Annotated in this window: 35 protein-coding genes and 1 tRNA gene; 16 read left to right on the forward strand and 20 right to left on the reverse strand. The window is 40.5% G+C overall.

What is annotated here, in order from left to right; translation table 11 throughout:
* Nucleotides 1-50 precede the first annotated feature (50 nt).
* From F8M47_RS04480 to mutY, 4 genes are all read right to left on the reverse strand, one after another.
* Nucleotides 51-126 (reverse strand) — tRNA-Phe (locus F8M47_RS04480).
* 124 nt (nt 127-250) lie between these two features.
* Complete coding sequence (mltC, locus tag F8M47_RS04485) at nt 251-1,342, reverse strand: membrane-bound lytic murein transglycosylase MltC (RefSeq protein ID WP_150538987.1); 1,092 nt, start codon at nt 1,340-1,342, stop codon at nt 251-253.
* Nucleotides 1,343-1,358: 16 nt separating this feature from the next.
* The gene (locus F8M47_RS04490; RefSeq protein WP_150538988.1) at nt 1,359-1,634 is read right to left on the reverse strand and encodes an oxidative damage protection protein; all 276 of its coding nucleotides are present in this window, start codon (nt 1,632-1,634) and stop codon (nt 1,359-1,361) included.
* A 2-nt stretch (nt 1,635-1,636) separates the two neighbouring features.
* Complete coding sequence (gene mutY / locus F8M47_RS04495) at nt 1,637-2,782, reverse strand: A/G-specific adenine glycosylase (protein ID WP_150538989.1); 1,146 nt, start codon at nt 2,780-2,782, stop codon at nt 1,637-1,639.
* 96 nt (nt 2,783-2,878) lie between these two features.
* Between mutY and gloA2 the strand changes: the two genes are divergently transcribed.
* The 4 genes from gloA2 (at nt 2,879) to hslU (ending at nt 6,236) form a co-directional block, all read left to right on the forward strand.
* Nucleotides 2,879-3,271, forward strand: a complete 393-nt coding sequence (gloA2, locus tag F8M47_RS04500) for an SMU1112c/YaeR family gloxylase I-like metalloprotein (RefSeq protein ID WP_150538990.1) — start codon at nt 2,879-2,881, stop codon at nt 3,269-3,271.
* 185 nt (nt 3,272-3,456) lie between these two features.
* On the forward strand, nt 3,457-4,170 hold the full coding sequence (gene sfsA, locus F8M47_RS04505) for a DNA/RNA nuclease SfsA (RefSeq protein WP_150538991.1): 714 nt from the start codon (nt 3,457-3,459) through the stop codon (nt 4,168-4,170).
* A gap of 76 nt (nt 4,171-4,246) precedes the next feature.
* On the forward strand, nt 4,247-4,768 hold the full coding sequence (gene hslV / locus F8M47_RS04510) for an ATP-dependent protease subunit HslV (RefSeq protein ID WP_005613306.1): 522 nt from the start codon (nt 4,247-4,249) through the stop codon (nt 4,766-4,768).
* 142 nt (nt 4,769-4,910) lie between these two features.
* Nucleotides 4,911-6,236, forward strand: a complete 1,326-nt coding sequence (gene hslU, locus F8M47_RS04515) for an ATP-dependent protease ATPase subunit HslU (protein ID WP_208790027.1) — start codon at nt 4,911-4,913, stop codon at nt 6,234-6,236.
* 131 nt (nt 6,237-6,367) lie between these two features.
* Here hslU and mscL read toward each other — a convergent pair whose 3' ends face one another.
* The 4 genes from mscL to F8M47_RS04535 form a co-directional block, all read right to left on the reverse strand.
* Entirely contained in the window at nt 6,368-6,763 is a 396-nt protein-coding gene (gene mscL, locus F8M47_RS04520; RefSeq protein WP_150538993.1) for a large-conductance mechanosensitive channel protein MscL, read from the reverse strand.
* A 108-nt stretch (nt 6,764-6,871) separates the two neighbouring features.
* Nucleotides 6,872-7,399 (reverse strand): menaquinone-dependent protoporphyrinogen IX dehydrogenase, encoded by a 528-nt coding sequence (gene hemG, locus F8M47_RS04525; RefSeq protein WP_150538994.1) that lies wholly within the window; start codon nt 7,397-7,399, stop codon nt 6,872-6,874.
* 22 nt (nt 7,400-7,421) lie between these two features.
* A complete protein-coding gene (locus F8M47_RS04530; RefSeq protein ID WP_150538995.1) occupies nt 7,422-8,900 on the reverse strand; it encodes a TrkH family potassium uptake protein in 1,479 nt (492 codons plus the stop codon).
* Between the two features lie 105 nt (nt 8,901-9,005).
* A complete protein-coding gene (locus tag F8M47_RS04535) occupies nt 9,006-9,614 on the reverse strand; it encodes a YigZ family protein (protein ID WP_150538996.1) in 609 nt (202 codons plus the stop codon).
* A gap of 163 nt (nt 9,615-9,777) precedes the next feature.
* On the opposite strand from F8M47_RS04535, the gene F8M47_RS04540 reads away from it, so the two are divergent.
* Nucleotides 9,778-10,728: a TAXI family TRAP transporter solute-binding subunit gene (locus tag F8M47_RS04540; protein ID WP_150538997.1), complete on the forward strand. Its 951-nt coding sequence runs from the start codon at nt 9,778-9,780 to the stop codon at nt 10,726-10,728.
* A gap of 57 nt (nt 10,729-10,785) precedes the next feature.
* On the opposite strand, the gene F8M47_RS04545 is transcribed toward F8M47_RS04540, so the two are convergent.
* The 6 genes from F8M47_RS04545 to F8M47_RS04570 form a co-directional block, all read right to left on the reverse strand.
* Nucleotides 10,786-11,427 carry a YagU family protein gene (locus tag F8M47_RS04545; RefSeq protein ID WP_150538998.1) on the reverse strand — a complete coding sequence of 214 codons (642 nt, stop codon included), beginning with the start codon at nt 11,425-11,427 and terminating at the stop codon, nt 10,786-10,788.
* Nucleotides 11,428-11,618: 191 nt separating this feature from the next.
* Nucleotides 11,619-12,425: a heme ABC transporter ATP-binding protein gene (locus tag F8M47_RS04550; RefSeq protein ID WP_150538999.1), complete on the reverse strand. Its 807-nt coding sequence runs from the start codon at nt 12,423-12,425 to the stop codon at nt 11,619-11,621.
* The gene (locus F8M47_RS04555) at nt 12,422-13,408 is read right to left on the reverse strand and encodes a FecCD family ABC transporter permease (RefSeq protein WP_150539000.1); all 987 of its coding nucleotides are present in this window, start codon (nt 13,406-13,408) and stop codon (nt 12,422-12,424) included. Before F8M47_RS04555 ends, F8M47_RS04550 begins: the two co-directional genes overlap by 4 nt.
* Nucleotides 13,401-14,234, reverse strand: coding sequence for a heme/hemin ABC transporter substrate-binding protein (locus F8M47_RS04560; protein ID WP_150539001.1), 834 nt, complete (start codon nt 14,232-14,234; stop codon nt 13,401-13,403). The genes F8M47_RS04555 and F8M47_RS04560 overlap by 8 nt, the downstream gene beginning before the upstream one ends.
* A 21-nt stretch (nt 14,235-14,255) precedes the next feature.
* Nucleotides 14,256-16,496 (reverse strand): TonB-dependent receptor domain-containing protein, encoded by a 2,241-nt coding sequence (locus F8M47_RS04565; RefSeq protein ID WP_150539002.1) that lies wholly within the window; start codon nt 16,494-16,496, stop codon nt 14,256-14,258.
* 39 nt (nt 16,497-16,535) lie between these two features.
* Nucleotides 16,536-17,372, reverse strand: a complete 837-nt coding sequence (locus tag F8M47_RS04570; RefSeq protein ID WP_150539003.1) for a ChaN family lipoprotein — start codon at nt 17,370-17,372, stop codon at nt 16,536-16,538.
* Between the two features lie 184 nt (nt 17,373-17,556).
* Here F8M47_RS04570 and purL point away from each other — a divergent pair, with 184 nt between their 5' ends.
* Nucleotides 17,557-21,453, forward strand: coding sequence for a phosphoribosylformylglycinamidine synthase (purL, locus tag F8M47_RS04575; protein WP_150539004.1), 3,897 nt, complete (start codon nt 17,557-17,559; stop codon nt 21,451-21,453).
* Between the two features lie 144 nt (nt 21,454-21,597).
* Here the strand turns inward: purL and licT are convergent, their stop codons facing one another.
* The 3 genes from licT to F8M47_RS04590 all read right to left on the reverse strand — a co-directional run bounded on the left by licT (nt 21,598) and on the right by F8M47_RS04590 (nt 25,593).
* Complete coding sequence (gene licT / locus F8M47_RS04580; protein WP_150539005.1) at nt 21,598-22,440, reverse strand: BglG family transcription antiterminator LicT; 843 nt, start codon at nt 22,438-22,440, stop codon at nt 21,598-21,600.
* 120 nt (nt 22,441-22,560) lie between these two features.
* Nucleotides 22,561-24,030: a glycoside hydrolase family 1 protein gene (locus F8M47_RS04585; RefSeq protein ID WP_150539006.1), complete on the reverse strand. Its 1,470-nt coding sequence runs from the start codon at nt 24,028-24,030 to the stop codon at nt 22,561-22,563.
* A gap of 360 nt (nt 24,031-24,390) precedes the next feature.
* On the reverse strand, nt 24,391-25,593 hold the full coding sequence (locus tag F8M47_RS04590) for an aromatic amino acid transporter (RefSeq protein ID WP_150539007.1): 1,203 nt from the start codon (nt 25,591-25,593) through the stop codon (nt 24,391-24,393).
* A 198-nt stretch (nt 25,594-25,791) separates the two neighbouring features.
* Between F8M47_RS04590 and F8M47_RS04595 the strand changes: the two genes are divergently transcribed.
* Both F8M47_RS04595 and F8M47_RS04600 read left to right on the forward strand, forming a co-directional pair.
* Nucleotides 25,792-26,430: a MerR family transcriptional regulator gene (locus F8M47_RS04595; protein ID WP_150539008.1), complete on the forward strand. Its 639-nt coding sequence runs from the start codon at nt 25,792-25,794 to the stop codon at nt 26,428-26,430.
* Between the two features lie 118 nt (nt 26,431-26,548).
* Complete coding sequence (locus F8M47_RS04600) at nt 26,549-30,001, forward strand: acyl-[ACP]--phospholipid O-acyltransferase (RefSeq protein WP_150539009.1); 3,453 nt, start codon at nt 26,549-26,551, stop codon at nt 29,999-30,001.
* Nucleotides 30,002-30,161: 160 nt separating this feature from the next.
* On the opposite strand, the gene gshAB is transcribed toward F8M47_RS04600, so the two are convergent.
* The 3 genes from gshAB to F8M47_RS04615 all read right to left on the reverse strand — a co-directional run bounded on the left by gshAB (nt 30,162) and on the right by F8M47_RS04615 (nt 34,022).
* Entirely contained in the window at nt 30,162-32,438 is a 2,277-nt protein-coding gene (gene gshAB, locus F8M47_RS04605) for a bifunctional glutamate--cysteine ligase GshA/glutathione synthetase GshB (RefSeq protein ID WP_150539010.1), read from the reverse strand.
* 153 nt (nt 32,439-32,591) lie between these two features.
* Nucleotides 32,592-33,482: an archaetidylserine decarboxylase gene (gene asd, locus F8M47_RS04610; RefSeq protein WP_150539011.1), complete on the reverse strand. Its 891-nt coding sequence runs from the start codon at nt 33,480-33,482 to the stop codon at nt 32,592-32,594.
* A gap of 180 nt (nt 33,483-33,662) precedes the next feature.
* The gene (locus F8M47_RS04615) at nt 33,663-34,022 is read right to left on the reverse strand and encodes a ComEA family DNA-binding protein (protein WP_150539012.1); all 360 of its coding nucleotides are present in this window, start codon (nt 34,020-34,022) and stop codon (nt 33,663-33,665) included.
* A gap of 337 nt (nt 34,023-34,359) precedes the next feature.
* On the opposite strand from F8M47_RS04615, the gene F8M47_RS04620 reads away from it, so the two are divergent.
* From F8M47_RS04620 to F8M47_RS04655, 8 genes are all read left to right on the forward strand, one after another.
* On the forward strand, nt 34,360-35,703 hold the full coding sequence (locus F8M47_RS04620) for a LysM-like peptidoglycan-binding domain-containing protein (RefSeq protein WP_150539013.1): 1,344 nt from the start codon (nt 34,360-34,362) through the stop codon (nt 35,701-35,703).
* 75 nt (nt 35,704-35,778) lie between these two features.
* Complete coding sequence (locus F8M47_RS04625; RefSeq protein ID WP_150539014.1) at nt 35,779-36,234, forward strand: MliC family protein; 456 nt, start codon at nt 35,779-35,781, stop codon at nt 36,232-36,234.
* Between the two features lie 82 nt (nt 36,235-36,316).
* Entirely contained in the window at nt 36,317-37,354 is a 1,038-nt protein-coding gene (waaF, locus tag F8M47_RS04630) for a lipopolysaccharide heptosyltransferase II (RefSeq protein ID WP_150539015.1), read from the forward strand.
* Nucleotides 37,355-37,445: 91 nt separating this feature from the next.
* Entirely contained in the window at nt 37,446-38,405 is a 960-nt protein-coding gene (gene rfaC / locus F8M47_RS04635) for a lipopolysaccharide heptosyltransferase RfaC (protein WP_150539016.1), read from the forward strand.
* Between the two features lie 121 nt (nt 38,406-38,526).
* Nucleotides 38,527-38,901, forward strand: coding sequence for a 30S ribosomal protein S12 (rpsL, locus tag F8M47_RS04640; RefSeq protein ID WP_005543325.1), 375 nt, complete (start codon nt 38,527-38,529; stop codon nt 38,899-38,901).
* Between the two features lie 135 nt (nt 38,902-39,036).
* A complete protein-coding gene (gene rpsG, locus F8M47_RS04645) occupies nt 39,037-39,507 on the forward strand; it encodes a 30S ribosomal protein S7 (RefSeq protein WP_150539017.1) in 471 nt (156 codons plus the stop codon).
* Nucleotides 39,508-39,608: 101 nt separating this feature from the next.
* A complete protein-coding gene (fusA, locus tag F8M47_RS04650; RefSeq protein ID WP_150539018.1) occupies nt 39,609-41,714 on the forward strand; it encodes an elongation factor G in 2,106 nt (701 codons plus the stop codon).
* Between the two features lie 61 nt (nt 41,715-41,775).
* Nucleotides 41,776-42,331: GTP-binding protein (locus F8M47_RS04655; RefSeq protein ID WP_150539019.1), on the forward strand; the 556-nt coding region annotated here is incomplete at its 3' end.

Consider the following 42,331-nt stretch of genomic DNA (forward strand, 5'->3'; position numbering starts at 1 on the left):
ATATGGATTAACAGTCCACCGTTCTACCGACTGAACTAAGGAGGAATAGATGGTGCCTCGAGGCGGAATCGAACCACCGACACGGGGATTTTCAATCCCCTGCTCTACCGACTGAGCTATCGAGGCAACGTCTTGTTGCGGGGTGCATTATGCTGATTTAACCCCGCTTCGTCAAACACTTTTTTCAAAAATTTAAAAAAGTCTGCTTAAACGAGTTTTTTTTATACTTTTTGCTTTAAAAAACAACAAATTATCGAACGTGTAAATATTTCTCTCGCGCTTTTGTTACTTTTTTCAAGTAATTTCGGGCTTGGCTAGATGGATGCGCTGTCGTCAAAATCCGATAAACCGCATCTGGCGAAAGATCATTAATCCGATCAATCGCATCATATTTATCATAATCGAATACTTTTAATACTGCACCTGCACCGCTGTTATACGCAGAAATCATTGCATAACGTTTTGCGGTTGGGTTGGTAATCCCTTCTAAATATTCATCACGCAAGATTGTTAAATATAAAGTACCTGCATCAATATTTTGTTCAGGATTATATAAATAAGCGCGATCTGGTTGACCACCAAAACCTTTACGGGCGAAAATATCACGTCCAGCTGTACGAGGTACAACTTGCATCAAACCAATTGCATTCGCATAACTCACCGCATATGGGTTGAAGGCTGATTCCACCTCCATAATCCCTAAAATAAGGCTTGGTTCAATGCCGTAACGTTTTGCCATTTTACGCACTAATGGTAAATATTGACGGGCACGCACTTCAATGTGTCCTGCCACCATTTTAATTGTCACATAAGTCACGGTACGCCCGTTTTGTAAACGGCGAGTTTGTGCTTTATTTTGAATTAAATAACTCGCAAAATCGTTAGCAATCGCAATATTATTAATATCTCGTCCAAATTGGTCATTTACCTGTCCAGCAAGGAACGGACGATTACTAATTGGCGTATCACCTGAGGCAAATAAGTCGATCCCTTTTGGGTCTGAACCCATTAACAAGGTGTGAATAATACTGTTGCGTAAACGGTTTTGGTCACCTAAAGTTTCAATCGTGATCTGACCGTCTTCAAATGAAATATGACTACGTGTGTAAAATTGGTCGGTATATTTTACGTAGTCTTTTTTACTTGCCACTAACAGTTCATTACTTCCCCAAATATCATCAATATTATGCGAGAATTGTCCTGTTAAAATATCTAAACCGTTAGTGTCTTTGGTGTAATCCACTTTTGTTTTAGTTCTTTTTACTTTTTTAGCGCTACTACCACAAGCAGCTAAGAACGGAATTACCAATAATAACGGTAAATACTTAGTATATTTTTTCATTAAAAATCAATACCTTTTACTTCTGTTCGACGGGAACATAACCATCAATCTGAACCTCTTTGCCTTCAAACAAGAAACTCACCATTTCTGTTTCCAACAATTTACGATGTTCTGGGTTCATCATACTTAATTTTTTTTCATTCACGAGCATCGTTTGTTTTTTAATCCATTCCGACCACGCTTGTTTACTAATAGAATCAAAAATACGCTTACCCAATTCACCTGGGTAAAGTTGAAAATCTAAGCCTTCAGCTTCTTGTTTTAAATATTCACAAAATACAGTACGAGCCATTTTTATTCCTTATTAGTGCTAGTTAGCGTTAAACTGAGTTCGTCCAAAATACGTTTTACGGGGGTCGCCAAACCTATTTCGCTCGGTAATTGCAAATCATACCAATAATTAGCAGTTGAGGATACTGAAAGACGATAATTTCCGCTTTTTTCTTGTACAACAAGCGGTTGATTTTCAGTATTTTTGGGCAAATCTAGCTCTACCAAAACAGGGGTAATATCTAAATGAAAATGGCTGAATGTGTGACGAAATGCAATCAACTGCTGTGAAATTTGCAAATTTTCCAATGAAATAAACCGCTTCAATGTCTCTAAATCATCAAATTGAGGAAACACATATAAACCGCCCCATAGTCCTTTCGCTTCACGTTGTTCTAGTAAAATTTTATTGCCTGATTTAATAATCAAAAAATAAGCCTGACGTTCTGGCAACACTTTCTTTGGCTTTTTCGCAGGGTATTTATCCCATGCGGCAAGGCGATTTGCTTCACACAAATTTGCGAGAGGACACAAACCACATTTTGGTTTGCTACGAGTACAAATCATCGCACCGAGATCCATCATCGCCTGATTAAAATCTGCCACCTGATCATTTGGTGTTACTTGTGTCGCATATTGCCATAACTTATTTTCAACGATTTTTTCACCGCTCCAACCTTCAATCGCAAATGCACGAGATAGCACTCGCTTGACATTGCCATCTAAAATCGGATGTGGTGCATTTAACACAGAAGACAAAATCGCGCCAGCGGTGCTTCGTCCCACACCAGATAATGCTAACACGTCATCAAAACCTGTTGGAAATTCACCATGAAATTTATCTCGAATTTGCTGTGCCGCTTTATGCAAATTTCTGGCACGGGCGTAATAGCCCAAGCCCGTCCATAAATGCAACACTTCATCAATATGTGCATTAGCTAAGTCCGTTACTGTTGGGAATCGTTCAATAAAGCGTTCAAAATAAGGTATAACGGTCGCCACTTGTGTTTGTTGCAACATCACTTCTGACAACCAAACGCCGTACAGACTTTTATTTTGTTGCCAAGGTAAATGTTTACGCCCATACTGTGCAAACCATGCTAACACTGCTTTAGCAAAAGGTTGATGCGGGTCTGATTGTGCCAGCGGGAACTGCAATTTTATTTTCACTGAAAGCCTTTTTATTGGAAATTAAATTAAGCTGTGCATCATAACCTAAGCGGTCATTTTTAACAGTTTTTTTGCAAAACTTTTACAAGGAAATTTATGACAACCCCCATTCTTGGTTTTCACCATATCGCTATTATTGCCAGCGATTACGTCACCTCAAAATATTTCTATACTCGAATTCTCGGTGCAGAAATTATTGAAGAAACTTACCGTGCGGCACGTGAGAGCTATAAGCTAGATCTACGCTTTGCCGATGGTTCGCAAATTGAATTATTTAGTTTTCCGAATTCACCCAAACGCCCAAATAGCCCAGAAGCGTGCGGCTTGCGCCATTTGGCATTTAAAGTAAAAGATGTGCAACAAGCGGTCGAATTTTTGCAGAAAAATGCAGTGGCATGTGAACCAATTCGGATTGATGAGCTTACGGGGAAACGCTTCACCTTTTTTAAAGATCCAGACGGCTTGCCTCTTGAGTTCTATGAAATTTAAGGTTGAAAATTTAAGCAACTCGACTTATAGTAAAAATGCGGCAAGCGAATGCCTCCCGTGTAGTTGGTGCTTAAGTTATTACCTAAGGACCAGTCGGGTAATAACAGCCTGACCAACCGTTAATCAGTTTGACATAAAACCGCTTTGCAAAAAGCGGTTTTTTTCTTTATAAATCAAAGGTTATTATGCAATTTCCTTCTCTTTCACACGGTAAATTAATCAAACGTTATAAACGTTTTTTAGCCGATATTCTGTTGCCAAACGGAGAGCAAATTACCTTACATTGTCCAAACACAGGGGCAATGACTGGCTGTGCAATCACAGGCGATACCGTTTGGTTTTCGACTTCTGATAATCCGAAACGCAAATACGCCCACACTTGGGAGCTAACCGAAACCCAAGCGGGCGATTTTATTTGCGTAAATACCCAAAGAGCGAATCAACTCGTACAAGAAGCGCTTACGCAACAATGGATCGCTGAACTGGCACATTATCAAACTATTTTGCCCGAGCAAAAATATGGTGCGGAAAACAGCCGTATTGATTTTTTACTAAAAGCGGAACATCAGCCAGATTGCTTTGTAGAAGTGAAATCAACCACCTTACTAGCCAAACATGGAGTAGGAATGTTTCCCGATGCGAAAACAGTGCGAGGACAAAAGCACTTACGAGAACTCACCAGCATTGCGCAATCGGGACAACAAGCGGTCATATTTTTTGCGATTTTACACACAGGGATCCAGCGCTTTGCCGTTGCGGAACATATTGATCCTGAATATGCAAAATTATTTGAACGAGCGAAACAAGCAGGGGTAAAAGTGTTGGCATATAAAGCACAAATTGAATTTTCTGAAAACGTACCCGTAGCGATGAATTTGCAAATTTCTTGTGAAATCTAACCGCTTGTCCTTGAAAAATCGAAACCATCCCCCATTTAACAGCCAGTTTTTCCCTAAAAAAAGGATTGAATTTAACATGACAACAATAGTATGTGTTCGCAAAGACGGTAAAGTCGCTATTGGCGGTGACGGACAAGCAACCTTAGGTAACTGTGTAGAAAAAGGCACGGTACGCAAAGTGCGCCGTATGTATAAAGATAAAGTCGTAACAGGTTTTGCAGGCTCGACTGCAGATGCGTTTATCTTACGTGATTTATTTGAGAAAAAATTAGAATTACACCAAGGCCATTTAATTAAATCAGCGGTTGAATTAGCAAAAGAATGGCGTACTGAACGCTCACTGCGTAAGTTAGAAGCAATGATGATTGTGGCAAATGAAAGTGAATTTTTATTGGTTTCAGGATCAGGCGATGTGATTGAACCAGAACAAGATGTACTTGCAATCGGCTCAGGTGGTAATTATGCCAAAGCCGCCGCACTTGCATTACTACGCACTCAAAATAATTTATCAGCGAAAGAAATCGTGGCTGAAGCGTTAAAAATTGCTGGCGATATTGATATTTACAGCAATCATAATCACGTGATTGAAGAAGTTTAAGAAAAAATCCCCCTTTTTAGGAAAGAAGGGTTAGGGGAGATTTGATAACAATGTTAAATTTGCGTATGAGCGTAAGGTTCTTCTGCCAAATCTCCCCCACCCCTCTTTGCTAAAGAGGGGAGTTATTTAGAAGGAATAAAAAATTATGTCAATGACCCCTCGTGAAATTGTGTCGGAATTAGATGCACACATTATCGGACAAAACGAAGCGAAACGCGCGGTAGCAATTGCCTTGCGTAACCGCTGGAGAAGAATGCAGTTACCAGAAGTGCTACGCCAAGAAGTCACACCAAAAAATATTTTGATGATTGGTCCAACTGGTGTAGGTAAAACTGAAATTGCTCGCCGTTTAGCAAAATTAGCTAATGCTCCATTTATCAAAGTAGAAGCAACGAAATTCACCGAAGTAGGCTATGTTGGTAAAGAAGTAGATTCAATTATCAAAGACCTTACTGATGTCGCAGTAAAACTAGTTAAATCACAAGCGGTCGAAAAAAATCGTATGCGTGCGCAAGATGCGGCTGAAGATCGTATTTTGGACGTGTTATTGCCACCAGCGAAAGATCAGTGGGGAAATGTGCAAGAAAGCGATAACACTTCAACCCGTCAAACTTTTCGCAAAAAATTGCGTGAAGGTCAATTAGATGACAAAGAAATCGAAATTGATGTGAGCGCCCAAGTGAGCGTGGAAATCATGACTCCACCAGGTATGGAAGAAATGACTTCGCAACTTCAATCTTTATTTGAAGGTATGTCGCCAAACAAAACCAAAAAACGCAAAATGAAAATCAAAGATGCGTTAAAGGTGATGTTGGACGAAGAAGCGGCGAAATTAGTTAATCCTGAAGAGCTAAAACAGCAAGCGATTGAAGCGGTTGAACAGCACGGTATCGTGTTTATTGATGAGATCGATAAAATTTGTAAGAAGAGCGAACATTCAGGCGGTGATGTTTCTCGCGAAGGTGTTCAGCGTGATTTATTACCAATTATTGAAGGTTCAACCGTAAATACCAAACACGGTATGGTAAAAACCGATCATATTTTATTTATCTGTTCAGGTGCATTCCAAGTGGCTCGCCCATCGGATTTATTACCAGAATTGCAAGGTCGTTTACCAATTCGTGTTGAATTAAAATCGCTAACCAAAGAAGATTTTGAACGTATTTTAACCGAGCCAAATGCGTCACTCACATTGCAATATCGTGAGTTAATGAAAACCGAAGGTGTAGAAATTGAGTTTACCCAAGACGGTATCAGCAAAATTGCTGAATCAGCTTTCCGTGTAAACGAAAAAACAGAAAATATCGGTGCACGCCGTTTACACACCGTGTTAGAACGCTTAATGGATGGTATTTCATTTGATGCAAGCGAACGCTCAGGTGAGAAAATTACCATTGATGAAAAATATGTTTCAGAAGCGTTAAATGATGTGGTTGAGAATGAAGATTTAAGTCGTTTTATTCTTTAACGTTTGAGGGCAGGTAACATACCTGCCCTTACTGTTTCTATAAACTGATTAAAAAAATAGCGAGCAGAGTGCTCGCTATTTTATTTCCTAGGTAAGATGAGCTGAGTAAGCTCGCCCTTTTTTGTCCCTGATTATTTTTTTAATAAATCACGGATTTCTGTTAATAATTTTTCTTCTGCTGAAGGCTCAGCGGGTGCTTCTTCTACTACAGCGGGTTTTTTAAGGTTGTTAATTACTTTAACCATACCGAATACTGCAATTGCAATAATTAAGAAATCAAATACGTTTTGGATAAATGCACCGTATTTTAACATTACTGCTTCAACACCTTCTTTTGCTGGTGCGATTTCGATTGCAAGATCTTTAAAATCTACACCGCCGATTAACCAACCAATAGGTGGCATTACTACATCATTTACTAATGAAGATACGATTTTACCAAATGCGCCACCGATGATCACACCGACAGCCATATCTACTACATTACCCTTAACTGCGAATTCACGGAATTCTTTTAAGATACTCATTTGCTTTTCCTTTAAAAATAAACACACTCGATGCCCACTATTGGGCAACGGCGGGCGATTATAAAGCAATCGTTAAAATACAATTAATACATTTAACAAAATTTACACTCAGCGAGCTTTGTTTAATCTTTGTCCAAATTGTGCAACTTGTTGCCAGTTTGTGTACTCGTATTCTTTGCTTGCATCGGTTTCACCTTTGGTGAGTTTCATAATCAACTGAATACAAAGGCGATCAAACAGTGAATAGCGAGGGTACAATAAGGCGCCTGCAATCACTTCCACTTGCGTTGGCTTCCAGTCAATTTTTGCTAAAAACTTACGGGTATACACGTTGGTTTCAGGCGTTTTACGATTGTCTTTACGAGCGGTTAAATTTACGCTGAAAAATGCAGACGGCTTTTGGTTTAATACAGGGTGATATTGTTCGATAAATTGATAGACCGCTTGGTTAAAATGCCCATAGCGAATGGAAGCGCCAATCACAATTTGATCAGCACTTGCAAGTTTTTCGGCGAAATCGACCGCTTGTTGCTTAAGCGAAATTAATTCCACGTCGTGGGTAATTTCTTGCGCGAGCCTTTCAGCGATACGTAGGGTTTGACCATCGGTCGTGAAATAGAGAATTAGCGTTTTCATTTATTCATTCTGTTTTTATTTTTTAGTCTTTCCAGAACACGGGGCTGAGAATTACCAGTAGGGTAAACACTTCCAAACGTCCGCATACCATTGCAATTGTGAGTACCCATTTAGCGCCATCAGGCACTTGCGTAAAATTACTGCTCACGCTACCAAGCGCAGGTCCTAGATTATTTAATGAGGCAATCACTGCATTAAAGGCATCAAAGGTTTCCATACCCAATGCAATACTACCTAGCCAACACATTAGAAACACAAAAACATAAGCAGAGAAAAATGCCCAAATACCTTCTTCAATGCGATCTGCAAAAATATGCGTACCTAATTTAATTGGCTTAACCGAATTTGGATGCACAAAGCGGTGAATTTCTCGGTTTGCTTGTAAATATAACAACATCACTCGAATCACTTTTAAGCCCCCCCCTGTTGAGCCAGCACAACCGCCAATAAACGACGCTAACACTAATAAAATCGGTAAAAATGACGGCCATTGACTGAAATCATTGGTGGTAAAGCCTGCCGTGGTAGAAATCGACACCGACTGAAACAATGCTTGTTGGAAGGTGATTTGAGCATTTTCAAAATAGTTATAGCCACTTAATACCGCCAAGCAAATTAAAAATAGACTTAGTTGTATCAAAGTAAATGAACGGAATTCGTAATCTTTCCAATACAAACGTTTGAAAATATTATTGGCGCGTTTATTATTTTTATCTTTTAAGCGATCGATAAGTGCAAAATGCAAACCGAAGTTACAAGACGAAATCAATAAGAATACGACGGTAATCACGTTAATCGTACCGCTATTAAAATAGCCCATACTCGCATCATGGGTTGAAAAACCGCCAATTGCAATTGTCGAAAAACTATGACAAATCGCATCAAACCAAGTCATTCCCGCCATCTTGAATGCCAATGCACATAGCACGGTAAGGGTGAAATAAATCTGCCAAAGTAATTTAGAAATTTCGGCAATACGAGGGCGCATTTTTTGATCTTTTAACGGCCCAGGCATTTCTGCACGGTATAACTTACCCAAACCGATCAGCGGAATAATTGCAATCGCCAATACGATGATCCCCATACCACCGAGCCATTGTAGGAATTGGCGATAAAATAAAATCGCTTTTGGTAGGCTATCTAAGCCTGTGATCACTGTTGCCCCCGTGGTGGTTAAACCCGAAAATGACTCAAAAATTGACTCGCTAAAATTAAGGTTTGGGTGTTCTAAAATAATAAATGGCACAGCTCCTAATGAACCGAGTACCACCCAGAACAGTACCACAATTAAGAAGCCTTCTCTTGAGCGTAGTTCCTGTTTGTGGTTGCGACAAAACCACCACAACACCGCACCAACCGAGAAGGTTAGTAAAAATGATTGTAGGAATTCTCGTCCGCCACCATCACCATAAATTAGTGCGATAAAAGCAGGTAACAGCATGGTCACGGAAAAGCTCATGACCAAAATACCAACAATGCGGATAATCGTTAAAAATTGCACAAAGCCCTCAAAGTGTTTAGATAAGCGGTTAAATAGGACGAGATTTTAACAAAAAAACGCCCATAATGGGCGTTTCGTTGTAAGAGAATATAAGCGAATTAAGATTTATTTAACTTTCGAGATGCTGATTTTTCCTGCAAAACGTTGTGTAACCTGTTCAGAAAATATTTCGTATTCGCTTGGATTAATTGCAAGTAATAATTCGATGTGTTCTGCAAATTGCTGATCAACTAACTCAATATCATAAGTATTGATCAAATGCTGTAATGTATTAAATTGATCGTATTCACACGCTAAGCGGTAATTTTGGCGCAATACTTTGCGTTGTTTTGCTACTTGTAGTAGCGCTTGTTGTACTCCGCCACCATAAGCTTTGACCAAACCGCCCGTACCAAGCTGAATACCGCCATAATAACGCACCACCACCGCACTAATTTCACCCAACCCCGAACCTAGCAAATAATTCAACATCGGTTTACCTGCTGTGCCAGATGGTTCACCATCATCCGAAAAACCGTATTGTTGCGAGTCATTTGGCATTCCTGCTACCGTTGCCCAGCACCAATGGCGTGCTTGCGGGTGTAACATTTTCATCTCAGCCCAAAATGCTTTTGCTTGTTGCATACCTTCTGTATGGCGTAGGTAAGTAATAAATCGACTTTTTTTGATTTCTTCTTCAAAAATAACCGTCTGCTGCGGGATAAAATATTCCATAGGTTTCGAGTGTTACTGAATAAAGTGTTGATGATACCCGAATTTGCGAAATTTTGCCGAAAACAGACCACTTTTGCTGAAAAAACCAAGAAAAAAGTTGCATATTTTGTACAAAAAAGTATATCTTCAAGCGGCAAACACTATTTTATTTTGAGGAAATTTTATGAAAATCTCACAAAAACTTTCGTTATTGGTAAGCGCAATGCTAGCCAGTTTCGCACAAGCAGAACAAACGCCAATTACGCTGGGCACAGGCAGTGATACAGGACTTTATTTCGTAACAGGTAATGCAATTTGCCAGTTGGTAAATCGTAGCGAAAATCAGACCGCTTGTAAGCCACTTGCCAGCGATGCTTCGGTGGATAATCTCAACAAAATCGCTAATGGCCAATTAGCGATGGGCATTGTGCAATCGGATTGGCAATATCACGCTTATCACGGTACGAGTTCATTTGAAGGCAAGCAAAACGACAAATTGCGTGCGATTTTTTCGATTTATCCAGAGCCGTTCACGCTGGTAGTGCGTAATGATTCAACTATTCAAACCATTGATGATTTACAAGGTAAAAAAGTAAATGTGGGGGTTGATGGTTCGGGTACTCAAGCAACCATGAATGTGCTACTCAAAACTAAAGGCTGGACAGAGGCGAATTTTAAAGAGGCACTCAAGCTTACTCCCGCAGAAATGGGGATAGCACTATGCGAGAAAAATGTGGACGCAATCAGCTATAACGTCGGTCACCCAAATGTGGCGTTAAAAGAAACCGCTCGTAGTTGCGATATTCGGTTAGTACCTGTGGCAGATGATGTAGTAAGCAAATTAGTTGCTCAACAAAACTATTACGCTAAAGCAACCATTCCTGCCAATGTTTACAAAAATGTGAAACAAGCGGTCGATTCTTTCGGGGTTTATGCAACTTTGGTGAGTTCAAGCGATGTGAGCGATGAGCAAGTTTATACGTTGGTAAAAGCAGTATTTGAAAATTTCGCACGTTTTAAAAAATCGCATCCTGCTTTTGCACATTTATCTGAACAAGAGATGATTAAAAATGCACTTTCAGCGCCATTGCATTCAGGCGCAGTGAAATATTATAAAGAAAGAGGTTGGTTGTAATAATAAAAAACCACGGAACATAAGTGATTTAAGTGTTCCGTGGTTAGCTTTGAGAGATTAACGGAATGGTTGCTCTAACGGCACTTCCGCATCAGGTTCTTTAGTAATACGGTTGCGTAGGTCACGACGGATCACCTCAATGCTCCAGAACCAGAAAATGTGTCCAACCATTTCTGAAATATGCTCGTATAATGGCCATTCTGAAACAGGTGGAGTTAAACCTAACGCTGGGAATGTGATGTAGTGTACACAGATGTTTGCGATGATACCTGCGCCAATACCTTGCCAGAATTTAATTTTCGGGAATACTTCCGCTACTAAGCAGTAACCGATTGCAAACACTAACGAGAAAATCATATGTGTTACACCGATTGAGTTAAATGAGTGATCTGCAAAAGTAAATGCGACAGTGTTATAAGGATCAATACCGATATAATCACGTAAGAAAACTGCTGGTGGATTTAATACCGCACGTGAACATTGTTCTAATACGCTACTCATTGCTAATGTGCCAGAATTTAATGCATCTAACACAGGTTGCGGACAAGCTGAAGTAAATAAATCAACAGGACTGCGAGGTGGGAATGGATGTTCTGCACCCCATTTTACGAATGCAGAAATAATTCCTGCGATAATACCGATAAATACCGCTAAGCCGTAACGACGACGATTCGGGCTAGTTTGTTCGAAAAAACTCATATTCATATCCTATAAGCGAAAATTAAAACGAAACCGAATATTTATGAAATTGTATTTCAAAATTCTGTATTATTCTCCGCCAAATGAATATAAATTGCAATCTAATTTGCCTCGAAAGACGTAATTTTTATAGAATTTTTTTAAAATTTAAAAAAATTCTATAAGCTTGCATTGACTGACATATCAAGTAGTTAGCGTAATAACATCACTTGTGGCACCGATTGCACACAATGGGGTACGACCTCTACTTCTGAATGATACCATTTTGCAATATTTTGTTGATTTATGACCGCTTGTGGGCTGCCTTGCACTTGGATTTTGCCCTCTGCCAGCAAAAAAAACTGATCTGCATATAAGGCGGCTAAATTAAGGTCATGCAAAATTGCACACACACTCAGCCCTCGTTCATCACATAAGTGGCGCAATAAGCGTAAACATTGTTGCTGATGATGTAAGTCAAATGCAGAAGTTGGCTCATCTAAAAATAACACTTTGCCTTGCATATCTTTATGCCACAATTGCAATAATGCCCGTGCCAGTTGAATGCGTTGTTGTTCTCCACCAGACAGCGATCGATATTGTTTGTTTAGCAATGCTTGGCATTCAGTGGCATTTACCACTTCTGCAAAATCTGGTTCGCTGAATTTTCGCTGATAGACACCCATTTTGATCACTTCTTCTGCCAAGAATGGGAAGTTGATTTGGCTATGTTGTTGCATGACTGCGCGTTGATTAGCGAGTGCAAGCGGTCGAAATTTAGCTAAATTTTGCTGATTCAACCAAATCTCGCCCTCCGCTACAGGCAAATAGCCTGCCAACAAACGCAATAAGGTGGATTTACCTACTCCATTTTCCCCAATTAATACACTAATTTCTGCGCTTTTTAACGATAAATCAACTGCTTGTAAAATGGTGCGTTCAGCAATACGATAGCCAAGCTGTTTAGCGCTTAGCACCTCAGTGATGCGGTCAACTTTCGCAATTTTTTTGCAAGTCATTGCTGTTCCTTATATTTAATCACTAGCCATAAAAAGTAAGGCGCACCGAGAAAGCTGGTCAGCATTCCCACAGGAATTTCTGCGGGGGCAACCATTGTGCGAGCCAAACTATCAGCCCACAGCAATAACATTGCGCCACAAATCGCAGAAGCAGGAATCACCCAGCGATGATCAGCACCAAATTTAAAGCGTACCAAATGTGGAATCACTAAACCGATAAAGCCAATTGCTCCACTGACCGCCACCGCACATCCCACTAATAACGCCCCGCTTAGTACTAATGCTTTTTTCAGGCGCACGACATTTACTCCGAGATAATGCGCTTCTTCTTCCCCCAATTGTAGTAAATTAAGTGCACGAGCAAGGCTTAATGCAAAAACAGCGGTTGGAATCATTACAATACTTGCCACTAGCAGCGATTGCCACTGTGCCTGCCCAAGGCTTCCCATTGTCCATAAACTAAATTGGCGCAATTGTTGGTCATTGCTCACATAGGTCAAGATCCCAACTAATGAAAAGCAAAGCGCATTAATTGCGATTCCCGCTAACAACAATTTATTGACAGAAGCTTGCCCTTGATAGCCCAACAAATAAATCAGACTAGCGACTAACATACTGCCTATAAAAGCGACAAACATCGTGCCGTATAATAGCCATTGTTCTGGCAAAATATTCGGCATTAGCATAAACAATGCGACCGCTAATGAAGCGCCACTGTTTACGCCAATCAGTGCAGGATCTGCCATTGGATTGTGGAATAAGCCTTGAAATAACGTACCTGCAATCGCCAGCCCTGCACCAACTAAAACCGCAAGCAAAATGCGGGGCAAACGGATATTAAACCAAATTTGCCATTGGCTATCGTCAGATGAAAGCGACCACAAATCCATCCAACTAATCGAAAGCGCACCGAAATTGGCAGCCAATATACCACTGAGCAAGAGCGCTACCGCTAAACCGATTAACCAAACTGTTTTAGTCATGTTGAGCCTGTTCAGCCGCTTGGCGCATTTTTAGTAATTCAGTAGGTGTAGTCAGACTAAAGCCGAGTACCGCTAAATCATCTACTACCACAACGTTTTTCTTTTTCGCTGCTGGAGTAAGCGCCATACCTGGTAATTGCCACACGTTGTCGGGCGAGCCTAAACTTTCCAAACTCATTTTGGTCAGCACCAATAAATCAGGGCGAGCAGCAACCACGCCCTCTTGCGAAATCGGTGAAAAACGCACGCTATTTTGCATCGCATTGGTCGCACCAATTAAACGAATAGCTGTATCAGCCACGGTGTTTTGCCCCGCTGCCATATAGTTTGAGCCTGCATGGTTGAGAATAAATAACACACGCACATCAAGCGGAGTGTTATTTACCGATTTCAGCTCACTTGCAAATTTTTCAGCTAATTCGGCCGCTTGTTGAGGCTTATCCACTAAAGCACCAATGTGGTGAATTTTGTTAATTACACTTTCAGGCGAATACTCAAATGGCACTCGCTCAACTGCCACCCCTGCATTTTTAAGTTGCTCAAACACCACCGAAGGTTGTGCCACTTCAGAGCTAATCACTTTAGTGGGTTTCAGCGCCAAAATGCCTTCTGCATTTAATTGGCGCATATAGCCAACATCGGGTAGCTTTTGCGCTTCAAGCGGGGCGATACTGGTGCTATCTCGCCCAACCAAAGCTTGTTGTGCGCCGAGGGCATAAATAATCTCAGTAACATCACCGCCAATACTGATCATTCTTTCCTGTGTAAAGCTTGGATTGCTCGCAATATAAGCGGTCAAAAAAGCCCAAAATTTTACCAATTTCATCTGTTTTTTCTCCTGATTCGCCTAGAAATGGATTTCTGCACCTGCGGTATACGTTCTGCCACGAGCGGTATTACTGAATTTGTATAAGCCTGTATCATAGTCGTAATCTTCTTGAGTAGAAGAGTTATACGAATTCAGCGCATCGAGATAATTTTTGTTCATTAAGTTTTGCACGCCTGCTTTTAAGGTAACGTGTTTATTGAGCTTATAGTTTGCATAAAAATCCATAATCACAGGGATTTTGGGTAAGCGTTCAATCATGAGTTTGCCGTCTGAATCTACACCTTCAATATGCACACGATGGGCTTTGCCTGTGTATTTAAAAGTGGTAGCGAGTGTGAGTTTTTTCTCTAACAAGCGAGTGCCAAGTTCTAAAGTGGCGTGATCTTTAGGTTGCACTGTATAAGATTCTGTACCGAAGCCGCCTAAAATAATTGCTCCAACGGAAGTTGGTGCAGTGGTTGCGCTACGTGTGTAAGATAGGTTACTGAAAAAATGCCCTGCATCGTAATTGAGTTCTACTTCCCATCCTTTACTTTTCACTTTGCCTGGTGAATTTACATAGAGTTGAACCTGCAAATCATCATCGGATAAATTCAGATCGTTACATAAATGATTGGCACAGCCGTAGAACGATTCCTTAAAAATATAGTTATCAATGTGCGAGTTAAAATAAACCACTTTCAGCCCTAACATATCGTTACTGCTGAACAGTTGATCTTGAGTGATATTAAAGCCTGCCTGCACAGTTTTGGCGCTTTCTGGACGTAAGAATGGATTCACACTTAGCCCATTACGACTGGTGTTAAACATTTCTTGCACGTTTGGCGCACGAGTGGTTTTGGCATATTCCACAAATGGTTCAAACCAAGCGGTCACTTTTGCTGATAAATTTACTGAAGGATCAATCGAATGATATTTACGGTCTACATTCACTTGCCAAGACGGCACGCAATAAATTGCGTCGTCCACATCACATTCAGGTTTATTGCCTGTTAAGCGGTAGTACGAATGGTTAGCGCCTGCTTTCAAACTAAAAATGCCTGCTTCTAGCGTACCACTCCAATAAAGTGATTTAATTTTTTGTTTACCCTGTGGCGCAAAAGCGGCATTTGCGACCGCACCGCTGTTATTACCTTTTTCATTAACGGGCAAATTACGCACATAGTTATTGCTAAACCAATTGAAACCAATGGTTAAGTCTAATTTGCTATGTCCAAAATCAAATTTAGCATTGTTGTGTAGATCGAAGGTTTTCGCTCGATTTAGCGTTGCAGCGTCGTCTAGTGTCCAGAGTGTCGCCCCTTGGTTATAAAACTGTGTAGTTTTAGCATTAGAGGTGAGTAAATGTAAATTGAGCCACGGATGTGCAGCATATTTTGCTTCAAATGCATTGGTATAGTTAGCAATTTCTCGTCCGCCAATATTGTTGTGATACACTCGGCGAGACAGTTTAAATTCACTGTTTTGCTGTGGGTTAAATGCAATTTTGGCTAAGTAAGAACGAGGTTGTTGTTCTAAACCGCTTAGATAGCTTGCCTCTTCCGAACGAGAGCCATCACCACGAGTATAACTTTGAGTTAATTTGTGTTTACTTAGGGCGAACAAGCCACTGAGGCTACCTGTCTCAAACAAATTCTCTTTTGCTGCCACCGCCAGCATGCCATTGCGCCCCAAGCCGTTATTGCCAATATTTAATTTCGTTAAAGCACCAATTTTTCGTTCAGCTAATAGCACATCTTCCGCATCAATTGTTTTGAAGTTAGCGCTCCCCATTAGCGCATTCACTCCCGCCGAACCGTCAGAATGCCCTTTATTCACATCCACTCGCGTAAGAAAATTTTGATCGATTAACGCTCCAAATTGGCTTATTGGTCCGTTACCTTCATGAAATTTACCACCACCATTAGCAGACGTGCCGAGCTGGGTTTGTGGCACACCGTCGATCATCATATTCACTCGCCCTAAACCCGTCATATTGCGAATATTTACACTAACCGCACCTTGACCAGGATCGATTTGGGTATAAGCCCCCGAAATCGAGCGCACAACGCTATCCAGATTTTGCATAGCATTATCGCCTACGCTACGGCTACTGGTTGCATTCACCTTGCCGTATGATTCAAAATTAGCATTTGTTTGATTTTTTTCTAACACATACACGGGATCGAGTGCCAAACCTTGCTCCGTTGCCCCGCAAGCTAAACTAGTCGCACTGGCTAAACTGCTGATAATAAATTGATTTAAACGAGTTAATTTCATTCTTTCTCCTTAATAATATAATTATGATTGTGGTTAATGTTATTCGGTAAACCAAACGTAATCGGCTTGTTGCAACGTGACAGGCTCTGTACGCTGACTTTTGAGCATGATCGAAATAGTTTTGGCTTGGTTTTGTGGGTCAAAATCTTGTAAATGAAGTGGTACGCCTAAGTCTTTACGCACATGATTATTGCCTGCGACTAATACTGTGTAAGCGGTCGAATTTTTGGCATTTTTTACCAACATTTCCGCCATACGGCGATCACGAAATTGCTGTACGCTCAACGCTTTAGCCAGCAATTCTGGTTGCATTGGGTGATGTTGCTGAATCAATTGCGTTAATTGCTGTTGCACTTGTGGCGCAGTTGAAATTTTGCCACGTAACGGCTTAGCGCCCGTATACAGCGTTTGTATTTCTGCATCGGTTAAATTAGCTGCAACCAATGGTGTGCGAGAAGCCAATCGGCTGAGGATAAAATGTTGATACAGTTTCCAGTCCCAATTGCGCCAGTCAATTTGTTGGGCGGTTTGTTGTGCAGAAAGTGGGGTTCGGGTAGTTTGAAGCTGTGTGACTTGTGCTTGTTGATCAACAGCCAACATCTCTACTACCACCGCTGCAAGCGGTCGTTTTTGCTCTAAATTTTGCACTAGGTAGCTTTCGATTTGATGATGAACGAACTGGTCATGTTCTTCACCAATTAATACATAGGTGTAAGTAGCAAGGCGGGTAAGCAATTCAGTGAGCGAAATAGTTTGCTTAGTTTTCAGATCAATAATGTGGCCAAGTGAATGTAATTGCGCTTCCGAAACGGCTTTTTGAGCGCAACCAAATAAAAAAATGCTCATAGCGAGCAATAACGAAAATTTTTTTAGCATATAAACATAATTAAATAATAATAAAAATAATTTTCATTATGCTTATAGTGTTAGGAATTTCAAGGATATACGTCAAATTACCACCTATTTTCAAGTTATTTGCTTAAAAATTTACAATGCAAACGTTTGCGTTATCAACTATAATAACGACAAATTTTTTATTTTTTCAAATACGGAATCAACAATGACTGTACAAATCTTTCGTGGCTCCCCAGCTCTCTCTGAATTTCGTCTTAACCAATTCCAAACCAAATTCCAACAACAGGCGCTCCCCGTTAAATCGGTTTACGCTGAATATGTGCATTTTGTCGATTTAAATGCCCCGCTTAATGAAACGCAAACGGCTGAAATTAAAGAACTTTTACATTACGGCCCTACACTAGTAGAACATGAGCCAACAGGTTTGTGCTTAATCGTAACGCCTCGTATTGGCACCATTTCTTCATGGTCTTCAAAAGCGACTGATATTGCGCACAACTGTGGTCTACAAGCGGTAAACCGTATTGAGCGTGGTTTAGCGTACTATTTTGAATTTAGTGCAGAGCCAACAGTGGCACAAATTAAAACCTTAAAAGGCTTATTACACGACCGTATGTTAGAAACGGTGTTAGATAACGAAGCACAAGTGGCAAATTTATTTGCGCAACAAGAACCAAAGCCATTCACTACTGTAGATATTTTAAATGGTGGTCGTAAAGCGCTTGAAGAAGCGAACGTAAATTTAGGTTTAGCGTTAGCCGATGATGAAATTGATTATTTAGTCGAAAATTTCACCGCTTTACAACGTAACCCGAACGACATTGAGCTTTATATGTTCGCACAGGCAAACTCTGAGCATTGTCGCCACAAAATCTTTAATGCGGATTGGACGATTGACGGTGAAAAACAAGAAAAATCATTATTTAAAATGATTAAAAACACCTTTGAGAAAACGCCAGATCATGTGTTATCTGCCTATAAAGATAATGCAGCGGTAATGAAAGGTTCAACGGTTGGTCGTTGGTTTCCAGATCAAGATGGGCAATACCGTGTACACCAAGAAGATGCACACATTTTAATGAAAGTGGAAACCCACAACCACCCAACCGCCATTTCACCATTCCCTGGTGCGGCAACAGGTTCTGGCGGTGAGATCCGTGACGAAGGTGCAACAGGTCGTGGCGCAAAACCAAAAGCAGGTTTAACGGGCTTCTCGGTGTCTAACCTTGTGATTCCAAACTTTGAACAGCCGTGGGAAGCCCCGCTTTCCAAACCAAATCGTATTGCCTCTGCTTTAGATATTATGATTGAGGGCCCATTAGGCGGTGCAGCCTTTAACAATGAATTTGGTCGCCCAGCGTTATTAGGTTATTTCCGTACCTATGAAGAAAAAGTAAATAGCTTTGCAGGTGAAGAAGTGCGTGGCTACCACAAACCAATTATGCTCGCAGGCGGTATTGGTAATATTCGTGCTGATCATGTGCAAAAAGGCGAAATTCCTGTTGGCGCTAAATTAATCGTATTGGGTGGCCCAGCAATGAATATCGGTTTAGGTGGTGGTGCCGCCTCTTCAATGGCTTCAGGTAAATCAAAAGAAGATTTAGATTTTGCTTCAGTTCAGCGTGAAAACCCAGAAATGGAACGTCGTTGCCAAGAAGTCATCGATCGTTGCTGGCAGTTAGGCGAAGACAACCCAATTTTATTTATCCATGACGTGGGGGCGGGCGGTCTATCAAACGCAATGCCAGAACTGGTGCATGATGGAGAACGTGGCGGTAAATTTGATTTACGCAAAATCCTTTGTGACGAAAAAGGTATGTCTCCGCTCGAAATTTGGTGTAACGAATCGCAAGAGCGTTATGTATTAGCCGTTGCGCCAGAAAAATTAGCGTTATTTACCGAACTCTGTGAACGTGAACGTGCACCATTTGCGGTAATTGGTGAAGCTACTGAAGAGAAACATTTAACTTTAGCAGACGATCATTTCGGCAATAATCCGATTGATTTACCAATGAATGTGCTACTCGGTAAAACCCCGAAAATGCACCGTGATGTGGTGTCAAAATCTGTTGAAAATCAACCGCTTGATAGCCAACAAATTCAATTAAAAGAAGCGTTCCATCGAGTATTACGTTTACCTGTGGTAGCTGAAAAAACCTTCTTAATCACGATTGGCGACCGCTCGGTAACAGGTATGGTGGCGCGTGATCAAATGGTTGGCCCGTGGCAAATTCCTGTAGCGAACTGTGCGGTTACTACTGCTAGTCTTGATAGCTATCATGGTGAAGCCATGTCAATGGGTGAACGTGCACCAGTGGCATTATTAGATTTTGGTGCTTCTGCACGTCTTGCTGTAGCAGAGTCAATCACCAATATCGCCGCAACCAATATCGGTGATATTAAACGTATTAAATTATCTGCAAACTGGATGTCCGCAGCAGGTCACGAAGGCGAAGATGCGGGTCTGTACGAAGCGGTAAAAGCAGTCGGTGAAGAGCTTTGCCCTGCGCTAGGCATTACTATTCCTGTGGGTAAAGATTCAATGTCAATGCGTACTACTTGGATCGAGGATGGCGAACAAAAATCAGTAACTGCACCGCTTTCATTAGTTATTTCAGCCTTTGCTCGTGTGGAAGATGTACGTAAAACCGTGACCCCACAACTTCACATTGATAAAGGCTTATCAAGCTTACTATTAATTGATTTAGGCGAAGGTAAAAATCGCTTAGGCGCAACGGCATTAGCACAAGTTTATAAACAACTGGGTGATAAGCCAGCCGATGTGGTAAACGTAGAAGCGCTTAAACACTTCTTTGATGCAATGCAAACATTAGTCGCAGAAGATAAATTACTCGCTTATCACGACCGTTCAGACGGTGGTTTAATTACAACGCTTGCAGAAATGGCATTTGCGGGCAACTGCGGTGTAGAAATTGATATTTCAGCATTAGGTGATGACGATCTTGCGGTGTTATTTAACGAAGAATTAGGCGCAGTGATTCAAGTGAAAGATGTTGATCTCAACCGTGTTCGTGAAGTACTAAATGCACACCATTTACTTGGCGTCACTAAAGATCTTGGTACAGTGCATTCAGACGATCGCTTTGTTATTAGCCGTGGTAGTCTCAAACTACTTAATGAAAAACGTTCAGAATTACGTGGCATTTGGGCGGAATTAACTCACCAAATGCAACGCCTACGCGATAACCCAGAATGTGCAGATCAAGAGTTTGAAACCAAAAAAGATCCAAATAACAAAGGATTATCAGCGTTCTTAACCTATGACATAAATGAAGATATTACCGCACCGTTTATCAACAAAGGTGCTAAACCAACCATTGCGATCTTGCGTGAGCAAGGCGTAAACAGCCATTACGAAATGGCAGCCGCCTTCGACCGCGCGGGCTTTAATGCAATTGACGTACATATGTCTGACTTAATGTCTGGCAGACGCGATCTCAAAGATTTCAATGCGTTAGTGGCTTGTGGTGGCTTCTCTTACGGTGATGTACTTGGTGCTGGCGGTGGCTGGGCGAAATCCATTTTATTCAACCCAATGTTGCGTGAACAATTTAGTCAATTCTTTGCCAACTCAAACACCCTTGCATTAGGTGTATGTAACGGTTGCCAAATGGTTTCAAACCTTGCGGAAATTATCCCAGGCACAGAAAACTGGCCTCGCTTTGTGCGCAATAAATCAGAACGCTTTGAAGCACGTGTTGGCTTAGTGAAAATCAACGAAACCAACAGCCACTGGTTCCAAGGCATGGCAGGTAGTCATATGCCAATCGCCGTTTCACACGGTGAAGGGCAAGTGGAATTTAAATCTGCGCAACAACTTGCAGGTTTAACCGCACAAAAATTGGTAATTGCACAATATATCGACAATAATCTCCAACCAACCGAAGTTTACCCAGCCAACCCGAATGGCTCAGTAAACGGTATCACAGCGATTTCTAACAGTGATGGACGAGTCGCCATTATGATGCCACATCCAGAACGGGTTTACCGCGCGGTAAGCAACTCTTGGCACCCAGAGGACTGGACAGAAGATGGAGCTTGGATGCGTTTGTTTAGAAATGCGAGAGTGGTATTGGGGTAGATGAATAAAACAATCTACCCATAAAACAGGCAAATTGTTATTTGCAAATTTCAGCTGAAATTCGACCGCTTGCCGCTTGCTACTATGCGGAATCGTGCGAAGTTAAGACGCTCTGTGAGGATACGGAGCCACTTTGTGGCTCCGTTATTTACTTTTTACCACTCGCTGGATATGAATAATTAAATAAAGTTGTTCGTCTTCATTGAGGGATTTTTGGTAATGTTGTTGTAGATAATGGTTGATTTTTTCTACGCATTGGTAGGCTTTGGGGTAAGCGAGTTTGGTTTGTTGATAGAGAAAATCATCGTCGCTGGCAGAAACTTGTCCTGTGCTAAAAAAGCGCTGAGCGAAATGTTGTAAATGAGTGAGAAAACGTTGGAAATCGTAGCTATCTTCGTCGAAATGATGACTAAACTGTAGGCGAACCAAGCGTAAAATATCTTTGATCACTTGGGTAGCTTTATAGGTGTCATTCATGGTTGAGCCGTTGGTACGGGCGTTAAAAATATGCAAGGCGATAAAAGCCGCTTCGTGTTCATCAAGCTCCACTTTTAGACAATCTTTGATTTTAGCTACGGCAAATTGCCCTATACCAAATTCGACACGATATAGGCGCTGAATTTCATGGGTGAGCGCATTTGGAAGCTGTTGTTGCTGTTTTGCCCGTTCAATGGCATGGAAAAGGTGGTCGGTGAGGCTAACGTAAATGCTGTTAGAAAGGGGGGTACCAAGTTGCTTATTTGCTTCATTTACGATGTGATTAGTCATTTGAAAGTAAATTGGAGGTATTTGCTCAAGCAACGCGATTAAATGCGGAGTAAATGGGCTTTTATTTAAGCAAAAGGTTTTTTCGACTAGTTCTGATTCCACCTCGTCGCCAAGCTTTTTGGCAAATGCTACGCCTTTGCCAAGCACTACTAATTCCGTATGGAGTTCATTTTCAGCTAGCACGGCGTTATTGTTAAAAATTTTCGTGATTTTCAGCATATTATCCTCCAATTTCTATAAAACTTACATAGCACAAGCGGTCTGATTTTCTCACTTTTTTGCAAAAATGACGAGAAAAACGACCGCTTGTTTTAGGCTAACTTAATGAAAAATTTTCATTTAAGCCAAGTCGGCTCCATTGCTGGCGATCACTTTTTTATACCAATAGAACGAATCTTTTGGCGTGCGTTTACCAGTACCGTTGCCCAAGTCATCAATATCCACGTAGATAAAGCCGTAGCGTTTTGACATTTCAGAGGTGGACATACTCACAAGATCAATCGGGCCCCATTCCAAATAGCCGAGCAATTCCACGCCGTCAGAAATCGCTTCTTGCATTTGTTCGATATGCGAACGTAAGTAGTCAATACGATAACTATCGTGGATTGATCCGTCCGCTTCTACTTGATCGTATGCGCCTAAACCATTTTCCACAATAAAGAGTGGTTTTTGGTAGCGGTCATACATATCGTTTAGCGTTATACGTAAGCCAATAGGATCGATTTGCCAGCCCCAATCGGAGGCTTTGAGATATGGATTTTTCACGCCTTCAATGAGGTTACCGCCCACTTTTTCACCTTCATTATGGGTGGTAACGCACACGCTCATATAGTAACTAAACGAGATAAAATCGACAGGATACTGTTTTAAAATCGCATCATCACCGAATTCTTTTTGAATTTTTACGTTATTTTCTTGCCAATGGCGCAACATATAGCGTGGGTATTCACCACGAGCGTGAACGTCGGTGAAGAAGAGGTTTTGCTGGTTACCCCATTGTGCTAAACGTTGATCTTGTGGATCGGCAGTTAAGGCATAGTGATGCAGGCGAGCAAGCATACAGCCCATTTTACCGTCTGGTACGATGTCATGTAGTAATTTCGTTGCTAATGCGCTTGCTATAAATTGGTGGTGTAATGCTTGGTATTTAGCATTTTCACGCTCTGCTTCTGGCACACGGTCGATCACCACCCCACCCCCTGTATATGGGCTGTGCATGGTGATCATATTGATTTCATTGAATGTCAGCCAATATTTCACTTTGTCTTTATAGCGACGGAACACGGTTTCTGCGTAGCGTAAGAAGTGCCCAATTACATCACGATGTAACCAGCCGTTGTATTTCTGTACAAGACCAAGTGGGGTTTCGTAATGGCAAAGTGTCACCATAGGTTGAATGCCGTGTTTAAGCATTTCATCAAACATATCGTCATAATATTTCAAACCCGCTTCGTTTGGTTGCTCATCGTAACCGTTCGGGAAAATACGCGCCCAGTGAATAGAAATACGGAAGCATTTAAAGCCCATTTCACCAAATAGCGCAATGTCATCTTTATATTTATGGTAGAAATCAATACCGTCTCGTTTTGGGAAACGCCCTTGGAATTTGCCTGATAAAATATCCTCGATACGCTCAGAGGTCACTTCAATCGCTGCACTATGCGCACCACGCTCTGCTTTTGGTACAAAGGCAACCATATCCGCTGCAGATAAGCCTTTGCCATCGGCATCAAAGCCACCTTCAATTTGGTTTGCCGCAGTGGCACCACCCCATAAAAAATCGGTTGGAAACGGTTTTAAACTACTCATCTTTTGATCCTCATAGAATAAACTCAATAAAAAAGCCTAAGCAAAAAACTTTCGAACCGAAGTTGGAAAATAATTTTGCTTAGGCTTGCCGAATTAACGTAACACCCTAAGTGTTATAGATGCGAATTTATCTGAAAAAATGACCGCTTGCAAAGGGCAGACATAAGAATTGTGAACAGGATCACAAAAAAGCTCGAAATGTATAGAAACATTTGGTTATTCTAATTCGAGCAAATATATCAAGGGCGCTGTACTTTCTGTGCAAGTAAATTAGTGAGATATATCACATGCCACAGTAATATCATTAACGATACGTTTTGCTCTTTCGAACGGCTGTAGTTTCTAGACGAGCAGCCTACACTAACCTTTGAAAGTCGGTAGCATTTCATACATAGATAAGAAATGGAATATTGCTGTGCAAACGCCGAATAAGAACACTAATGTGATCATAAATAAGTTCGCTTTTTTTGCTTTATAAGCCAATAACGCAGGAATCATACAAGTCCAAAGGGTTGCGACTGCACCTGCATAACCAATTGCTTTTAAAAAGCCGAGTGGCGAAAGCAGTGAGAAGATAAGTGGAGGTAAAAACGTTACTGCCCATGCTTTGGTTCGACCGAGTTTGCTATTGTCAAACTTAAAGAAGTCCGCTAAAAAATCAAAAGTGCCTAATCCTACGCCAATAAATGAAGAAAGAATTGCTGCCATAGAGAATGCATTGATTGCTTGTTTTACATATGGTGATTGTACCACTTCGCCAATCGTGCTTAATAGCATATCTAAATCACCATTGCTAGCAATCACTGGTGCAAATTGAGTGCGAGGTAAATTACCAAAAATGCTTACCATCCAAAGTAAATACAGCACTAATGCAATAAATGTCCCACCTGCAATCGCATATTTAGCTTTTTTTACTTCGCCATAATAAGCGCGCATAGAAGATACAGAATGATGATAGCCAAAAGAAGTGAGTGCAACAGGTAGCATAGCTAATGCATATTTAGCGTATTCGCCTGTTTCATTTTGCTGATCAAATAAAATAGTGCTATCAATATTGCTCACTAAACCCGAGATACTAAAAGCAAAAGAAAGCGCCATAAAAACAATTAATAACACTGAAATGCGATCGACTAAGCGGGTTGAATGCCATACAAAGAAAGAGAAGCCTAATACAAATAGCACAGACCAAATACGAGAGCCAAACTCACCAAAATCAATCGCTGATTTAGTAAGGTTTTCTAAAATGCCGCCTGAAGCAGTGGTGTAGGCATAAAGTAAAATGCCACCAACAAAATAAACGGCAAGGTTATTTAATAAATTAATTTTATTGCCTAATAAGTCTTTGGTGACCGTATCAAATGAAGCGCGCAAGTCATAATTTTTATAGACATCAAGTAAAAGCCAGCCAGAAACGGTCATTACAATCATCGTTAAAGCAAGTGCAAATACCGACCAAAGTGTCCAAGCGCCTGCCCCTGATGTGGGTAAACCAAGCATACCTGCTCCGACACAGACCCCTGCAATAATACAAGCGCCACCAAAAAGCGTTGGCTGTTTTTTCATAAGATATCCTGTTGAAGTAGTACAATGAAGTAATGGTATTCTGCCACAAACCAAGCTATTAAAAAATAGTTAAAATAAGGAAAATCACTGTTTTAGTGGGAATTTTATATAAAAAGTGAATACTAAAACTTTTCACTTTTAGATAAATTGACTAAAATAGATCCAATATTAGCGCAATTTACTTTGAAGGAATGATGTATGTTAAAAATGAATGATCTCTCTAAATTAACCAACACGCCGAAATCGACTATTCTTTACTATATTAAAGAAGGCTTATTGCCTGAACCATTGAAAGACAAACCAAACTTCCATTTATATGATGAAAGCAATATTCAGTTAATTGAATTTATCAAATACCTGCAAAATAATTTCAGTGCTTCCATTTCACAAATTAAAAATGTGTTTGCACAGCCTGATTTTGATATGAGCAATCCATATAAAAGTTTAATCCATTCACTTGACTTAATTATGAGCGCAGAAACTGAGCGTTTTATGCCAAGTGAATTATGTGATGAATTTGGTATTACAGAAGTTGAATTGAATGAATTAGTTGAAATGGGATTGATTAATCCGAGAGATGGCATTTTCACGGGTAAAGAACGAGAAATGCTCAGTATCATCAGTCATTGCGACGGCAAAGAGTATCAATTGCTACAAACTTATGCAGAAATGGCAAAAAAACTCGCCTTACAAGAAGTGGAAATTGGAATGGATATTCTAGCGGAACATGAGCAGCAAAATGAGCGTTTAAAGCATTTATTTGATATGTTACTTTCGCTTAAACCTTACGTGTTAAATCTTCAAACGTTTAATACATACCAGAAAAGTAGAGATTAATTGATAAAAAGAGGGGGAAGAGCCTCTTTTACCTTTACTAAAAGTAAAAAGCAATGCTTTACACTTTTAGTAAAGGTAAATAAAATAAAACGACTTTAACGCTTCACAAGGAATAAATATGTGGAAATTGATTAAAACCGTGGGGTTTATCCCTTATCTTGCTATCGCATTTTTAAATGCGAGTGTGGACTTAGCACATAAAATTACTATTCAAAATGTGTTACTCAAAAGCTTTGAAGGCAACACATTAGTGATGATGACCGCAATGATAAATGCGATGATTTTATTGCCTTTTATTTTATTATTTTCACCTTCCGCTTGGATTAGTGATCGTTTCTCCCGCACTAAAGTTATTCGTATTAGTACTGCTGCGGCAGTGATCATAAGCGGTTTAATTTGTATCTGTTATTTGACAGGCCAATTTTATTTAGCATTTGCTTTAACCTTAATACTTGCAGTGCAAAGTGCGATTTATTCACCTGCAAAATATAGCATTATTAAATCTATGGTTGGGACAGAGCAGCTTGGTGTGGCAAATGGAGTTATTCAGGCTTTAACCATTGTGGCGATTTTATTCAGTTCTTTTGCATTTTCTTTTTTCTTTGAAAGTCACTATGCACTAAGCACTAATCCAGATGAAATCTTACAAAGTGTTGCACCGATTGGGTTTGCTCTGGTGAGCTTAAGTGTGCTTGAAATGCTTTGTGCGTTCCGCCTTCCACACTATGCGCAAGCGGTCGAAAAAACTCAAAATTTTGCAATTCATAAATATCTCTCTCTACACTATTTACGCGATAACTTACAAGAAATTCGCAAAGATAAAAATATTTGGCTCAGTATTATTGGTTTAAGCTTATTTTGGGGCGTGTCACAAGTTGTCGTCGCTGCATTTCCTGCCCACTATAAAGCGGTGTTTGATACAGATAATGCTATGGTTATTCAGGCTATTTTAGCAGTAAGTGGTTTAGGATTGATTGTCGGCTCTGTGATTGCTGGTAAGGCTTCGAAATTACATATTGAATTGGGCATTGTGCCTGTGGGCGCATTAGGAATTTTTATTTCACTATTCTGCTTAACCCTAGTGAGTAGCCATTTGCTATTAGTGTTATGTTCATTTGGTTTTGGCTTTTTTGGTGGCTTATTTATTGTGCCACTTAATGCAACTATTCAATATTTTGCACCAGAAAAAAGCAGTGGCAGCATTATGGCGGGTAATAATTTTGTACAAAATGTACTTATGGTCGGCTTCTTAATGTTAAGCATTGTGTTTGTTGAAATGAATATCTCAACCATAGGTTTATTTATTTTTGCTTCAACGGTTTGCCTGTTAGGCAGTCTTTATACGATGTCGCAATTACCGCATTTGTTTATGCGTTTGCTGTTGTTACCAATTCTTAAAACAAATTACCGTTTTCATGTGGACGGCTTAAAGCATTTGCCGCAAAGTGGAGGTGTATTATTACTTGGTAATCATATTAGTTGGATTGACTGGATGGTGTTGCAAGCAGCAAGCCCACGTGCGATTAAATTTGTGATGTTCCGCCCTATTTATAATAAGTGGTATTTGAATTGGTTTTTCCGTATTTTTAAAGTGATTCCAATTGGTGCGGGATCAAGCCGTGAATCTATTCAAGCTATTCGTGAATGTTTGGTGCGTGGTGAAGTTGTTGCGTTATTTCCAGAAGGGCATATTAGTTACAACGGTCAAATTAATGAATTTAAAAAAGGTTTTGAACACGTTTTAGCGGATTTAGACAATGTCACTACTGTGCCATTTTATTTACGTGGCTTATGGGGCTCAAGCTTTTCAAGAGCCGATAGTTTCTATAAAACACAAACCAAAAAACGAGGTAAGCGTGAAATTTTAGTCGCATTTGGTAAACCGATCACAGGTTTTATTGATGCGGTAGCGATGAAACAAAAAGTGGTTGAACTTTCATTTAGTGCTTGGGAACATTTTATCGATCGCCAACAGCCTTTAACTTATCAATGGCTTGAGATGGCGCGTGAACATCGTTTTAAAACCAGCCTTGTGGATGCGCAAGGGATGAAGCTAAATAATACGCAATTTATTACAGCGGTGTTATTGTTTATCAAAGCGCTTAGAAAGCCATTGCAACATGATAAACGGGTTGGGGTGTTGCTACCAAGTTCGGTTGCTGGTGCGATTGTAAATATGGCGTTATTGGTGATGGGGAAAGTACCTGTAAATTTAAACTACACCCTTAGCCAAGAAAACATGGAAAAAGCATTAGCGAAAGCTGAGATTCAGCATGTGATTACCGCTGAAAAATTCTTAGTAAAACTTGCCGATAAAGGCTTTGATTTTAGCCAGATGTTGGCAAATAAAACTATTTTTGCAGAAAAAATCGCAAAATCGACCGCTAAATTCACCAAAATTCATACATTTTTAATTGCATTATGTGCGCCTGAATGGTGGATTAAGGCTCGCTATTTTGCGAGTGTTGAGCTAAATGATACTGCAACGATTCTATTTAGTAGCGGTAGCGAAGATGAACCGAAAGGCATTGAATTAAGTCATAAAAATTTACTTACCAACATCAAGCAAGTTAGTGAATTGCTTAATTTCAGAAAAGAGGATGTGATTCTTAATTCTTTACCCATTTTCCATAGCTTCGGTTTAACAGTGACTATGCTTATGCCTCTGTGCGAAGGTGTTAAAGCAGTTTGTGTGCCTGATCCAACCGATGGCGCAATGGTGGGAAAAATGAGTGCACAGCATCAAGTGAGTATTTTATTCGGCACTTCAACTTTCTTCCGTTTATACACTCGTAATAAAAAATTGCATCCGCTGATGTTTCAAAATGTGCGTATGGTGATTTCGGGTGCAGAAAAATTAAAGGCGGATGTAAAAGAAGCGTTTCGCCTAAAATTTGGTTTAGAGATTTTAGAAGGCTACGGCACAACTGAAACAGCGCCTGTGGCATCGGTAAATATGCCAAATATGTTAGATCCCGATACATTTAAAGCATTTATTTTCCATAAAGAAAACTCTGTGGGTTTGCCATTGCCAGGCACGATTATGAAAGTGGTTGATCCAGACACGTTACAAGAATTAGCCACAGGTGAAGACGGGTTGATTCTGATTGGCGGTGGGCAAGTCATGAAAGGCTATCTAAATGAGCCAGAAAAAACGGCAGGGGTTATTGTCGATTTAGAGGGCGTGCGCTATTACAAAACGGGAGATAAAGGACATATTGATGAAAAAGGTTTTATTAGCATCGTGGATCGTTATTCTCGTTTTGCCAAAATTGGAGGCGAAATGATCAGCTTAGGCGCTTTAGAAGAAAAGTTAGTGCCAATTTTTAGCGAAGAAACTCAAATTAGTGCGACAGCAATTGCTGATGAGAAAAAAGGCGAAAGCATCGTGCTATTAGTGAAATCTGAACTGGATTTAGCAGAAATTAAACAGCGAATCAAAGCCACTAATTTGCCTGCCATTATGTTGCCGAGTGAAGTGTTAATGGTTGAAGAAATTCCTGTATTAGGCTCAGGCAAGGTTGATTTTAAAGGTGTGAAAAGCTTAGCAAAACGGCTTCTAGCTGCTTAATGCAAATAGACAAGCGGTCGAATTAGCAGAAAATGTCGAAATTCTGTAGCAAATGCACCAAAGTGCAAATTTGTTTCAATGATGTAGCAACGGCTACATCATATACCGCACTTTTTTACAAAATCTGACCGCTTGCTTTTTTTATTAAGAACTAAGATGCTTATGAAGGCAATTCAGGGAACAGCATTTTTATAACCGCTTTGGTTAAACGACGAGATTTTCCTTGGTATGGGAAAATATGCATCATCATCATTGGATTAAAGTTAGCTTCAATCACTCCCCAAGACTGGAGAGACGGTTCGGCAGCTTTGGTTAAATCTGGAATAATTAAATCAACCCCACAAACTTTTGCTCCCATTGCTTTCGTAATGCTTACGGCTAATTGCTTATAACTGTCGTGCATTTGGTCGGTCATATCAATGGAATCGCCCCCCGTACTGATATTTGAGTTTGCACGTAACTGAACGATCTGACCTTCAGCTGGAATGGATTCTGGCGTGAGTCCCTGTTCTTTTAGTTGAAGCAATTCAATCTCGCCGAGCGTAATTTTTTTCAGTGGTGAACGAGAGCCATCGCCTCGTAGCGGATCACTGTTTTTCGCTTCAACCAATTCTCGCACGCTATGTACACCATCGCCTTTGACATTTGCAGGTACGCGTAATAACACTGCTAGAGTTTCATCGCCTAACACGAAGAAGCGATACTCTGTTCCCACCAAATAGTCTTCGACCATCACTTCTTTGTCTTCACGGAAAGCAATTTCAATCGCTTTAGCAAAATCTGCTTTATCAGTCACACCTTGCTGGAAAATAGTAATACCTAACCCATAATTAGTTGATTTTGGCTTAATGACTACCGCTTTGCCTTCAAATAATGGATAGTGTGCAACTGCCTGTTCTGGAGAAGTAAATTCCACACTTTTTGGCACATTAAAACCTGCTTTCGCTAGCACTTTTTTGGTTACCACTTTATTTTCCATAATTAATGGCGAAATATATTGATCGTGGCTGGTCATATTGCCATTTTTGACATATTCGAGATGATCCGCAAATTTAAGGGCTAGGAATTGATCATTTTCATCAAGTAATTCGATCTGTAATCCTTGTTGGATTGCATCAAATAATAAGGCTTGTGTAGAAAGCTCCATATTATCGAAAGCAGAAATCGCATAAAAACGTTCGAATGCTTGTGCTTTGTATTGTTGTGCAAGTTGTACGCCTAGCGCTTTATAGCTGCCCACTTGTTCAATTGCCTTGAGTAAACGACCGTTTACCGTTTGGCTCGGGTCGACAAATTGGGCTAATTTTTGTTGGACTAAATCTTTGTCCGTTTGAGACGCTACCAGATCGTCAAGCATCGCTAACATTTCAGTTAGGATCGTTTCACCTTCTGCTTGGAAAGCTGTTGCTGAACGAGGATCTTCAAGCGCTACTTGGTATAACATTTGTTTGCCAATTTCGACTTGTTTTTGACCGCTTGTTTCATCCATCCACAACATTGTAAGTAAGAATAAATGAATAAATTTCGCATCAGCCAATTCAATACCGTAAGGCGAAAATGGGTTTAAATCAAATAGGCGGAATTCCGCATATTTAACGCCTTTTTCTAGTAATTCACGAGCTTTTTTGGCACCACGTAAGCGCACATTTGAGTAGAATTCTTTTTCTGCGAGCAAATCGCCTGTAGCCACAAAATGCTCTAAAGATTCAACATATTGTTGCAGGCTATCGTGATTGATCACTACGTGCGGGGTATTCACATAACCATAAGGGCTTGAACGTAAGCTACGCACTAATTGCCCCTCTGCAAGCGGTCGATTTTCACCAAAATATTGCGATTCCACCGTAGGGGTTGCCGCAAGCAAATAAACCAAAATCCACTGATAGCGTAAAAAGTTATTTGCTAACTTCATATATAGCGCATTACGGAAAGCGATTTTATCGCTATATTCGGTTTGTAGCGCAAAAGCCGTTTTGATAAATTCATCAGAGATCTGGAAGTTGTAGTGAATACCACTCACCATTTGCTTATATTTGCCATAGATCGCTGAAAGATGCTTACGATAGTTCACATCCCATTCGTTATCTAGTTGCGCTTCTTTAATTTGCGATTCTGGTGGTAATCCTGCTGGCATACTTAGCGGAAAAATATATTCATCTTCGGCAAGTGAACGTAAAGTCACTTCATGAATTGCTGAGAGCCAGCGGTAAGTATCTTCTAATTTTTCATTTGGTGGCGTGATCAGCTCTAATTGGCTTTCCGCAAAATCGGTTTGAATATAGGGATGATAACTGCGATTACCAAAAACACTAGGGTGTGCAGTAGTCACAATATTTCCTTTATTATCAATACGTTGGCTCTCTTTCTCAATACCAAATTTGCCTTGTTGAAACAGTAAACCAAGCTGATAAGTTTTAATAAGTTGCTGTAATTTCATAATTATCCTTTTCGCGATAAATATATGAGACGGAGTTCCTTCCCAAAAATAGCATACTTTTTTAGTTGGGTTTATAGCTGATTGATAAGATAGTAGATGATTTGGTTATAAAAAAGCACGGCGGTTGCCGTGCTTGAGAAGGTAAGAGAGGCCTTATTTGATACTCGCTAAACGCTCACCCATGCGGGTTTCTACACCAGCTTGGAGATGTGATTCTAGTTTAATCGCATCTTTCGGGAAGAGGTTAATTACCGTTGAGCCTAAGCGGAAAGCGCCCATCTCTTGCCCTTTTTTCAAGTGAACTGCGGTTTCGCCAGTTGTTTCGTAGTGATATTCCACCACATCTTTTGCACGTGGCGGGTTAATAACGCCTGCCCAAACTGTGCTTATACTTGCTGTGATTGTTGCACCTACAAGGATTTGTACCATAGGGCCAAATTCGGTTTCAAATTCACAAATTACACGTTCGTTACGTGCAAATAAATTTGGTACGTGTTCGGCTAGGAAGGGGTTTACCGAGAATAATTCGCCTGGTACATAGCACATTTTTGTTAATGTTCCGTCGCATGGCATATGTACTCGGTGGTAATCACGAGGCGATAAATACGTGGTAATAAATTGTCCATTTTTAAATTTATTCGCCATTTCTTGATCGTTTGCTAATAGCGTTTCAAGCGTGAAGTAGTGACCTTTAGCCTGTAATAAACGGTCATCTTCAATATTGCCCGATTCGCTCACTTTACCGTCTGCAGGTAAGCAAAGTGCTTGAACATCTTGGTTGATTGGGCGTGCATTTTCTTTTAATGGTCGAATAAAAAATTCGTTAAAGGTTGCATAATCAGAAGCGTTGCTTTTTTGTGCTTCAGATAAATTCACATTATATTGTTTAGCAAATGCACGAATAATAAAGTGAGTCACCACACCCCATTTTTGTTCTGCTAACCAACCTGCTAAACGAGTGATAGGAAGTTGTGGAAAAATATATTGAAACGCCACTTTCACACGTTGCCAATAAGTTGGCGTTGGGTAGGATTTTAAAGACATTAAGTTGCATCCTTTTTATTCAATTATACAAATAGGCGCGAAGTATAACAGAAAGAAAAGTGAATTACCTAATGTTATCAAAAAGCAATAAGGTGCTGAGTTAAGACGTAGTACAGCGATAGAGGAATTAGACTACGTGTTACCTTAACTCAGCAAATTTGTTATACGAAAGAAAAGTGTTTATTGAAGGACGATGCGATCACGATTTTTATCGAGGGTTGCTTTACCTATACCTGAAACATCGGTCAGTTGCTCTAGGCTGCTAAATGAGCCGTTTTTGGTGCGATATTCAACAATCGCTTGCGCTTTTTTCGCACCGATACCAACTAATTTATCTTGAATTTCGGCTGCGGTAGCGGTGTTAATATTAACTAGATTCGCACTGTTTAACATGTCAGGCTGTTTTTGTGCAGTTGCGGGGGCATTTTGTACTACTGGTGTGGGTTCGGCGTTGGCGGTCTTCGCTTTTTCTGCTGCAAATGTATTTGCTGAGAACATTGCTACTAATACGCTTAGCCCAAGTTTTAAACGGGTTTTCATAAGTGTCTCCTTTATTTTTAAATATGTTTTTAAGATAATGTTGTTTCGAATTACTCTAACTTGTTAAACATTTGGTCGGCAACGCACGGGAATTATTTTTGCGATCTAGATCGAGAAAATGGGCTATTTTGTAGTCAGATTAAGCGAATGTAAGAAGCCAAAAAGAGGTAAATTCTGAAAATTTACGGCTTTTGCAAAATATTTCAAAAATATTACCGCTTGCAGTGTTAAATTTTCTGAAAAATCGTGTGCTGATTAAAGAGAAATACTTTAAAATGGGGATAATTTATTCAGCGGGGTATTTCCCATTATTTTTCACCTTAAATTGGAAAGTTAAATGTCACACAATAATTTTCGTAAAGAGCCAACATTTGGCGCACCGTCCGTTGCACAGTCAGCAGAACAAGTTGCAGAAGCAATAATTAATTCAGAAACAGCAAAAACAGCTGAAGCAGCAAAAGTTGCAGAGACTAACGCAACCGTAGCATTACATTCAAATAAAGCGCCAAGTTATACTTTTACACCGATAATGAAACGCCCTGTTAATGAAGCAACAGAATTAAAATCAATTGAGGAAGCGCAAGAAGCGCAAGAAGTGAAAGCGGTAACACCAGAAACGCCAACAGCGACTAAAGATTCTGGTTTTGCGTTCTCACCTGTTTCTGAACAAGCACAAGAAAATATGGTAGAAACAGAAACTAAACATGTGGATCAACCTGTTACAGAGGAAAAACCAGTGATGAATACTAGTAATGAAGAGCGTGTGATTCCTGCGGCAAATCCGACCGCTAGCACAAATGAGCCAGTTACGGTTGCTCAAGTGCCATCAAAATTCCGCCGTTTGGGCTTAGTGGCAATTTTAGCGGCAATTTTAGGTGCAATTTTCTTCTGGTTAAAACCAAGTGCACCAGAAACTGTGGAAGAATTACAATCTCAGCAAGGAAATTCTCTGCCAATTGAGTTCCGCCCTGTAGATGAGGAAGAAGCGAAACGTGCGGAAGCACAAGCAAAAGCAGAACAAGAAGCACTTGCTCAACAACAAGCTCAGCAAGCACAACAAGTTCAGCAAGCACAACAAGTTCAGCAAGATAGCAATGTTGTGAGCCAACCAGCAACAACAGAAGCGCCTACGATAACTAGCGCAGACTCAACGGCTGTGACGGAAGTACCAAAAACTGAGCCAACGCCAGTCGCAAACAAACCTGTGGAGCAGCCAACGCCTGTAAAACCTAAGACACAAGGTAGTGTGATTCATCAATCAGAAACGGCGAAACAACCAAAAGTGAAAGCCATCACGGCAGATGAATTTAATGCGAAAAAAGCGAAAAATGCACGATTAGATCAGCTTGTAAAAAATGTAGAAGCGGGTAAACCTGTTGCAAAAACTGCTGCGCCAGCAACGGTAAAAGCAACGCCAGCAAAAGCGGAAATAAGTTCAGTTGTAGCAAGCAAAACAATGACTGTACCAAAAGGCACGTCATTAATGCAGGTATTCCGTGATAATGGTTTAAATATCTCGGATGTAAATGCAATGAGCAAAGTAAATAAAGTGGTTAGCAACCTTAAAGTAGGCGAGCGTGTAAGTGTTCGTTTAGATAAAAATAATCGAGTAGTTGAAATGAGCCTCGGTTCTGGCGGTAAATTTACTCGTCAAGCAGACGGTAGCTATAGCTTTAAATAATTAACATCAAAAGAGCAACGCTACAAACGTTGCTCTTTTTTTCTCAAAAATTTGAGAAGGGAGAAGAGAAATAAAATGGGTGTTTTTTTTCTAAAAAACTATGGAATTACACTTTGTGTTAGTGCTTTAGCATTGACTGGATGTAAACCATTAGAAGCACCGATCGAACAAGTTCAGCGAGTTCAAACGGTTATCCATCAAACCCAAACAGAAATTAAGCCGACTGAAAAAGTTACGGTGGTAAAAAATCAAACCGCACTGCAATTTGTGTGCAAAAATGATGTTTTGGTAAAGGTGCAACGTGCCAAAGTGAAAAAAGCAAATAAGCAAACCAAACGTAGTTCAAGCAATCAGCAGGCGATTTTAGTCACTTACGGTAATACCACGCACACACTATCGCCTGCGGTGACGAAAGACGGTAAAAAATACAGTAATATTCGCTGGACATGGGAAGAGCGCTTAAACGGTGAAATTTCGCTGATAGATAACAGCAACAATGTGCTTGCGAGCGAATGTAAACTTAAGCCATAGCAAATAAGCGGTCGTTTTTAGCTCAGTTTTTGCAAAAAACTCAGCAAATTTGACCGCTTACTATTCAAATCAAAGGAAGAGAATGAATATCTTAATTATTGGTCCGTCTTGGGTTGGCGATATGATGATGTCGCACGCACTTTACCAACAACTCAAGGTACAATATCCGAATTGTCAAATTGATGTGATGGCGCCAGATTGGTGTCGCCCGTTATTAGCGCGAATGCCAGAAGTGCGTAAAGCAATTTCGATGCCAATTGGGCACGGCTCTTTTCGCTTATGTGAGCGCTATCAATTAGGGAAAAGTCTGCGAAATCAATATGATATGGCGATAGTGTTGCCAAACTCTCTCAAATCTGCATTTATTCCGTTATTTGCCAAAATTGCGGTGCGCCGAGGCTGGAAAGGTGAAAGTCGCTACTTCTTTTTAAATGATTTACGTAATAACAAAACGGCTTATCCGATGATGGTGCAGCGCTATGTTGCATTGGCTTTTGAAAAAAATACTGTGCCAGCAGCCAATCATTTACCGATGCCGATTCCGTATTTACAAACGCAAGCGGTCGAAATTTCGCAAACAAAAGCAAAATTTGCCAAGCAGTTTGAATATGCCGAACATCGTCTTGCTATTGGTTTTTGCCCTGGTGCGGAATTTGGACCTGCAAAGCGTTGGCCACATTACCATTACGCTAAATTAGCGGAAATGCTGATTGAGAAAGGCTATGCGGTGCATCTCTTTGGTTCGAATAAAGATAAGGAAGTTGGTGAACAAATTCGTGCTAATTTAGCAGAAAATTTACAACGCTATTGCGTAAATTTGGCTGGACAAACCGATTTAAATCAAGCGGTAGATCTTATTGCAGATTGTACAGCGGTAGTGAGTAATGATTCTGGGCTTATGCATATTGCTGCTGCGCTTGGTAAACCATTGGTGGCGCTCTACGGACCAACTAGTCCGCAATATACACCGCCATTGTCTGATAAAGCGGTGATTATTCGCTTAATTGAAGGTGGTTTGATCAAGGTACGTAAAGGGGATGCGGCGGAAGGCTATCATCAAAGTTTGATTGATATTCAACCAAAAATGGTGATGGAAAAATTAGAAAGCTTACTAAGCTAAGAATAAGCAGTTGAATTTAATTTGTGCTTTGATAACTTATAACAAGCATTGTGTAAAATTTGACCGCCTATTTATATGTTAAAGATAACAAATGAAAGTGTTAATTGTAAAAACGTCCTCCATGGGGGATGTGATTCATACTTTACCTGCCTTGACGGATGCACAAAAAGCGGTGTCGAATATTCAATTTGATTGGGTGGTAGAAGAAAATTTTGCGGAAATTCCTCGTTGGCATTCAGCTGTAAGAAAGGTGATCCCAATTGCGCTTCGACGCTGGCGCAAAAATTTGTGTAAACGTCAGACGTGGCTGGAATGGCAAGCCTTTTTAGCACAACTAAAAAGTGAGCAATATGATGCAGTAATTGATGCGCAAGGGTTAATTAAAAGCGCGGTGTTTGTGACTCGCCAAGCAAATGGCAAGAAATACGGTTACGATAAACATTCTGCGCGAGAGGGGTTGAGTAGTTTGTTTTATGATCAAATTTTTCAGATTGCCTATCAACAACATGCGGTAGAACGGATTAGAAAACTCTTTGCGCTGACGCTGAATTACCCTATTCCGAATGCGTTAGGCGATTATGCTATTGCACCGCATTTTGTAAAAAAAACTGAAAATCCAACCGCTTATGTTTTAGCTATTCACGCCACAACAAGGGCCAATAAACATTGGAAAGAAGAGTATTGGCAAGAAGTGATTCGTGAGCTAAGCATTCAAGGCATCGAAATTCGTCTGCCTTGGGGGAACGAACAAGAGCAAGCTCGGGCAATACGTTTGGCAAAAAATAATCCCAATGTGAAAGTGCTAGCAAAATTATCATTAACCGAATTAGCAATGCAAATTGCGGGGGCAAAAGCGGTGGTCTCAGTTGATACTGGCTTAAGTCATTTAACCGCAGCATTAGATAAAGCGAATGTTATTTTGTATGGTACAACCGATCCGAAATTAATTGGTGCTTATGGCAAAAATCAGCATTATCTGACGGCAAAAGGTATGGAAAATATTCTGCCATATCGAGTATTGCAAACTTTAGCAACGCTGATCACAGAATAATCAATTTATCCCGTGTGAATACTTGACTTTTAATCTACATAACACTAGAATTTACCGTCCTTTCGTCTTTGAAAGGGTGTTTTTTAATTTTATTTTTAATAATTTTAACTGGAGCTTTTAAATGGCAACTATCAACCAATTAGTACGCAAACCGCGTGTGAAAAAGGTTGTAAAAAGCAACGTTCCTGCATTAGAGGCTTGCCCGCAGAAACGTGGCGTGTGTACTCGTGTATACACTACTACACCTAAAAAACCGAACTCAGCATTACGTAAAGTGTGCCGTATTCGTTTAACAAATGGCTTTGAAGTAACTTCATACATCGGTGGTGAAGGTCATAACTTACAAGAACACAGTGTTGTATTAATCCGTGGTGGTCGTGTTAAAGACTTACCAGGTGTGCGTTATCACACTGTACGTGGTGCACTTGACTGTGCAGGCGTTAAAGACCGTAAACAAGGTCGTTCTAAATACGGCGTTAAACGTCCTAAAGCTTAATGGATCTCCGTTAAGTAAGGCCAAACGTCTAAATTAATCAAAATTTAAACCATAAACTCCAGTCAATCGTGATGTGTCGTCACACACAATAGATGAGTTTTGGATTATCCTGAATATATAAACGGAGTATTTGCAATGCCACGTCGTCGTAGTGTTGAACCTCGCAAAATTCTTCCAGATCCGAAATTCGGTTCAGAATTACTTGCAAAATTTATTAATGTTTTAATGGTAGATGGTAAAAAATCTACAGCAGAATCAATTATTTACGGTGCTTTAGAAACTTTAGCACAACGTACAGGTAAAGAAGCGTTAGAAGCTTTTGAAGCAGCGTTAGAAAATGTTCGTCCAACAGTAGAGGTTAAATCTCGTCGTGTTGGTGGTTCTACTTACCAAGTACCAGTTGAAGTTCGTCCAGCTCGTCGTAACGCATTAGCTATGCGTTGGATCGTTGAAGCTGCACGTAAACGTGGTGATAAATCAATGGCATTACGTTTAGCTAACGAATTATCAGATGCAGCAGACAACAAAGGTTCAGCTGTTAAGAAACGTGAAGACGTTCACCGTATGGCTGAAGCGAACAAAGCGTTTGCTCACTTCCGCTGGTAGTCGATTAGCTTTATATCTTCGAGGCTTCATCCAAATAAGTGATGAAGCCTTACCCTTATTAAGAATTTTAATTTAAATCCCAAACAAGGTAATAAATAAAAATGGCTCGTACAACCCCTATTTCACTTTACCGTAACATCGGTATCAGTGCGCACATCGATGCGGGTAAAACAACTACTACAGAGCGTATCTTGTTCTATACAGGCGTAAGTCACAAAATCGGTGAAGTTCACGATGGTGCTGCAACAATGGACTGGATGGAACAAGAACAAGAGCGTGGTATCACGATCACATCTGCTGCAACAACAGCATTCTGGTCTGGTATGTCACAACAATATCCACAACATCGTATCAACGTTATTGATACTCCAGGACACGTTGACTTTACGATTGAAGTTGAGCGTTCAATGCGTGTTCTTGATGGTGCAGTAATGGTTTACTGTGCAGTAGGTGGTGTTCAACCTCAATCAGAAACTGTATGGCGTCAAGCGAATAAATACGGTGTTCCACGTATCGCATTTGTAAACAAAATGGACCGTACAGGTGCAAACTTCTTACGTGTTGTTGATCAAATCAAAACTCGTTTAGGTGGCAACGCTGTTGCATTACAACTTCCAATTGGTGCAGAAGATAGCTTCACAGGTGTAGTTGACTTAATTAAAATGAAAGCAATTAACTGGAACGAAGCTGACCAAGGTATGACTTTCACTTACGAAGATATTCCAGCTGATATGGTTGAAGCTTGTGAAGAACGTCGTGCAATGTTAGTAGAAGCAGCTGCTGAAGCATCAGAAGAGTTAATGGAAAAATTCTTTGAGGAAGGTGATCTTTCTGAAGAAGAAATCAAAAAAGCATTACGTCAACGTGTATTAGCTAGCGAAATTATTCCAGTTTGCTGTGGTTCTGCATTTAAAAACAAAGGTGTTCAAGCAATGCTTGATGCAGTAATCGACTACTTACCGGCACCTACAGATATTCCAGCAATTAAAGGTATCAACGAAGACGAGACAGAAGGCGAACGCCATGCAAGTGATGATGAGCCATTCTCAGCATTAGCATTCAAAATTGCAACAGACCCATTTGTTGGTAACTTAACATTCTTCCGTGTTTACTCAGGGGTAATCAACTCAGGTGATACAGTTTACAACTCAGTAAAACAAAAACGTGAGCGTTTCGGTCGTATTGTACAGATGCACGCAAACAAACGTGAAGAAATCAAAGAAGTTCGTGCAGGTGATATTGCAGCTGCAATCGGCTTAAAAGAAGTTGGTACTGGTGACACATTATGTGCACAAGATGCGCCAATCATCCTTGAGCGTATGGAATTCCCAGAGCCAGTAATCTCTGTAGCAGTAGAGCCAAAAACGAAAGCTGACCAAGAGAAAATGGGCTTAGCATTAGGTCGTCTTGCGCAAGAAGACCCTTCATTCCGTGTTCACACAGATGAAGAATCAGGTGAAACCATCATCTCAGGTATGGGTGAGTTACACTTAGATATCATTGTTGACCGTATGCGTCGTGAATTCAAAGTTGAAGCGAACATTGGTAAACCACAAGTATCTTACCGTGAAACTATCCGTACACGTGTTAACGATGTTGAAGGTAAACACGCAAAACAATCTGGTGGTCGTGGTCAATATGGTCACGTTGTAATCGACTTATACCCATTAGATGCAGAAGGTCCTGGTTATGAGTTCGTGAACGAGATCAAAGGTGGTGTAATCCCTGGTGAATACATCCCAGCAGTTGATAAAGGTATCCAAGAACAACTTAAATCTGGTCCATTAGCAGGTTACCCAGTAGTAGATTTAGGTGTTCGTTTACACTTCGGTTCATACCACGATGTTGACTCATCTGAATTAGCGTTCAAACTTGCAGCGTCATTAGCGTTTAAAGCGGCGTTCGCAAAAGCTAACCCAGTATTACTTGAGCCAATCATGAAAGTTGAAGTGGAAACTCCACCAGACTACGTGGGTGATGTAATCGGTGACTTAAGCCGTCGTCGTGCAATGGTTAATGGTCAAGAAGCGAATGAATTCGTTGTTAAGATCAATGCCGAAGTTCCATTATCAGAAATGTTTGGTTATGCAACAGACTTACGTTCACAAACTCAAGGTCGTGCATCATACTCAATGGAACCATTAAAATACGCTGAAGCGCCAACAAGCGTTGCAGCCGCAATTATTGAAGCTCGTAAAGCTAAATAATTTTATTTTCAATCTGAGCCATAGCAATAGGGTTATGGCTCCTTTTTAGGAAGCTATCAAAGTGTCTAAAGAAAAATTTGAACGTACAAAACCCCATGTAAACGTGGGTACAATCGGTCACGTTGACCATGGTAAAACAACTTTAACAGCAGCGATCACAACTGTATTAGCGAAACACTTCGGTGGTGCAGCTCGTGCATTCGACCAAATCGATAACGCGCCAGAAGAAAAAGCGCGTGGTATCACCATCAACACATCACACGTTGAGTACGATACAGAAACTCGTCACTACGCACACGTAGACTGCCCAGGACACGCGGACTATGTTAAAAACATGATCACAGGTGCGGCGCAAATGGACGGTGCTATCTTAGTAGTAGCAGCAACAGATGGTCCAATGCCACAAACTCGTGAGCACATCTTATTAGGTCGCCAAGTAGGTGTACCATACATCATCGTATTCTTAAACAAATGCGACATGGTAGATGACGAAGAGTTATTAGAATTAGTTGAAATGGAAGTGCGTGAACTTCTATCTCAATATGACTTCCCAGGTGATGACACACCAATCGTACGTGGTTCAGCGTTACAAGCGTTAAACGGCGTAGCAGAGTGGG

The organism is Actinobacillus vicugnae (assembly GCF_901687125.1).
GTDB classification, from domain to species: Bacteria; Pseudomonadota; Gammaproteobacteria; order Enterobacterales; family Pasteurellaceae; genus Actinobacillus; species Actinobacillus vicugnae.

What these genes read in the sequence shown, in the direction of transcription:
- mltC (WP_150538987.1), bottom strand. Translation starts at nt 1,342, where the DNA reads ATGAAAAAATATACTAAGTATTTACCGTTATTATTGGTAATTCCGTTC.
- F8M47_RS04560 (WP_150539001.1), bottom strand. Translation starts at nt 14,234, where the DNA reads ATGAAATTGGTAAAATTTTGGGCTTTTTTGACCGCTTATATTGCGAGC.
- rfaC (WP_150539016.1), top strand. Translation starts at nt 37,446, where the DNA reads ATGAAAGTGTTAATTGTAAAAACGTCCTCCATGGGGGATGTGATTCAT.
- F8M47_RS04595 (WP_150539008.1), top strand. Translation starts at nt 25,792, where the DNA reads ATGTTAAAAATGAATGATCTCTCTAAATTAACCAACACGCCGAAATCG.
- rpsL (WP_005543325.1), top strand. Translation starts at nt 38,527, where the DNA reads ATGGCAACTATCAACCAATTAGTACGCAAACCGCGTGTGAAAAAGGTT.
- hslV (WP_005613306.1), top strand. Translation starts at nt 4,247, where the DNA reads ATGACAACAATAGTATGTGTTCGCAAAGACGGTAAAGTCGCTATTGGC.
- F8M47_RS04585 (WP_150539006.1), bottom strand. Translation starts at nt 24,030, where the DNA reads ATGAGTAGTTTAAAACCGTTTCCAACCGATTTTTTATGGGGTGGTGCC.
- purL (WP_150539004.1), top strand. Translation starts at nt 17,557, where the DNA reads ATGACTGTACAAATCTTTCGTGGCTCCCCAGCTCTCTCTGAATTTCGT.
- F8M47_RS04565 (WP_150539002.1), bottom strand. Translation starts at nt 16,496, where the DNA reads ATGAAATTAACTCGTTTAAATCAATTTATTATCAGCAGTTTAGCCAGT.
- F8M47_RS04490 (WP_150538988.1), bottom strand. Translation starts at nt 1,634, where the DNA reads ATGGCTCGTACTGTATTTTGTGAATATTTAAAACAAGAAGCTGAAGGC.
- F8M47_RS04620 (WP_150539013.1), top strand. Translation starts at nt 34,360, where the DNA reads ATGTCACACAATAATTTTCGTAAAGAGCCAACATTTGGCGCACCGTCC.
- F8M47_RS04540 (WP_150538997.1), top strand. Translation starts at nt 9,778, where the DNA reads ATGAAAATCTCACAAAAACTTTCGTTATTGGTAAGCGCAATGCTAGCC.
- gshAB (WP_150539010.1), bottom strand. Translation starts at nt 32,438, where the DNA reads ATGAAATTACAGCAACTTATTAAAACTTATCAGCTTGGTTTACTGTTT.
- sfsA (WP_150538991.1), top strand. Translation starts at nt 3,457, where the DNA reads ATGCAATTTCCTTCTCTTTCACACGGTAAATTAATCAAACGTTATAAA.
- F8M47_RS04600 (WP_150539009.1), top strand. Translation starts at nt 26,549, where the DNA reads ATGTGGAAATTGATTAAAACCGTGGGGTTTATCCCTTATCTTGCTATC.
- asd (WP_150539011.1), bottom strand. Translation starts at nt 33,482, where the DNA reads ATGTCTTTAAAATCCTACCCAACGCCAACTTATTGGCAACGTGTGAAA.
- F8M47_RS04570 (WP_150539003.1), bottom strand. Translation starts at nt 17,372, where the DNA reads ATGCTAAAAAAATTTTCGTTATTGCTCGCTATGAGCATTTTTTTATTT.
- hemG (WP_150538994.1), bottom strand. Translation starts at nt 7,399, where the DNA reads ATGAAAACGCTAATTCTCTATTTCACGACCGATGGTCAAACCCTACGT.
- rpsG (WP_150539017.1), top strand. Translation starts at nt 39,037, where the DNA reads ATGCCACGTCGTCGTAGTGTTGAACCTCGCAAAATTCTTCCAGATCCG.
- fusA (WP_150539018.1), top strand. Translation starts at nt 39,609, where the DNA reads ATGGCTCGTACAACCCCTATTTCACTTTACCGTAACATCGGTATCAGT.
- F8M47_RS04550 (WP_150538999.1), bottom strand. Translation starts at nt 12,425, where the DNA reads ATGACTTGCAAAAAAATTGCGAAAGTTGACCGCATCACTGAGGTGCTA.
- mscL (WP_150538993.1), bottom strand. Translation starts at nt 6,763, where the DNA reads ATGAGTATCTTAAAAGAATTCCGTGAATTCGCAGTTAAGGGTAATGTA.
- licT (WP_150539005.1), bottom strand. Translation starts at nt 22,440, where the DNA reads ATGCTGAAAATCACGAAAATTTTTAACAATAACGCCGTGCTAGCTGAA.
- F8M47_RS04625 (WP_150539014.1), top strand. Translation starts at nt 35,779, where the DNA reads ATGGGTGTTTTTTTTCTAAAAAACTATGGAATTACACTTTGTGTTAGT.
- F8M47_RS04615 (WP_150539012.1), bottom strand. Translation starts at nt 34,022, where the DNA reads ATGAAAACCCGTTTAAAACTTGGGCTAAGCGTATTAGTAGCAATGTTC.
- F8M47_RS04590 (WP_150539007.1), bottom strand. Translation starts at nt 25,593, where the DNA reads ATGAAAAAACAGCCAACGCTTTTTGGTGGCGCTTGTATTATTGCAGGG.
- gloA2 (WP_150538990.1), top strand. Translation starts at nt 2,879, where the DNA reads ATGACAACCCCCATTCTTGGTTTTCACCATATCGCTATTATTGCCAGC.
- F8M47_RS04555 (WP_150539000.1), bottom strand. Translation starts at nt 13,408, where the DNA reads ATGACTAAAACAGTTTGGTTAATCGGTTTAGCGGTAGCGCTCTTGCTC.
- F8M47_RS04545 (WP_150538998.1), bottom strand. Translation starts at nt 11,427, where the DNA reads ATGAGTTTTTTCGAACAAACTAGCCCGAATCGTCGTCGTTACGGCTTA.
- F8M47_RS04535 (WP_150538996.1), bottom strand. Translation starts at nt 9,614, where the DNA reads ATGGAATATTTTATCCCGCAGCAGACGGTTATTTTTGAAGAAGAAATC.
- waaF (WP_150539015.1), top strand. Translation starts at nt 36,317, where the DNA reads ATGAATATCTTAATTATTGGTCCGTCTTGGGTTGGCGATATGATGATG.